At 63.1% G+C, this 56,235-nt stretch carries 52 protein-coding genes, 2 tRNA genes and 1 pseudogene (2 of these 55 running past the window's edge); 19 read left to right on the forward strand and 36 right to left on the reverse strand.

The features are described from left to right. Positions 1-172 carry the end of an acyl-CoA thioesterase gene (locus tag B2790_RS23150; protein ID WP_286919861.1) on the forward strand. Its footprint begins 269 nt before the window's first position, so only the last 172 of its 441 coding nucleotides appear in the window; its start codon lies beyond the left edge, outside the window; it ends in the stop codon at positions 170-172. A gap of 55 nt (positions 173-227) precedes the next feature. Here the strand turns inward: B2790_RS23150 and B2790_RS23155 are convergent, their stop codons facing one another. From B2790_RS23155 to fdhD, 3 genes are all read right to left on the reverse strand, one after another. Next, on the reverse strand, positions 228-653 hold the full coding sequence (locus B2790_RS23155) for a glycine zipper domain-containing protein (protein ID WP_286919886.1): 426 nt from the start codon (positions 651-653) through the stop codon (positions 228-230). A 375-nt stretch (positions 654-1,028) separates the two neighbouring features. Next, entirely contained in the window at positions 1,029-3,374 is a 2,346-nt protein-coding gene (locus B2790_RS23160; protein ID WP_286919862.1) for an FdhF/YdeP family oxidoreductase, read from the reverse strand. Positions 3,375-3,379: 5 nt separating this feature from the next. Beyond that, positions 3,380-4,210 (reverse strand): formate dehydrogenase accessory sulfurtransferase FdhD, encoded by an 831-nt coding sequence (gene fdhD / locus B2790_RS23165; protein WP_075044326.1) that lies wholly within the window; start codon positions 4,208-4,210, stop codon positions 3,380-3,382. Positions 4,211-4,397: 187 nt separating this feature from the next. On the opposite strand from fdhD, the gene lysM reads away from it, so the two are divergent. After that, entirely contained in the window at positions 4,398-4,838 is a 441-nt protein-coding gene (gene lysM, locus B2790_RS23170; protein ID WP_023661080.1) for a peptidoglycan-binding protein LysM, read from the forward strand. Positions 4,839-4,950: 112 nt separating this feature from the next. On the opposite strand, the gene yrfG is transcribed toward lysM, so the two are convergent. Beyond that, a complete protein-coding gene (gene yrfG / locus B2790_RS23175; protein ID WP_286919863.1) occupies positions 4,951-5,613 on the reverse strand; it encodes a GMP/IMP nucleotidase in 663 nt (220 codons plus the stop codon). Between the two features lie 64 nt (positions 5,614-5,677). Between yrfG and nudE the strand changes: the two genes are divergently transcribed. Further along, positions 5,678-6,244: an ADP compounds hydrolase NudE gene (nudE, locus tag B2790_RS23180; protein WP_015268611.1), complete on the forward strand. Its 567-nt coding sequence runs from the start codon at positions 5,678-5,680 to the stop codon at positions 6,242-6,244. Then, positions 6,241-7,059 carry a 3'(2'),5'-bisphosphate nucleotidase CysQ gene (gene cysQ / locus B2790_RS23185; RefSeq protein WP_286919864.1) on the forward strand — a complete coding sequence of 273 codons (819 nt, stop codon included), beginning with the start codon at positions 6,241-6,243 and terminating at the stop codon, positions 7,057-7,059. Before nudE ends, cysQ begins: the two co-directional genes overlap by 4 nt. Before the next feature lie 213 nt (positions 7,060-7,272). On the opposite strand, the gene B2790_RS23190 is transcribed toward cysQ, so the two are convergent. From B2790_RS23190 to rfbC, 4 genes are read right to left on the reverse strand one after another with little or no spacing between them, the layout of a single operon-like run. Then, the gene (locus B2790_RS23190; protein ID WP_085618338.1) at positions 7,273-7,728 is read right to left on the reverse strand and encodes a YiiD C-terminal domain-containing protein; all 456 of its coding nucleotides are present in this window, start codon (positions 7,726-7,728) and stop codon (positions 7,273-7,275) included. After that, positions 7,728-9,134 (reverse strand): sigma-54-dependent transcriptional regulator, encoded by a 1,407-nt coding sequence (locus B2790_RS23195; RefSeq protein ID WP_025337340.1) that lies wholly within the window; start codon positions 9,132-9,134, stop codon positions 7,728-7,730. Before B2790_RS23195 ends, B2790_RS23190 begins: the two co-directional genes overlap by 1 nt. Further along, positions 9,131-10,945 (reverse strand): sensor histidine kinase, encoded by a 1,815-nt coding sequence (locus B2790_RS23200; protein WP_286919865.1) that lies wholly within the window; start codon positions 10,943-10,945, stop codon positions 9,131-9,133. The genes B2790_RS23195 and B2790_RS23200 overlap by 4 nt, the downstream gene beginning before the upstream one ends. Positions 10,946-10,987: 42 nt before the next feature. Then, complete coding sequence (gene rfbC / locus B2790_RS23205; RefSeq protein ID WP_137162780.1) at positions 10,988-11,533, reverse strand: dTDP-4-dehydrorhamnose 3,5-epimerase; 546 nt, start codon at positions 11,531-11,533, stop codon at positions 10,988-10,990. A 279-nt stretch (positions 11,534-11,812) separates the two neighbouring features. Here rfbC and aguA point away from each other — a divergent pair, with 279 nt between their 5' ends. Both aguA and B2790_RS23215 read left to right on the forward strand, forming a co-directional pair. Then, complete coding sequence (gene aguA, locus B2790_RS23210; protein ID WP_025337343.1) at positions 11,813-12,919, forward strand: agmatine deiminase; 1,107 nt, start codon at positions 11,813-11,815, stop codon at positions 12,917-12,919. 185 nt (positions 12,920-13,104) lie between these two features. Then, complete coding sequence (locus tag B2790_RS23215) at positions 13,105-13,302, forward strand: hypothetical protein (RefSeq protein ID WP_075044327.1); 198 nt, start codon at positions 13,105-13,107, stop codon at positions 13,300-13,302. Positions 13,303-13,435: 133 nt separating this feature from the next. Here the strand turns inward: B2790_RS23215 and B2790_RS23220 are convergent, their stop codons facing one another. Beyond that, positions 13,436-15,514 carry a TonB-dependent receptor gene (locus tag B2790_RS23220; protein ID WP_286919866.1) on the reverse strand — a complete coding sequence of 693 codons (2,079 nt, stop codon included), beginning with the start codon at positions 15,512-15,514 and terminating at the stop codon, positions 13,436-13,438. Between the two features lie 505 nt (positions 15,515-16,019). Between B2790_RS23220 and B2790_RS23225 the strand changes: the two genes are divergently transcribed. Continuing rightward, positions 16,020-17,339 (forward strand): OprD family porin, encoded by a 1,320-nt coding sequence (locus tag B2790_RS23225; protein WP_286100853.1) that lies wholly within the window; start codon positions 16,020-16,022, stop codon positions 17,337-17,339. Between the two features lie 55 nt (positions 17,340-17,394). Here B2790_RS23225 and B2790_RS23230 read toward each other — a convergent pair whose 3' ends face one another. The 3 genes from B2790_RS23230 to B2790_RS23240 form a co-directional block, all read right to left on the reverse strand. Next, entirely contained in the window at positions 17,395-19,065 is a 1,671-nt protein-coding gene (locus B2790_RS23230; RefSeq protein WP_286919867.1) for an FMN-binding glutamate synthase family protein, read from the reverse strand. A 240-nt stretch (positions 19,066-19,305) separates the two neighbouring features. Then, positions 19,306-20,673, reverse strand: coding sequence for an ATP-binding protein (locus B2790_RS23235; protein WP_286919868.1), 1,368 nt, complete (start codon positions 20,671-20,673; stop codon positions 19,306-19,308). Position 20,674: 1 nt separating this feature from the next. Next, complete coding sequence (locus B2790_RS23240) at positions 20,675-21,394, reverse strand: response regulator (protein ID WP_054573664.1); 720 nt, start codon at positions 21,392-21,394, stop codon at positions 20,675-20,677. A 140-nt stretch (positions 21,395-21,534) separates the two neighbouring features. On the opposite strand from B2790_RS23240, the gene B2790_RS23245 reads away from it, so the two are divergent. Continuing rightward, a complete protein-coding gene (locus tag B2790_RS23245; protein WP_286919869.1) occupies positions 21,535-23,832 on the forward strand; it encodes a TonB-dependent siderophore receptor in 2,298 nt (765 codons plus the stop codon). A 593-nt stretch (positions 23,833-24,425) separates the two neighbouring features. Here the strand turns inward: B2790_RS23245 and B2790_RS23250 are convergent. The 5 genes and pseudogenes from B2790_RS23250 to B2790_RS23270 form a co-directional block, all read right to left on the reverse strand. Then, on the reverse strand, positions 24,426-24,632 hold the full coding sequence (locus B2790_RS23250) for a DUF3079 domain-containing protein (protein WP_286919870.1): 207 nt from the start codon (positions 24,630-24,632) through the stop codon (positions 24,426-24,428). Positions 24,633-24,754: 122 nt separating this feature from the next. Next, entirely contained in the window at positions 24,755-25,387 is a 633-nt protein-coding gene (locus B2790_RS23255) for a hypothetical protein (RefSeq protein WP_286919871.1), read from the reverse strand. A 9-nt stretch (positions 25,388-25,396) separates the two neighbouring features. Beyond that, a pseudogene (locus B2790_RS23260) lies at positions 25,397-25,585 on the reverse strand (XRE family transcriptional regulator); the annotation flags it as partial. A 263-nt stretch (positions 25,586-25,848) separates the two neighbouring features. After that, positions 25,849-25,924, reverse strand: a tRNA-Thr gene (locus tag B2790_RS23265). A 98-nt stretch (positions 25,925-26,022) separates the two neighbouring features. Beyond that, positions 26,023-26,271, reverse strand: coding sequence for a hypothetical protein (locus B2790_RS23270; RefSeq protein ID WP_085618309.1), 249 nt, complete (start codon positions 26,269-26,271; stop codon positions 26,023-26,025). A gap of 563 nt (positions 26,272-26,834) precedes the next feature. Between B2790_RS23270 and B2790_RS23275 the strand changes: the two genes are divergently transcribed. Then, positions 26,835-27,110 carry a DUF3077 domain-containing protein gene (locus B2790_RS23275; RefSeq protein ID WP_013970482.1) on the forward strand — a complete coding sequence of 92 codons (276 nt, stop codon included), beginning with the start codon at positions 26,835-26,837 and terminating at the stop codon, positions 27,108-27,110. 351 nt (positions 27,111-27,461) lie between these two features. Here B2790_RS23275 and B2790_RS23280 read toward each other — a convergent pair whose 3' ends face one another. The 5 genes from B2790_RS23280 to B2790_RS23300 all read right to left on the reverse strand — a co-directional run bounded on the left by B2790_RS23280 (position 27,462) and on the right by B2790_RS23300 (position 31,772). After that, positions 27,462-28,667, reverse strand: coding sequence for a methyltransferase (locus B2790_RS23280; protein ID WP_286919872.1), 1,206 nt, complete (start codon positions 28,665-28,667; stop codon positions 27,462-27,464). 128 nt (positions 28,668-28,795) lie between these two features. Then, entirely contained in the window at positions 28,796-29,485 is a 690-nt protein-coding gene (locus B2790_RS23285) for an ABC transporter permease (RefSeq protein WP_015268628.1), read from the reverse strand. Next, positions 29,485-30,177 (reverse strand): ABC transporter permease, encoded by a 693-nt coding sequence (locus B2790_RS23290; protein WP_286919873.1) that lies wholly within the window; start codon positions 30,175-30,177, stop codon positions 29,485-29,487. The genes B2790_RS23285 and B2790_RS23290 overlap by 1 nt, the downstream gene beginning before the upstream one ends. A 54-nt stretch (positions 30,178-30,231) precedes the next feature. Then, complete coding sequence (locus B2790_RS23295; RefSeq protein ID WP_075044342.1) at positions 30,232-30,987, reverse strand: ABC transporter substrate-binding protein; 756 nt, start codon at positions 30,985-30,987, stop codon at positions 30,232-30,234. Between the two features lie 11 nt (positions 30,988-30,998). Further along, positions 30,999-31,772: an ABC transporter ATP-binding protein gene (locus B2790_RS23300; RefSeq protein ID WP_003257472.1), complete on the reverse strand. Its 774-nt coding sequence runs from the start codon at positions 31,770-31,772 to the stop codon at positions 30,999-31,001. A 663-nt stretch (positions 31,773-32,435) separates the two neighbouring features. Here B2790_RS23300 and gabP point away from each other — a divergent pair. Then, positions 32,436-33,821: a GABA permease gene (gene gabP / locus B2790_RS23305; RefSeq protein ID WP_025337364.1), complete on the forward strand. Its 1,386-nt coding sequence runs from the start codon at positions 32,436-32,438 to the stop codon at positions 33,819-33,821. A gap of 180 nt (positions 33,822-34,001) precedes the next feature. Here the strand turns inward: gabP and B2790_RS23310 are convergent, their stop codons facing one another. The 6 genes from B2790_RS23310 to B2790_RS23335 all read right to left on the reverse strand — a co-directional run bounded on the left by B2790_RS23310 (position 34,002) and on the right by B2790_RS23335 (position 39,438). Further along, positions 34,002-34,445: a hypothetical protein gene (locus B2790_RS23310; RefSeq protein WP_013970488.1), complete on the reverse strand. Its 444-nt coding sequence runs from the start codon at positions 34,443-34,445 to the stop codon at positions 34,002-34,004. Positions 34,446-34,504: 59 nt separating this feature from the next. Then, positions 34,505-35,485: a polyphosphate kinase 2 gene (ppk2, locus tag B2790_RS23315; RefSeq protein ID WP_286919874.1), complete on the reverse strand. Its 981-nt coding sequence runs from the start codon at positions 35,483-35,485 to the stop codon at positions 34,505-34,507. A 207-nt stretch (positions 35,486-35,692) separates the two neighbouring features. After that, a tRNA-Phe gene (locus B2790_RS23320) sits at positions 35,693-35,768 on the reverse strand. Positions 35,769-35,858: 90 nt separating this feature from the next. Further along, on the reverse strand, positions 35,859-36,131 hold the full coding sequence (locus B2790_RS23325) for an oxidative damage protection protein (RefSeq protein ID WP_003257478.1): 273 nt from the start codon (positions 36,129-36,131) through the stop codon (positions 35,859-35,861). Beyond that, positions 36,128-37,195, reverse strand: coding sequence for an A/G-specific adenine glycosylase (gene mutY, locus B2790_RS23330; protein ID WP_286919875.1), 1,068 nt, complete (start codon positions 37,193-37,195; stop codon positions 36,128-36,130). The genes B2790_RS23325 and mutY overlap by 4 nt, the downstream gene beginning before the upstream one ends. Continuing rightward, positions 37,192-39,438 carry an AsmA family protein gene (locus tag B2790_RS23335; protein WP_286919876.1) on the reverse strand — a complete coding sequence of 749 codons (2,247 nt, stop codon included), beginning with the start codon at positions 39,436-39,438 and terminating at the stop codon, positions 37,192-37,194. The genes mutY and B2790_RS23335 overlap by 4 nt, the downstream gene beginning before the upstream one ends. Before the next feature lie 326 nt (positions 39,439-39,764). On the opposite strand from B2790_RS23335, the gene B2790_RS23340 reads away from it, so the two are divergent. The 6 genes from B2790_RS23340 to hisF all read left to right on the forward strand — a co-directional run bounded on the left by B2790_RS23340 (position 39,765) and on the right by hisF (position 44,750). Then, entirely contained in the window at positions 39,765-41,426 is a 1,662-nt protein-coding gene (locus tag B2790_RS23340; RefSeq protein ID WP_015268635.1) for an OFA family MFS transporter, read from the forward strand. 284 nt (positions 41,427-41,710) lie between these two features. Next, positions 41,711-42,304: an imidazoleglycerol-phosphate dehydratase HisB gene (hisB, locus tag B2790_RS23345; RefSeq protein WP_003255736.1), complete on the forward strand. Its 594-nt coding sequence runs from the start codon at positions 41,711-41,713 to the stop codon at positions 42,302-42,304. Beyond that, positions 42,305-42,943 (forward strand): imidazole glycerol phosphate synthase subunit HisH, encoded by a 639-nt coding sequence (gene hisH / locus B2790_RS23350; RefSeq protein ID WP_025337371.1) that lies wholly within the window; start codon positions 42,305-42,307, stop codon positions 42,941-42,943. Next, positions 42,944-43,204, forward strand: coding sequence for a DUF2164 domain-containing protein (locus B2790_RS23355; protein WP_003257483.1), 261 nt, complete (start codon positions 42,944-42,946; stop codon positions 43,202-43,204). 27 nt (positions 43,205-43,231) lie between these two features. After that, positions 43,232-43,969 carry a 1-(5-phosphoribosyl)-5-[(5-phosphoribosylamino)methylideneamino]imidazole-4-carboxamide isomerase gene (gene hisA / locus B2790_RS23360; protein WP_003257484.1) on the forward strand — a complete coding sequence of 246 codons (738 nt, stop codon included), beginning with the start codon at positions 43,232-43,234 and terminating at the stop codon, positions 43,967-43,969. 10 nt (positions 43,970-43,979) lie between these two features. Further along, positions 43,980-44,750 carry an imidazole glycerol phosphate synthase subunit HisF gene (hisF, locus tag B2790_RS23365; protein ID WP_025337372.1) on the forward strand — a complete coding sequence of 257 codons (771 nt, stop codon included), beginning with the start codon at positions 43,980-43,982 and terminating at the stop codon, positions 44,748-44,750. A gap of 135 nt (positions 44,751-44,885) precedes the next feature. Here the strand turns inward: hisF and choV are convergent, their stop codons facing one another. From choV to choX (B2790_RS23380), 3 genes are all read right to left on the reverse strand, one after another. Then, complete coding sequence (gene choV, locus B2790_RS23370; protein WP_003257485.1) at positions 44,886-46,064, reverse strand: choline ABC transporter ATP-binding protein; 1,179 nt, start codon at positions 46,062-46,064, stop codon at positions 44,886-44,888. Next, complete coding sequence (gene choW / locus B2790_RS23375) at positions 46,061-46,909, reverse strand: choline ABC transporter permease subunit (protein ID WP_169774667.1); 849 nt, start codon at positions 46,907-46,909, stop codon at positions 46,061-46,063. Before choW ends, choV begins: the two co-directional genes overlap by 4 nt. Before the next feature lie 81 nt (positions 46,910-46,990). Next, on the reverse strand, positions 46,991-47,938 hold the full coding sequence (choX, locus tag B2790_RS23380) for a choline ABC transporter substrate-binding protein (RefSeq protein WP_085591296.1): 948 nt from the start codon (positions 47,936-47,938) through the stop codon (positions 46,991-46,993). 453 nt (positions 47,939-48,391) lie between these two features. Between choX (B2790_RS23380) and B2790_RS23385 the strand changes: the two genes are divergently transcribed. Further along, a complete protein-coding gene (locus B2790_RS23385; protein WP_025337375.1) occupies positions 48,392-49,768 on the forward strand; it encodes an L-serine ammonia-lyase in 1,377 nt (458 codons plus the stop codon). A gap of 498 nt (positions 49,769-50,266) precedes the next feature. Next, entirely contained in the window at positions 50,267-51,373 is a 1,107-nt protein-coding gene (locus B2790_RS23390; protein ID WP_025337376.1) for a GlxA family transcriptional regulator, read from the forward strand. A 116-nt stretch (positions 51,374-51,489) separates the two neighbouring features. On the opposite strand, the gene B2790_RS23395 is transcribed toward B2790_RS23390, so the two are convergent. Next, positions 51,490-51,747, reverse strand: a complete 258-nt coding sequence (locus B2790_RS23395; protein ID WP_003257487.1) for a hypothetical protein — start codon at positions 51,745-51,747, stop codon at positions 51,490-51,492. Positions 51,748-52,096: 349 nt separating this feature from the next. Between B2790_RS23395 and B2790_RS23400 the strand changes: the two genes are divergently transcribed. Beyond that, complete coding sequence (locus B2790_RS23400) at positions 52,097-53,317, forward strand: zinc-dependent metalloprotease family protein (RefSeq protein WP_286919877.1); 1,221 nt, start codon at positions 52,097-52,099, stop codon at positions 53,315-53,317. Between the two features lie 30 nt (positions 53,318-53,347). Here the strand turns inward: B2790_RS23400 and B2790_RS23405 are convergent, their stop codons facing one another. The 4 genes from B2790_RS23405 to choX (B2790_RS23420) form a co-directional block, all read right to left on the reverse strand. Then, positions 53,348-53,818 (reverse strand): thioesterase family protein, encoded by a 471-nt coding sequence (locus B2790_RS23405; RefSeq protein WP_286919878.1) that lies wholly within the window; start codon positions 53,816-53,818, stop codon positions 53,348-53,350. 10 nt (positions 53,819-53,828) lie between these two features. Next, positions 53,829-54,794, reverse strand: a complete 966-nt coding sequence (locus B2790_RS23410) for an L-carnitine dehydrogenase (RefSeq protein ID WP_286919879.1) — start codon at positions 54,792-54,794, stop codon at positions 53,829-53,831. Positions 54,795-54,812: 18 nt separating this feature from the next. Then, positions 54,813-55,697 (reverse strand): 3-keto-5-aminohexanoate cleavage protein, encoded by an 885-nt coding sequence (locus B2790_RS23415; RefSeq protein ID WP_046614490.1) that lies wholly within the window; start codon positions 55,695-55,697, stop codon positions 54,813-54,815. A gap of 125 nt (positions 55,698-55,822) precedes the next feature. After that, on the reverse strand, positions 55,823-56,235 hold the final stretch of the coding sequence (gene choX / locus B2790_RS23420; protein ID WP_013970502.1) for a choline ABC transporter substrate-binding protein. The gene runs 532 nt beyond the window's last position; 413 of the gene's 945 nt are visible here — the last part of the coding sequence; its start codon lies off the right edge, out of view — the gene reads right to left on this strand; its stop codon occupies positions 55,823-55,825.

Raw genomic sequence — 56,235 nt, forward strand, 5'->3', positions numbered from 1 at the left:
GGGCAGTACGGTGGAGTACCGCCTGGCCCTATTCCGCCCAGGCGAGCCGGAGGCGTGTGCGGCAGGCACGGTGGTGCAGGTGTTCATCGAACGCGCCAATGGCCGGCCAGTGGCATTGCCAGAAGCGCTGCAGGTGATCCTGTCTGGTGTATTGCTGGAACAGCAGGCATAAAAAAGCCCCGCTGGCAGGGGCGGGGCTTTTGTTGCCGGGGCAAGACCCTCAGGCGTTAGTCGCGCCAGTGGCGCTTGTGCTTGCGATGGCCGTAGTGGTGGCCACGGTCCCAGTGGCGGCGGTCGTCGTCATAGCCACGACGGTAGCGGCGGCCTTCGTGGTAATCGTCTCTGTCGGCCTCTTTACCCAGGTAGTTACCCAGTGCGCCACCGGCACCACCGCCGGCTGCTGCGCCAATGTAGCTACCGGTAGTGCCGCCCACGGAGCGGCCGACCACGTTACCGCCTGCTGCGCCCAGCGCGCCGCCGATAGCGGCTTCCCCGCGCTGACGCTTGTCGGCACCCAAGGCACCGCCAGCCGCGCCGCCCAGGCCGGCACCAATGGCGCCGCCGGTGCTACCACCGATGGAGTTGCCCACCACGGAGCCCAGTACCCCACCCAATGCGCCGCCAATGCCGGCCTCGGTGGTGCCGCCTGCCATGGCAACGCCGCTGAGCAAGCTGAAAGACAACAACAGTATCGAGGATTACTTCTTCATCAAGAGAGCCTCATAAGGATGACGAGGCGATTTTTGAGCCTTGCAGGCACGCCTGGCAACGGAAATCCGACGAGTAACACGAGTTGTACACAATTCTCTAACTTACTGTATTTACTGTGAAACTTTATCGTTTTTTCGCTGTCTGATACCTTTATGACGAAGCCCTGAACCTTGATGGAACAGGGCTTTTTTCGTTTTTGGCGGCATGGCTTCCGGCCTCTTCGCGGGCACGCCCGCTCCCACAGGTACAGCACAGGAATCGAAACATGTGGAACTCCTGTGGGAGCGGGCATGCCCGCGAAGAGGCCAACACCATTCCTACAGGATGCGCCCGTCGTCCCGCGCCCGCTCCAGCTTGATGGCGATGAACTTCGACGTTGGCGTATGGCTGCCATCGCCAATGCTTTCCAGCGGCACCAGCGGGTTCACCTCCGGGTAGTACGCCGCCGCCTGCCCGGCCGGGATGTCGAAGGCCAGTAGAGTGAAGCCGTGCACACGGCGCACATGCTCATCCCCCCACAACGACACGATGTCGACCTGCTGCCCCGGCTGGAAGCCCAGGCGGATGATGTCGGCTTCGTTGGCGAACAGCACCTCGCGCTGGCCACGCACGCCACGGTAGCGGTCGTCCAGGCCGTAGATGGTGGTGTTGTACTGATCGTGCGAGCGCATCGACTGCATGATCAGGTCAGGCACCTGGCCGCTGGCGCGTACACGCTCGTCGAGCAGCGTGTCGGGCAGCAGGTTGGCCTTGAAGTTGGCGCGGCCGGTGCTGGTATTCCATTCGCGGCTGGCAGCGCTGTTGCCCAGGTAGAAACCGCCCGGCTCGCGCAGGCGCTGGTTGAAGCCGCTGAAGCCGGCGATGGTGTCGCCGATCAGCTCGCGGATACGGTCGTAGTCAGCCACCAGCCAGTGCCAGTCCACGGGCTTCTTGCCCAAGGTGGCGGCGGCGATACCGGCGATGACCGCCGGCTCCGAGCGCATCTGCGTCGAAAGCGGCTTGAGCTGGCCATTGGAGGCGTGGACCATGCTGAACGAGTCCTCTACCGTTACCGCCTGTGGCCCTTCTGCCTGCAGGTCGATGTCGGTGCGCCCCAGGCACGGCAGGATCAGTGCCTGCTTGCCGTGCACCAGGTGGCTGCGGTTGAGCTTGGTGCTGATGTGCACGGTCAGCTCGCAGTTGCGAAGTGCCTGGGCGGTGCGCTCGGTGTCCGGCGTGGCCTGGGCGAAGTTACCGCCCAGGCCGATGAACACCTTGGCGCGGCCGTCGAGCATGGCGTGGATCGCCTCGACGGTGTTGTGGCCATTGTGCCGGGGCACGGGGAAGCCGAAGCGCTGCTCGATGGCGTCCAGCAGGGCCACCGGCGGGCGCTCGTTGATGCCCATGGTGCGGTCACCCTGCACGTTGCTGTGACCACGCACCGGGCACAAGCCTGCGCCTGGCACGCCGATATTGCCGCGCAGCATCTGCAGGTTGACGATTTCCTGGATGGTCGGCACCGAGTGACGGTGCTGGGTAATGCCCATCGCCCAGCACATGATCACCCGCTTGCCACGGCAGTACATGCGCGCGGCCAGTTCGATGTCGGCCAGCGCCAGGCCGGACTGGGCCTGGATGTGCTCCCACGGGGTGGCATCCACTACCGCCAGGTAGTCGTCGACGCCATGGCCATGTTCGGCGATGAAGGCGTGGTCGAAGACTGCCGGTTCGCCGTTGGCCTGGGCTTCGCGTTCCCATTGCAGGACGAACTTGGCCATGCCGCGCAGCAGCGCCATGTCGCCGCCCAGGGCCGGGCGGAAGAATGCGGTGTTGGTCGGCCGGTCGCTGTTGGTCAGCATTTCCAGCGGGTTCTGCGGGTGCTGGAAGCGCTCCAGGCCACGCTCCTTGAGCGGGTTGATGCACACCACCTGGGCGCCGCGCTTTACCGCATCGCGCAGCGGGTCGAGCATGCGCGGGTGGTTGGTACCGGGGTTCTGGCCCCAGACGAAAATCGCGTCGGCGTGCTCGAAGTCGTCGAAGGTGACGGTGCCCTTGCCGACCCCGACGCTTTGCCCCAGGGCCACGCCGCTGGCCTCGTGGCACATGTTCGAGCAGTCGGGGAAGTTGTTGGTGCCGTAGGCCCGCACGAACAGCTGGTACAGGTACGCTGCTTCGTTGCTGGCGCGCCCCGAAGTGTAGAACTCGGCCTGGTCAGGGCTGGCCAGCTTGTTCAGCTCGCGGGCGATCAGGGTGAAGGCGGCGTCCCAGCTGATCGGTTGGTAGCGGTCGCTGGACGCGTCATAGACCATCGGCTCGGTCAGGCGCCCCTGGTACTCCAGCCAGTAGTCGCTCTGCTGCAGTAGCGAAGTGACGCTGTAGCGGGCGAAAAAGGCGGCATCGACGCGGCGCTTGGTCGCCTCCCAGTTCACTGCCTTGGCACCGTTCTCGCAGAACTTGACCATGCCGCTTTCCGGCGAGTCGCCCCAGGCGCAGCCGGGGCAATCGAAGCCGCCGTTCTGGTTGGTCTTGAGCAGCGCGCGAATGTTCTTCAGCGCGTTATCGCTGCCAACCCAGGCCTTGGCCACGCTGCGCAGCGCGCCCCAGCCACCGGCGGGGCCGTGGTAGGGCTTGTAGCGAGGGGAGGAGGCTGGGGCGTTTTCCGGGAGGTGTTGGTACGAGGTCACGACTGTTACGACTCCGCCGCTGGGCTGTAGACCCGCGGTGCGCTGTGCTTGGGCAGATGGATAAGGTTGAGGTTGTGCTTGCGCGCCCATTGCAGGGCAAGGCCGGTGGGCGCCGACAGGCTGACCAGGGTCTGGATACCGGCCCGCAGCACCTTCTGGATCAGCTCCAGGCTGCAGCGGCTGGTGACGATGGCCAGGCCACCCTGGCTGTCGATGCCTTGGCGCAGCAAGGCGCCGATCAGCTTGTCGAGGGCGTTGTGCCGGCCGATGTCTTCGCGGCCGAGCAGCAGTTCGCCGTGGCGGTCCATGAACAGTGCCGCGTGCACCGCGCCGCAGTGCTGGCCGAGGGGCTGGAAGGCATCGATACGCTCACGCAGGCCGACCAGCCATTGCGCCGGTGGCAAGGGTGCGCCAGGCAACTTGGCCAGCTCTGGCAGTGCCTGCTCCAGCGCTTCGACCCCGCACAGGCCGCAACCACTGGTGCCGGCCAGCTGGCGGCGCTGGTTTTTCAGGTTCCAGAACGCACGGCTGGAAATCTCCAGGTCGGCATACATTGCCGAGCCGCTGCCGGAGAGTTTCAGGTCGTAGATTTCCGTGGTGCCTTCCACTATGCCGCTGCCGACACTGAAGCCGACGGCGAAGTCTTCCAGGTCGGTTGGGCTGACCAGCATCACCGCCTGGTTCAGGCCGTTGTAGACAATGGCCAGGGCCACTTCTTCGGCCAGGGGCGTGCTGTCGCGTCTGGCGTCATTGAGCTGGACGTAATCGTAGGTGTTGCTGGCGGCGGGCATGGTCAAGGGCGATGAGGCCGCGCAGACCGGAGGTTTGCTGTTCATCGGTGCTGACTTTTCATCGGGGCTATCGGCAGCTTTCAGATAGCACAAGCCTAGGCGTGCGGGCCGGCGGCGTCTAATCGCTAGGGTCTATGCCTTGATAGACCGCGTCGATTGGTCGCATGGGGGCGGTAGGGGAAAAGCTGGCCTAGACTGCTGTGTCCGAGGTTTCGTCAACAAGGAGAGCGCTATGAGCTTGTTCAGTTTCGTCAAGGAAGCGGGCGAGAAGTTGATCGACCTGCTGACCCCCGGCAATGCCAATGCCGAAGAGCAGCTGAAGAAACACGTGGAAAGTGTCGGCCTGGGCAACCCGAATATCACGGCCACTGTAGAGGGAGACACGATCATCCTCAAGGGTGAGGTGGCCAGCCAGGAGGAGAAGGAGAAGATCATCCTGGCGGCGGGCAACGTCGCTGGCGTGGCCAGTGTCGATGACCAGATCACCGTGACCGGACCGGTGGCCCAGGCCGCGCGGTTCGTGACGGTGGAGAAGGGTGATACGTTGAGCGCCATTTCGAAGAAGGTGTATGGCGACCCCAACAAGTATCAGAAGATCTTCGAGGCCAACAAACCGATGCTCAAGCACCCGGACAAGATCTATCCGGGGCAGGTGTTGCGTATTCCTGACTGATATCTACAGCTTGTACCGGCCTCTTCGCGGGCTCGCCCGCTCCCACAGGTACAGCGCCAGCCGTGAATGGGGCGCTGTACCTGTGGGAGCGGGCATGCCCGCGAATGGGGCCTCACAGGCCGACCAATAGCTCCCGGTAATCCTCGACCGCCTCAAACTCTTCGGTATCCCGCGGCCCTGCCTGGCTATCCGGTTGGCGCACCGCCAGCAGATGCCCCACGCCAAACCGTCGCGCACTGCGCAGAATCGCCAAGGTGTCATCGATGAAAAGGCTGCGCTCCGGTTCAAAGCCGATGTCCGCCTGCAATGCGTCCCAGAACTGCGGGCTTTCCTTCGGGTAGCCGTAGTCATGCGAGCTGATCAGCCGTTCGAAATAAGGCGCCAGCTCCACCCGCTCCAGCTTCAGCGACAGCGAATCCCGGTGCGCATTGGTGATCATCACCACGCGCTTGCCTGCGTCGCGGATCGCGGCAAGGAAAGTATCGGCATCCGGGCGCAGGGCAATCAGGTCGGCGATTTCCTGTTTCAGCTCGCGGATCGGCAGCCGCAGTTCGCGGCTCCAGAAGTCCAGGCAATACCAGTTCAGCGTGCCGGCATTGCGTTCGAACAGCGGCTGCAGCTCCATTTCCGCCATGGCCCGGCTCACCCCGTGCAGCTCGGCATAGCGCTGGGGCAGGTGGTCCAGCCAGAAGCGGTTGTCGTAATGCAGGTCGAGCAGGGTGCCATCCATGTCCAGCAGGACGGTATCGATGGCAGACCAGGGAAGAACAGGCATGGGAAACTCTCGATCAGTCGGCAAGCCACGGTATAGTAACCCGTTCACGCCAAGGAGCCGCCCCATGCGCCAGAAACCCACCGTCCTCAGCCGCGAAATCGTCGCCAGCAGCCGCCTGTTTCGCGTCGAAGCCGTGCAATTGCGCTTCAGCAATGGCAACGAGCGTACCTACGAGCGCCTGGTGGGCCGGGGTAATGGCTACGGCGCGGTGATGATCGTGGCCATGCTCGATGCCGAGCACGCGGTGCTGGTGGAGGAATACTGCGGCGGCACCGACGAATACGAGCTGTCGTTGCCCAAGGGCCTGATCGAGCCGGGCGAGGACGTGCTGGCGGCAGCCGACCGGGAGCTCAAGGAAGAGGCCGGTTTTGGCGCGCGCCAGCTGGAGCACCTGACCGAGCTGTCGCTGTCGCCGGGCTACATGAGCCAGAAGATCCAGGTGGTGCTGGCCAGCGACCTCTACGAGGAGCGCCTGGAGGGCGACGAGCCGGAGCCGATGCGGGTCGACAAAGTCAACCTGCGCGAACTCTCGGCCCTGGCCATGCACCCACAGTTCACCGAGGGGCGTGCCCTGGCGGCGCTGTATCTGGCGCGTGACCTGCTGATTCAGCGGGGGCTGCTGGAAGCATGAACGACCTGCAATTGATGCACGAAGTGGTCAAGCTGGCCCTGTTGGCGGGCGAGGCGATCTTGCCGTTCTGGCGCGCCGATGTGGCCGTGACCAACAAGGCCGACGATTCGCCGGTCACCGCCGCCGACCTGGCGGCGCACCGGGTGATTGCCGATGGCCTGCTGGCGCTGTCGCCGCAGATCCCGGTGCTGTCCGAAGAGGACTGCAACATTCCGCTGGCCGAGCGTCAGGGTTGGAGCCGCTGGTGGCTGGTCGACCCGCTGGACGGCACCAAAGAATTCATTGCCGGCAGCGAGGAGTTCACGGTCAACATCGCGCTGGTCGAAAACGGCGAGGTGGTGTTTGGCGTGGTTTCCATGCCGACCAACGGGCGCTGCTACTTCGGTGGTCGCGGGTTGGGCGCCTGGCGTGCGGAGGCGGGTGAGGCCGTGCAGGCGATCCAGGTACGCAATGCGCCGCCGGCGGGTGGGCGTTTCACCGTGGTTGCCAGCCGTCGCCATTCCAGCCCGGAACAGGAAGCCTTGTTGGCCGGGTTGGGGGCTGCGGTGGGTGAGCTGGAGCTGGCCAATATCGGCAGTTCGCTGAAGTTCTGCCTGTTGGCCGAGGGCAGCGCCGATTGCTATCCGCGCCTGGCTCCGACCTCGCAGTGGGATACCGCGGCGGCGCAGGGCGTGGTGGAAGGGGCTGGTGGGGAGGTAATCGGGCTGGATGGCTTGCCGTTCCGGTACCCGGCGCGGGAGTCGTTGCTCAACCCGCATTTCCTGGCATTGCCGGCAAATGCTGCGTGGCGCCAAGCCTTCCTGAGCCTGATCTGACGGGTATCATCACACTCTGTTGGAGCTCAGGATTTCAGCTTCGCCGCCTATATCGCCGGGGCCGCTTTGCGGCCCATCGCCGGCAAGCCAGCTCCCACAAGTACTGCGCAGACCTTCAGCATGGCGCTGCACCTGTGGGAGCTGGCTTGCCGGCGATGGGCTGCGCAGCAGACCCAACAGCACTAACTGACTGGCATCAGTACTTGCCCGCGGTCAGCGGTGCAGCACGTACTGGCCGCTGAAGGTAACAGCAGGCTCGTTACTACCGGCATTGCTCACCGTGGTCTCCAGCGTCAACCGTGCCCGCCCGCGGCGCTGGTACATGGTCAAGAACCGCTCCCAGGTCTTTTCATCCGGCGCCGCACACCGCGCCACCGCCGCCCCGGTAACCGGCAGCGGATAACTGATCTGCCCTTCCTGGATGACGATATGCCCGTCATCGATCCCCAGCTCGCGCAGGCGCAGGTGCAGCCAGCCCCAACCCACCAGCACCGCGGCGCAGTAGAGGCTGCCGCCGAACATGGTGCTCTTGTGGTTGACGTTGGCCGCCAGCGGCAATTGCAGGCGCAGGGTGTGCTGCTGCCAATCGAGCACTTCCAGGCCCATTTCGCGGGTCAGGGGGATGTCGCCGTGCAGGACGGACTGCAAGTACTGGCTATCGGTGTTCATTAACGGTTGTCCTCTTGATCGTCATGCCCGCCGCTACCGCCGTCGAAGCTCAAGCCATGCTTGCGCAGCTTGTCGTGCAGGGTCTTGCGGGGGATGCCCAGCGCCTCGGCCAGGCTGCGCATGGAGCTGTGTGGCTGGGCCAGTTCGGCAGCGATCAGCGAGCGTTCGAACTGCTCGACCTGTTCGCTGAGGTTGCCGCTCGGCATCGGTACCGCAGGCATTGCCGCAGGTGGCGCCTGGCCGTCCAGGGCCAGTTCCAGGCCAAGGGCGAAACGCTCGGCGGCGTTCTGCAGCTCGCGTACGTTACCGGGCCAGTCGTGACGCAGCAGCATGGCGCGCTGGGCCGGCTGCAGGGCGTGTGGCGGCAGGCCATGGCGCTGGCTGGCGGCGTCGGCGAAGTGCTGGAACAGCACCAGGATGTCATCGCCGCGTTCGCGCAGCGGTGGAATACGCAGCGGCGCCACGTTCAGGCGGTAATACAGGTCGGCGCGGAAACGCCCCTGGTCGGCCGACTGGCGCAGGTCCTCCTTGGTCGCGGCGATGATGCGGATGTCCAGCGGGATCAGCTGGTTGCCACCCAGGCGCTCGACCACCCGTTCCTGCAGCATGCGCAGCAGTTTCACCTGCACATCCAGGCTCATGCTCTCGATTTCATCGAGGAACAGCGTGCCACCGTTGGCGAACTCGAACTTGCCGATGCGGCGTTTCTGCGCGCCGGTGAACGCCCCGGGCTCATGGCCGAACAGCTCGCTTTCGACCACCGACTCGGCCAGTGCGCCGGCGTTGATCGCCACGAACGGCCCGTCGCGGCGGCTGGACAGGTCGTGCAGGGCGCGGGCCACCACCTCTTTGCCGGCACCGGTCTCACCCAGGATCAGCACATCGGCGCGGGTGCCGGCCAGGGCGCCGATCTGCTCGCGCAGGCGCTGCATGGACGGCGACTGGCCCACCAGGCGGGTGGCCAATTGCTGACGGTCGCTCAGGGCCAGGCGCAAGCTGCGGTTGTCCAGCACCAGGCGGCGCAGGGCCAGGGCGCGGCGCACGCTGTCCAGCAGGGCATCGCTGGCAAAGGGTTTTTCCAGGAAGTCGTAGGCGCCGGCGCGCATCGCCTGCACCGCCAGCGGCACATCGCCGTGGCCGGTGATCAGCAGCACCGGCAGTTCATTGTCACGGCCGTGCAGTTGTTCCAGCAGTTGCAGGCCATCGATGCCCGGCATGCGGATGTCGCTGACCACCACCCCGGGCCAGTCGGCCTCGATGCGTTCGGCCAGGCCCTGTGCATCGGCCAGGGCGACCACCTTGAGCCCGGCCAGGTCCAGGGTCTGGCTCAGGGCCTGGCGCAGGTGCGGGTCATCATCGACCAGGATGACCTGGGCTCGGCTGTCGATCAGTGTCTCGGTGGTCATGCCGAGGGGTCCTCCGAATTGGGCAAAGTAGCGCCAGGCGCGGCCACACGCAGCTGCAGGGTCAGCAGTGCGCCACCCTCCGGGTGGTTGGCCAGCAGCAGTTCACCGCCCAGGGCGCGCATCAGGCTTTCGCAGATGGCCAGGCCCAGGCCCAGGCCCTGGGTGCGGGTCTTGGTGGTGAAGAACGGTTCCTTGGCGTGCTCCAGGGCCTGGCGGCTGAAGCCGGGGCCGTTGTCGCGAATGTACAGGTAGACGCAGTCATCGCGCTGCTCGGCACTTAGCCACAGGCGGCGCGGGTTGGCCTTTTCGGTCAGGGCATCGAGGGCATTGGCCAGCAGGTTGCCAAGCACCTGGCGCAGGCGGGTCTCGCCGGCCTGTACCCACAAGGTGGCTTCCGGCAGGTCGCGGATCAGCTCCACGGCCATCGCCCGGCGGCGCTTGGCCAGCAGCGCCAGGGCATCGTCCAGGGCCGGCTGCAGGGCCACGCTCTCCGGGGCATGGCGGTCACGACGGGCGAAGGCGCGCAGGTGGGCGATGATCGAGGCCATGCGCCCGGTCAGCTCGCCGATCAGCTTGAGGTTGCCGCGGGCGTCTTCGGTACGCTGGTGGTCGAGCAGGATCTCGGCGTTTTCCGCGTAGCTGCGGATGGCGGCCAGCGGCTGGTTGAGTTCGTGGCTGATGCTGGCTGACATGGTACCGAGCACCGACAGCTTGCCGGCCTGCACCAGTTCGTCCTGGGCGCGCACGGCCTCCTGTTGGGCGTTCTCGCGCTCCAGCACGGCGCTCTTGAGCCGGGTGTTCAGGCCTTCGAGGTCGGCGGTGCGCTCGGCCACGCGTTTTTCCAGCTCCTGGCGGCCGCGTGCCTCGAAGTCGATGCGGTCGATGTAGTGACGGCGCCGCTGCATCACCAGGCCGGCCAGCAACATCAACACCAGCAGGGTGCCAGCGCCGATGGCCATCACGGTTTGCACCGAACGGTCGACCAGCATGCGCGGGGCGAGGATGCTGACCTGCCAGCCGGTTTCCTTGATGTTGCGGGTCTGGCTGATCCAGGCGTCCTGGTTTAGCACCAGCGGTTGCGGGGCCTGGGTCGGGTAGGGCTGGATGGCGATGATGGCCTGGCGCTCGGCCTCGGTCAGCGCGCGGGTCGCGCGGAAGCGCCAGTCGGGCCGCGAGGTCAGGATGACCACGCCATTGTGGTCGGTCAGCAACAGCTGCTCGGGGGTTCGGCCCCACAGGGTTTCGGTGTGGTCGAGGTCGACCTTGACCACCAGTACGCCAACGATGCGTTCACGGTCTCGCACGGCGGCGGCGAAGAAGTAACCGCGCTTGGCCGATGTGGTGCCCTGGCCAAAGAAGCGCCCCAGGCGGCCGGCCATGGCTTCGTTGAAGTAGGGGCGGAAGGCGAAGTTGCGGCCGACGAAGCTGTCGCGCTTGTCCCAGTTGGAGGCGGCCAGGGTATTGCCGCTGACGTCCATCAGGTACATCACCTCGGCGCCAGTCTGCTGGACGATGTCCTTGAGCAGGCGGTTGGCGTTTGTCACCGCTTCCAGGCGGAACGGGTCGGCCAGCACCCCGCGCAGCGCAGGCAGGTCGCCGAGAATCTGCGGCAAGGTTTCGTAGCGGTGCAGGGTACCGAGCAGGTTGGCGACGTACAGGTCGAGGGTCTGGCGGTTCTGCGAGGCCAGTTCTTCCTGGTAGTAACGTTCGGCCAGGTGATGCAGGGGCCACAGTAACGGGGCCAGGCACAGGGCCAACAGGGCCAGGCTGCGCCAGCGGGGACGGCGTGGGGGCGTGGGTTTTGCAATCATCACGTAAAGGCGCCAGAAAAGTCTGCCGCAATTATGCGCTAGTTAAGGCAGCAGTTCCGCCTCTGCCAGTGGCAGGCCGAGCTTGTCCTTGTCCGACAGCACCGGTGGCTGCTGCAGCCCCCAGTCGATGGCCAGCGTCGGGTCATCCCAGCGGATGCAGCGGTCGGCGCCCGGGTTGTAGTAGTCGGTGGTCTTGTAGAGAAACTCGGCCGACTCGCTTATAACCGCAAAGCCATGGGCGAAGCCGGGCGGAATCCACAACTGGCGATGATTGTCGGCCGACAGCTGCACCGCGACCCATTGGCCGAAGGTTGGCGAGCTCTTGCGCACGTCCACGGCAATATCACGGATTTCCCCCTGCACCACGCGCACCAGCTTGCCTTGGGTGTTTGCCACCTGGTAGTGCAGGCCACGCAGCACACCCTTGATGGAGCGCGAATGGTTGTCCTGGACGAACTCGACATTCACGCCGGTTTGCCGGGCGAACTCACGGGCGTTGAACGCCTCGAAGAAAAAACCACGGCTGTCACTAAAAATCTTTGGCTCGATGATCAGTACTTCAGGGATCGCGGTAGGGATGATGTTCATGGCGGTTCGCTGGCCCGTTCTGCTCATGTATTGACCCTAGCCGGTCTGGCCGTTTTTTCCGCCTTGGGCTTCAACGGCATTCACAAGGGCTGGCTATGGTGGAGGTCGTGCCGCTTTGGTTCTCGGCCAAGGTTGCGTATGTTTCGATTGTTATCGATTTAATAGCGGTATTCGCTCATAGATTTCCCGATTATCGGGCTTCAAATATCGATATATATCGGTTATAAATTGACAAACGCCCCAGCACAGTCCGGCTCAGGGCCATCACAGAGGTCAACCATGAAAACCCTCAACTCCACTCCCCGTGCCGATGGTTTCCACATGCCCGCCGAGTGGGCCCCGCAAACCCAGGTGTGGATGGTCTGGCCGGAGCGCCCCGACAACTGGCGCCTGGGCGGCAAGCCGGCGCAGGCTGCCCATGTGACCCTGGCCAAGGCCATTGCCCGCTTCGAGCCGGTAACCGTCGCGGTTTCCGCTGGCCAGTACGAAAATGCCCGTCGTCAGCTCGACCAGCCGAACATCCGCGTGGTCGAGATCAGCAACGACGACGCCTGGGTGCGTGACACCGGCCCGACCTTCGTCATCAACGACCAGGGTGAAGTGCGTGGCGTGGACTGGGGCTTCAATGCCTGGGGCGGCTTTGACGGCGGCCTGTACGCACCGTGGAACCGCGACGAGGAGCTGGCGGCCAAGGTCCTGGAAATGGAGCGCTGCCAGCGCTACCACACCGAAGGTTTCGTGCTCGAGGGCGGCTCGATCCACGTGGACGGCGAAGGCACCGTGATCACCACCGAAGAGTGCCTGCTCAATCGCAACCGCAACCCGCACCTGAACCGCGAGCAGATCGAAGCGGTGCTGCGCGACCAGCTGGCGGTGGACACCGTGGTCTGGCTGCCGGATGGCCTGTACAACGACGAAACCGATGGCCATGTCGACAACTTCTGCTGTTACGTGCGCCCGGGCGAAGTGTTACTGGCCTGGACCGATGATTCCAACGACCCCAACTATGCACGCTGCCATGCCGCCATGGAGGTGCTGAAGAACACCCGCGATGCCAAGGGCCGCGAGTTCATCGTGCACAAGATGCCGATCCCGGGCCCGCTGTTCGCCACCGCCGAAGAGTGTGCCGGTGTCGATCAGGTGGCCGGCAGCCAGGAGCGTGACCCGTCGGTGCGCCTGGCCGGCTCGTACGTGAACTTCCTGATCGTCAACGGCGGCATCATCGCGCCAAGCTTCGACGACCCGGCAGATGCCGAGGCCAGAGCGATTCTGGCGAAGATCTTCCCCGACCACGAGGTGGTGATGATCCCAGGTCGCGAGTTGTTGTTGGGCGGTGGCAACATCCACTGCCTGACTCAGCAGCAGCCGGCACCGGTCAAGCGTTGAGTGCACGGTGAATGAAGGGGCCCGTCAGATGACGGGCCTTTTTTGTTTCCGGGGCTGTCCGCAGGCCTGTGCTGGCATATGTTTTGTATTGTTTTCAGTCAGATAGCTCGGCCATGCCGCGCTCTCGGATCTGTAACAATCCTTACGTAGATTAGCCGCTCACGGGCCAGGGAGTACGTGTAGAAATGAACGCAGCAAGTGAGTCGGCTTTGCGCCCATCGGCAGTGAATCACCAATCGCTCAGGCTTGTGGCGAAGTGGTTGAAACACCATGGATGCATCAGGGTCAGGACGACCGACCCACAACGTCTGCTTGCCGGACGATACCCCCAAGGGCTGATCAGCGAAGCAGAAATGCAGGCGCTGATGGCGGTGTGGCACTGATCGAATCGGTATTCCCTGTACCGGCCTCTTCGCGGGCATGCCCGCTCCCACAGGTACTTCACAGGCTTCGAGGCATGTGGCGCCCCTGTGGGAGCGGGCGAGCCCGCGAAGGGGCCGGCACAGGCAATAAAAATCAGAAGCTGTAGCTGCCAGTCACCACCAGGCTACGCGGGTCACCCACCTGGATCTGCGCCGCACTGGTCGCCGAGCTGTAGTAGGTCTTGTCGGCAATGTTGCTCAGCGCCGCCCGCACATCCCAGTCCTGCGTGCGGTACCCCGCCAATGCATCCCAGCGACCATACCCCGGCAGCACCGTGGTGTTCTGGTTGTCCGCATATCGCTCGCCCACCAGCGTCAGGCCGGTTTCGGCGTACCAGCCCAGTTCCGGTTTCCAGGTCACGAACAGGCTGCCGTTGCGCTTGGCCACGTCATTGATGCGGTTGCCTTCCTGGCCGTTGTTGTCCTTGACGATGGTCGCGTCCTGCAGGCCGATGCCACCGCGCACGTACCAGTTGCCAACGATGTTGCCGGTGGCGGTCAGCTCGATACCGCGCGAACGCTGCATGCCGCTGAGCAAGATGTTTTCCGGGACAAGCGGGTCGCGGGTGCGGCGGTTGTACAGTTCCAGCTCGTAGATGGCCAGGGTGGTGGTCAGGCGCTGGTCCAGCCAGTCGCTTTTCACGCCGATTTCCTTCTGGCGGGTTTCTTCCGGCTTGGCGTCGTTACCGTTGCCCTTTGCGCCGGGGGTGATGCCGATCAGACCGCCGCCAACCGGCGAGAAGGTCTTGCTCCACGAGGCGTAGAACGAATGGTCGCGCCACGGTGTATAGACCACACCCAGGCGTGGGCTGGTGCTGTTGCTGTCCTGTGTTTCGCTCAGGCCATCCTTGTTGGTGGTCTGCACGTCGAACTGGTCGAAGCGTACGCCGGCAAGTACCTGCCACTGATCGTTCAGGCGGATCTGGTCTTGCAGATAAAGGCCGCGGCTATCGACCACGGTATGGTTGTCACTAAACAACGTCATTGGGCCATTGAGTTGCTGGTTGCGGCCGGGCTTGCCCAAGCCCTGCAGTTTCTGGTCGACCGCTTTGTACAGCACCGGGTCGCGCTTCTGGTTGCCGAACTCCAGGCCCAGCAACAGCTTGTGCTCCAGGCCCAGGGTGTCGAAGTCACCCTCGGCCTCCAGGGTGTTGAACAGGTTGCGGGTGTTCAGGTCCTGCTGCCAGCGCTGGCGGGTCAAGGTGTCGGTGCTGGCGTCGTAGCCCGTGACGTAGGTGTTGTCGAACTCACTGTCGAGCTTGAACAGGCCCAAGGTATGGCGCAACTGCCAGGTTTCGTTCAGCTGGTAGTTCAGGCGCGAGCGCAGCGACTGGGCGCGGTCGTCGATGTAGTCGCGCTGGGTGTCGCCATAGGTGGTGCTGCGGCTGACATCGGCCGGGCGGCCGTTGACCCCGGGGATGCCACGGTCCGGGGTGCGGTTGTAGCGGCTGTATTCGTATTGCACCAGCCAGTTCAGGTCGGGGGTGACCTGCCAGCTGATCGACGGGGCGAACAGCTGGCGGCTGCCGTCGATGCCGTCGCGGAAGCTGTTGTTGTCCTGGTTGCCCATGTTCAGGCGCAGGCTGACGGTGTCGCTGGGGTCGGCACTGAGGTCGGCATACAGGCTGCGCAGGTCCTCGCTGCCGGCCTGCGCCTCGATGCTCGAACGGCGGCCGTGCTCCGGCGCCTTGCTCACCCGGTTGACGATACCGCCCTGGCTGCCACGGCCATAAAGCACCGCTGCCGGCCCTTTGAGCACTTCGACCCGCTCGATGTTATGCAGGTCGCGGATGTACTGGCTGTCGTCGCGAATGCCGTCCAGGTAGAAGTCGTTGCTGGCCTCGAAGCCGCGGATGCGCACGCTGTCGAAGCGGGTGTCGGCACCGCTGCTGACGTTGGGGATGCCTTCCAGCGCCTTGCCCAGGGTGTTGCTGCCGTAATCCAGCACGTTGACGGTCTTCACCGTGTCGATGGCCTGCGGCACATAGCGTACTGGCGTCGAGGTGCGGGTCGCGGTGCTTACCTCCTTGACCCGCGGGTTGTCCTCTTCGCGCTCACTGTCGGCGGTTACCGACAGTTCCGGCAGGGTGGTGGTGGCGGCACTGGCCAGGCCGGCGCCGAACAGCAGCGACAAGCCAAGCGTCAGGGGTGAAAGACGGCAGGGTACAAGCATGGGCACATCCGGATCGAGCAGGTGAAAAAGAGGTGCGGATGGTAATGCTTGTTATTTGCTATTGCTTGAGTATTTGTAAAGGGTTGTCATTACAACTGTGTCTGTTTGTTACGGCTCCTGCCGCGCCGCCTTTCCCTGCAGGAGCAGCCTTGCGCTGCGAAGGCGCCCTGACAGGAAAATTGTCCGTTCGATCAAAAGGCTATTTCCCACACAAGATAAATTGTCCGCTGATAGCGCAAACCTGCATGGAAATGCACCAGACCCGCAGGCGATTTTGGTTATATCAACCTGCATTTCACGACTTTTTGACATTTGTAATCGCACACGGCTAGGATTCGGCCAACGCCTGCTGGCCATGATCTTGGCCATGCTGCTGCCAGAGGCCGCCGTGTGATTACCGGCAGGCCTTCCAGTCTGGATCCGCATAGCGTCGAACCTACGAAGGGGCGTTGGTTCCTGACGTCATATTGCAGAGCGTTTTTGATTAAGAAATAAGGAAAACAACATGTTGAAAACCAGGATCAGCCTGGTCGCCCTGGCGATGATCGCCGCGACCCAGGCACAGGCCAATGATCAGGCCGACAGCAAAGGCTTCATCGAGGACAGCCACGCCAACGTCCTGCTGCGTAACGCCTACATCAATCGTGACAAGAAGCACGGCACCGACGACCAGATCGAGTGGGGCCAGGGCGTCATCGCCAACTTCTCCTCCGGCTTCACCCAGGGCACCGTCGGTGTCGGCGTCGATGCATTCGGCCTGTACGCCGTGCGTCTGGACGGCGGCAAGGGCCACAATGGTGGCGCCGGTGTCGACTTCTTCAAGCCTTCGGACTTCAAGGACGAGAACGACAACGCCAACTCGCCGCACAACCTGGCCCGTGGTGGCGCTGCAGTGAAGTTCCGCATCTCCAACACCGTGCTCAAGTACGGTGACCAGATGCCGGCACTGCCAGTGCTGCAGTACGACGACGCCCGTCTGCTGCCAGAAAGCTTCACCGGTACCCTGATCACCTCCAAAGAGATCCAGGGCCTGGAACTGAACGCCGGCCGCTTCACCCAGGAAGCGCGCAAGAGCGCCGAGCGCCGTGACGGTGGTGGCCTGAAGTCGATCAACGTGCTTGGTGGTAGCTACAAGTTCACCGACAACTTCACCGCTTCGCTGTACACCGCTGACAACGAAGACGTGATGAAGAAGCACTACCTGGGCCTGAACTACGTCTTCCCGATCGCCAATGACCAGTCCCTGACCCTGGACTTCAACGGCTACAAGTCGGACATCGACAACAAGTTCGTCAAGAGCGCCAAACTCAACGGCGACTCCAACACCATCTGGAGCCTGGCAGCTACCTACGCGTACGGTGCGCACTCGTTCACCATCGCCCACCAGCGCAGCACTGGCAGCACCGGCTACAACTACGGCTGGTACCAGAACGAGGGTGGCGTGGGTGACGGCGGTTCGACCATCTACCTGGCCAACTCGTACTGGTCCGACTTCAACGCCGAAGACGAGCGCTCCTGGCAGCTGGGCTACGGTCTGGACTTCGGTGCCTACGGCATCCCTGGCCTGACCTACAAGCTGGCCTACGTGGTGGGTGACAACATCAACACCCGCAAAGTGGGTAACCCGCAGGGCTTCGGTGAAGGTAAAGAGCGCGAGATCTTCAACCAGATCCGTTACGTGGTGCAGGACGGCCCGGCCAAGGACCTGTCGATCAAGCTGCGTAGCTCGTTCGTGCGTACCAACAACGCCGTGCAGCAGAACGGTTACAACGACGACGGCAACGAAGTCCGCGTATTCGTCGAGTACCCGATCAGCATCTTCTGATCCGCAGTTGTTTGCATAAAAGCCTGGGGCTGCAGAGCAGCCCCAGTTCTGGATGTCATGCTGGTTCAGTCTGCTCGCGGCGAACAGCTGATGCCACAGCCCTTACTGCAATATCTCCAGTCTCCGGCGCAAAGCTGTCACTACGCGCCATCCGCCACATCCGCGCATAAAACTCGCTTTCAATCGAGCCACTGAGCAATTCGCCCGGCTTGAGGAACGTGTGCAGGTCCGAGAAGAGCCCGATTTCGCTAGGGCTGATACGCCGCGCCAGGTGCTTGGGCTTGAGCTCCGAAGGGTGTTCCAGGCCTGCGGCAGCCAACATTTCGGCCAACGTATGCAGCGTGTTGCGGTGGAAGCTGGCTACCCGCTCGGCCTTGTCCGGCACCACCAGGGCGCGCTGGCGCAGCGGGTCTTGCGTGGCCACGCCGGTCGGGCATTTGTTGGTATGGCAGCTCTGTGACTGGATGCAGCCAATGGCAAACATGAAGCCGCGCGCGGAGTTGACCCAGTCCGCCCCGATGGCCAGCACGCTGGCGATGTCGAAGGCGCTGACGATCTTGCCCGCTGCGCCAATGCGGATGCCGGCGCGCAGGTTCAGGCCGACCAGGGTGTTGTGCACGAACATCAGGCCCTCGCGCATCGGCACGCCCATGTTGTCGCTGAACTCGCGTGGCGCCGCCCCAGTGCCGCCTTCCTTGCCATCGACGACGATGAAGTCCGGAGTGATGCCCGTGGCCAGCATGGCCTTGGCAATGCCCATGAACTCCCACGGGTGGCCCAGGCAGAATTTGAACCCCACCGGCTTGCCGCCCGACAGCTCGCGCAGGCTGGCAACGAACTGCAGCAACTCGACCGGGGTACGGAAGGCACTGTGCGCCGCCGGCGAAATGCAATCCTCGCCCACGCGCACGCCACGGGTTGCGGCAATTTCGGGGCTGACCTTGTGCCCAGGCAGGATGCCGCCGTGGCCCGGCTTGGCGCCCTGGCTGAGCTTGATCTCGATCATCTTCACCTGCGGCGAGCGCGCCTGCTCGGCGAAGCGCTGTGGGTCGAAGCGGCCGTCCTCGGTGCGGCAGCCGAAGTAGCCACTGCCGATTTCCCAGATCAGGTCACCGCCATGTTCGCGGTGGTACGGGCTGATGCTGCCTTCGCCGGTGTCATGGGCAAAACGGCCCATGCGTGCACCGCGGTTCAGGGCAGCGATGGCGTTGGCACTGAGGGCGCCGAAGCTCATGGCCGAGATATTGAAGATCGATGCCGAGTAGGGCAGGCGGCATTGCGGCCCGCCAATGGCGATGCGGAACGATGCCGGGTCTGGCGTGGCCACTGGCAGCATGGAATGGCTGATGAACTCGAAGCCGGGCTTGTAGGCATCGTTGAGGGTGCCGAAGGCCTTCTCGGCGCTTTCGTTCTTGGCCCGGGCGTAGACCAGCGAACGCTGCGAGCGGGAGAACGGCAGCTTGTCGTCGTCGCCCTCGATCAGGTACTGGCGGATTTCCGGGCGGATGGTTTCGATCAGGTAGCGGATGTTGCCCAGGATCGGGTAGTTGCGGCGCACGGCGTGGTGGCTTTGCCGCAGGTCGTTCAGGCCGACCAGGCTGAGCAGCGCGGTGATCAATGTGAACGGCCACAGCCAGGCATGCTGGGGTAGCAGCGGCAGGCTGGTGAAGGTGAACAGCAGGCAGAGGGCGAGGCAGGCGTAGCGGTTGGGTAGAGAGTGTTTCATGGGTCCATCGCAGGCAGGATGACCGGGCATAGGATAGGCAAAGGCGGGGAGGGGAAAACCTGGGTAATCGGTAAAAGACTGTTACCTGAATGTGGTTGTGTTGCCTGTGCTGGCCTCATCGCCGGCAAGCCAGCTCCCACCTCGACCGCACCGATTTCAAGCCATGCGCAGTACCTGTGGGAGCTGGCTTGCCGGCGATGAGGCCAGCACAGGCGGTACAGTTCCTCCCCCGCAAAAGTGTTAGCGAGGCAACAACACGCTGACCCGCAACCCACCCCCCTCGCGGTTCGCCAGCAGCAACTCGCCCCCATGGCTGGCAGCAATCCGCTGGGCGATGCTCAACCCCAGCCCATACCCCCCGGACGCCTGGTTGCGCGACCCTTCACCACGCACGAACGGGTCGATGATGGTCGCCAGCAGGCCCGGCGCAATCCCCGGGCCGCGGTCATCGATATGGATGAACACCCCCGTGGTCGCCTGCTCCAGCGTGACCGAAACCTCCTTGGCATAACGCAACGCATTGACCAGCAGGTTCTGCAGGCAGCGCTGCAGCAGCAGGGCATCGACCCGCAGGCTGCCCGCCTGGCCATGCACCGGCAACGGCTCTTCGGCAGTGGCCAGCTCCGCGCACTGGCGCACCACCAGCCGGTCCAGGTCCACCTGCTGCAGGTTCTGTTGCTCCCCCGCGCGCAGGTAATCGAGCACCTGGCCGATCATGTTGTCCATCTGCGCAATATTCTGCCGCAGGCGTTGCCGGTTTTCGTCGTCCGGCAGGCGCTCCAGGCGCAGGCGCATGCGCGTCAGCGGGGTGCGCAGGTCGTGGGACACGGCGGCCAGGAAGTAGGCCTTGTCGTTGACCATCGCGATCAGCCGCTGCTGCATGGCGTTGAAGGCCTGGGCCGCCTGGCGCACTTCCTCCGGGCCATCCAGCGCCAAGGGCGGCTGCTCGAGGTTGCTACCCAGGCCGCGCGCGGCATCGGCCAGGCGCCGCAACGGGCGCAGGCACAGGCGCACGGCTATCAGGCACACCAGCAAAACCGCGACGATGCGCAGCGCGTACACCCGCAACAGGTAATCGCTGATCAGCACCCAGGCCGACTCGCCGCTCCAGCCTTGCAGTTCCTGGCCCTCGATGGTCAGCCAGTGCCCATCGGCCAACGGCACCGCGAACTGCAGATGCGCCTGGGCCGTGCGCAGGCCGAACAGGCTGCGCCAGACGATCGGCTGGCCCTGTTCGTCGGTCAATTGCACCTTCATCAGGCGCACGTCCTGGGCATGCCCCAACTCGTACTCGAGGGCCTGGTGCAGCAACAGCTCGACACGCCTGCGCCCGCGGCGCTCGTCCTGCACCGGCGTGGGCAGGGCCTCACTGCAACGCAGTTGGTAATGCGCTGGCGCCTGCAGTGCACCGGCACGGCAGTCGGCCTGGGCGATCAACGGCGCGCTGCGTGCGGCAATCAGCCGGACAGGGGCCTCGAGAACCTGGGCAAAACGCACATCGAACCAGATGCTGCTGGACATCAACTGGATCAGCACGGTGCCGCTGACCATTATCAGCAGCAACTGGCCGAACAACGTGCGTGGCCACAGCCGGCGCAGCCAGCGCATGTCAGGCATCGGCCCCGTTGGCGGCGATGCTCAGCAAATAGCCTTCGTTGCGGATAGTGAGAATTTGCGCGGCACCCGCCGGCGCGTGGCGCAGGTGCTGGCGCAGGCGGCTGACGCACATGTCCACCGAACGGTCGTCGGGCAGGTGGTCGCGGCCGAACGCACTGCGCGTCAGCTGGTCGCGGGACACCACGCGGTTGTTGGCTTCCAGCAGTTCGCGCAGTACGCGGTAGTCGGAGCGGGGCAGGGTCAGGGTCTCGCCATCGGGGCGGGTGAGCAGGCGCTTCACATGTTCCAGGCGGAAGCCGGCGAACAGCTGGGCATCTTCTACCGGCTCTTCGGCGGGCGCATCCAGGCGTTGCGGACGACGCAGCACGGCCTTGATCCGGGCGATCAGCTCGCGTGGCTCGAAGGGCTTGGCCAGGTAGTCATCGGCACCCACCTCCAGGCCGATGATGCGGTCCAGCGTGCTGCCCTTGGCCGACAGCATGATCACCGCCAGCCCCGGCGTGGCTTGCAGCTGGCGGCACAGGCTCAGGCCGTCTTCGCCCGGCAGCATCAGGTCCAGCACCACCAGCTCCACCTTGTGCCGGGCCAGTTGTTCGCGCATCTGCTCGCCGTCAGCCGCTGCCAGCACGTTGTAGCCGGCATCTGTCAGGTAATCACAAAGAAGTTCGCGGATCTCGTCGTCATCGTCGACAACAAGCAAAGTTGTGCTCATGCAGATAAACACCTGTTCGGTGAGGGCCGGTGGCGCTCGTTACGTTCGATTACATCCCCGTACAAGCCGGGTCTGGAGCCCGGGGGGCCAATCCCTAGAATCCTAACAAAAAATCATCTGCAAATACGAAGCCTTCCCAAATGAACTCCGAGAGCACCCCGAACGCCTTCCCCTCCATCAGCCGAGGCGGCACGCGCCTCAAACCACTGGCCCTGTTCATTGCCGTGGCCGTCAGCGGTGGCGCGATGGCTGCCGACAGCAAGCCGCTGGAACTGGAGGCCACGCAGATCGAAGACAGCGCCCTGCTGCCCGCCGACGAAGCCGGCCAGCTGGGTTACACGGTCGAAAGCACCCGCAGCTCCACCGGCCTGGCCCTGACGCCGCGCCAGACGCCGCAGTCGGTCACCACCATTACCCGCCAGCAGATGGATGACCGCGACATCCACACCATCGAGCAAGCGCTGGAAACCACCCCAGGCGTGACAGCGAGCAAGTCCGAAGTGGGCGGGCGTACCGACTACCGAGCCCGTGGTTACTCGATCAGCAACTGGAAGGTCGATGGCCTGCAGTTCCAGGGCGGCTCCGACTTCAGTGGTGGCGGCAACGCATTGAACATGGACCTGTACGAGCGCATCGACATCGTGCGCGGCGCCAACGGCCTGCTGGGCGGTACCGGCGACCCGTCGGCCACCGTCAACCTGATCCGCAAGGCACCGACCAGGACGTTCGGCGGTAGCGCCTATGCCACCTACGGCAGCTGGGACAAGCGCCGCCTGGGCGCCGACCTCAACCTGCCGCTGTCCGAAGACGGCCGCCTGCGTTCGCGCTTCGTGATGACCCAGCAGGACGCCAACTCATTCCGCGACAACCAGTCCGAACGCTCCCGCGCCGCGCTGGCCAACTTCGAGTTCGACCTGGACGACGCCACCACCCTTGGTGCCGGCTACCAGTACGAGTACAACAAGATTGTTGGCGGTGGCTGGGGTGCGAACATCCCGATCTGGTACAGCGATGGCAGCAAGACCGACCTGCCGCGCAGCACCAACGTGGTACCCAGCTGGAGCTTTGGCGAGTACACCACCCGCACCGCGTTCGGCTCGCTGGAGCACCGCTTCGACAACGACTGGACGCTGGACCTGAAAGCCGCCCAGAGCACCGCCGAAACCCTCAACCACCGCGGCCTGGCCAAGGTCAACTCGGCGGGCCGTGGCAGCTATGGCGGCTACTGGGACCAGGATGGCAGCGGCGCCGTGCTCAACGGCTTGCACAGCTCCACCGACACCACCCAGCAGTCGGCGCAGGTCGACCTGTCCGGCCCGTTCCAGCTGTTCGGCCGTACCCACCAAGCGATGGTTGGCTACAACGACAGCCGCACCGTGGCCTGGTCGCCGGAATACACCTGCACCATGGTTGGCGACGGCATGGCCAGTGCGCCTGCGCTGGGTTGCCAGTTCCGCGCCAACAACGGCTTCCCGCTGACCGACTGGCGCAATGGCGTGGATGACGACTACAACATCATCGCCTCGCGCACTGGCCGCCACAGCAAGACCACCACCCGCCTGCAGGGCATGTACGCGGCAACCCGCCTGAGCATCACCGACCCACTGTCGGTCATCCTCGGCGTGCGCACCAGCAACTACTCGGCCACTACCCGCAGCGTGGCTGGTGCACGTACCAGCCAGGAAGAGAACGGCATCGTCACCCCGTACCTGGGCGCGGTGTACGACCTCAACGACAACTACTCGCTGTATGCCAGCTACACCGACATCTTCACCCCGCAAACCGCCGAAACCAGCAGCGGCAGCAAGGTCGAGCCGATTCGCGGGCAAAGCTACGAGACGGGTATCAAGGGAGAGTGGTTCGATGGCCGCCTGAACGCCTCGGCGGCGTACTTCCGCACCAAGCAGGAAAACAAGGCAGTGCTCGACGGCGACCTGACCACCCCGACCGGTGGCGACGCCTACAAAGCCGGTTCCGGCCAGGAAACCGACGGTATCGACCTGGAAATCGCCGGCGCCCTGACTCCCAGCTGGAACGTGTACGCCGGCTACACCTACCTGCACTTCCGCCGCGTCGACAGCGACGGCCGCAGCGACCCATCGCACCTGTTCAAGGCCTCGACCACCTACCGCCTTTCCGGCCCGCTCGACCGCCTGACCCTGGGCGCCGGGGTTACTGCGCAGAGCAACATCCGCGCAATATCCAGCCCGGCGGGCCAGCCGAGCAATGGTGTGAGCAACGGTGCCACTGACGTGAACTGGTCCGGTTATGCCATCTGGAATGCCATGGCCAAGTACCAGCTGACCGACGACACCAGCGTCAGCCTCAACGCCAACAACCTGTTCGACAAGCACTACTACACCCGCTACGGTTTCTATGCCGGGGCGATCTACGGCGACCCACGCAACCTGTCGCTGACGGTCAGCACAGCGTTCTGACCAACCGCACCTGGGCTGCTGCGCAGCCCATCGCCGGCAAGCCGGGCTCCCACAGGTATCTTGGTAGCAACTGCCTTGCTCAATTTCTAACAGGTGGCGCGATCCCTGTGGGAGCGGGCGCGCCCGCGAACACGGGCGAAGCCCGTGCCATCCACCGCAGCACCTGATTCGCTGGGTCGGCGCCAGGCTCAAGCCATGCGCTGTACCTGTGGTAGATGGCCCAGCCCTTTGGGTTGCGCTGTCGCGTAGATAACTGAAATTGCAAGCAATCCGCGTACCCTGTGGGAGCGGCTTTAGCCGCGAAGAATCCAACGCGGTGCATGGCACCGGCTGCGCCGGTGTTCGCGGCTAAAGCCGCTCCCACAGGTACAGCGCATGCCTTGAGCCCGGCGCACTCCTTTGGGAGCAACTGCCTTGCTCAATTTCTGATAGGTGGTGCGATCCCTGTGGGAGCGGGCGCGCCCGCGAATACGGGCGAAGCCCGTGCCATTCACCGCGGCCCCTGATTCGCTGGGGCTGCACCGGGCTTCAAGGCATGCGCTGTACCTGCAGGAGCCCGGCTTGCCGGCGATGGGCCTCAAAGCGGTCCCATTTCAGCTAGGCCCTGCCCCTTGCTCGTGATCAACCGGCTTCTCCAGCCGGTCCTCGAAACTGTCCCAGTCCTCGCCAAACAGTTCCACCGGGTGCATGGTCCGACTCGCACCATTGCCACAGGCCAATGACTTGGCCGGGCAGTACAGGTCGCAGCCCCAGCAGATGCGCTCCGGGTGGCTGGGGTTTGTGGGGAATTTCTTGGCCATGGTTTCCTTCCCTCAAGGACTGACTGATCTCAGGCTAAGCTGCGTGCCGGCGTCAGGCTTGATTGAGATCAATCTTGGGGAGGAGTACAGCCACTACAAACAACTGACCCAACATTATCGGATCAGTGTTGAGGTGGACGCGTTGCCAACTGGGCATAGCCATTCGGCAGATGATGGGCATCTACGAAGTGCCGGGTTTGCAGGTCTAGTACCAGGCTCATCAGGCTGGATACGGGCTCAGCCACGCCCCAGGTAGCAGCAACCTTGTCGTAACGGTTTACCGCTTGCGCCTTTTCTACCTGTTTGCCATTCAGATCTTGAGCCAGATCCTTCCAGCGGGTGACCAGCTTCTTCATCTGCTCGGCTTGTTCCGGCTTCATGCATGGAAAACGGCGAAGCCGGTCAACCAGATACATCAGGCGCCGCTTCCTTACGGGGGCGAGCCTTGGCATGTTCAAGCGATTTTCCAATGCTTCGCGCATATCCTCGTTTCTGTACCAGAAGAGGAGAGCGAAAGTCTCGGCAACGGCCTTGTCGAGCTTGTCCAGCGAGGTTTTTGTAGCTTGAACGACCAGGTGCTCGAGTGCCTGACGGGCATGTTGATCAGAGGGGGGCATGTCAGCGGACACAAGCGCCCAGAGTTTTTCTAGCGAGTAATCGAGCGGGGAGTTGTCGCAATGCCGGGCCCCATGCGCCGTATTCGAGGGCACAGTCATCGCCTCACTGGTATTACTGGCCCCACTCTCGCGCTTCATCGAGAATCAACCATTTGCAAGCTCGGATTTTCGGGATTGGGTTACGTTCAGCCTGACCGCAGCATCATGCTGCTTGAGGCCCATTTTTTTGATGCAGTCCGTGATGAAAATGGACAGGTCCATTTTCAAGGCCATTTTGCTGGCCGTGTCTGCATCGTGGGTGGCGTGGAAAGGGCTTTCGTGGAATTGAAGCGCCATCGGCTTGCCTCAGCAGGAATACCTAAAATTTACGATAAATCGTGGCGGGGCCAAGTGGGCGAGTCAAAGCGTTTATGTTGAAAGACGTGTCTGGTCTCTGGCTGCGCTCTTCTTTGGGATCGTTGGGGCTGCTGCGCAGCCCATCGCAGGCAAGCCAGCTCCTACACCGAGCGCATCGACCTCAAGGCCAAGGCTGATGTGGTTGGGCGACCCTGAAAACAAAAAAGGCCCACCTTTCGGTGAGCCTTTTTTGATACTGCGTATGGTGCCGGCACCAGGAATCGAACCCGGGACCTACTGATTACAAGTCAGTTGCTCTACCATCTGAGCTATACCGGCAATGGGGCGTCATTATAACGATCGGTTGGCGCCTGTAAACCACTTCGTTGCGAATGTTCGCAAATGACCTAAGTCACCGACCTGAAAGAAGAATTTTCCTACCAGCCGCGATGGATGGTGGTGACGCTCGGCTCGGTTTTGCCCGGGTTGAAGAACAGCTTGTCGTTGTCGCAGCCGCGCTTGCGGCAGGGGCTTTCGGTGCGCAGGGGCAGGCCGTTGTCGCCGCCCAGCTGCATGCCGGGGTGGTTCCAGCCCAGGCTGCTGTTGGAGTGGGGAGCGGTGCCGCTGGCGCAGCCGGTCAGGGCCAGGGCGAGGGTCAGCAGGGCGAGGGGCTTGGCTTGGGTCACGATGGTCGGGTCCGTTAGTCCATTGTCGGTTCTGGCGCAACGCCAGAAGGTCGCGGGGCTGGCGGGCAGCGCGCGACGTCACTTTTTAATGATTTGGGGGGCGGATGATACACCGTTGCGGTGGTCAGGCATTAGCTTTGTGTTGCTTGTGATGGCCTATTCGCGGGCTTGCCCGCTCCCACAGGATCTCCACAAGCCTTGAAACTGTGTAGTACCTGTGGGAGCGGGCGCGCCCGCGAAAGGGCCATCAGCTGTACGAAGATTCTGAACTTTAGGGCTAACAGCTTCAGGGTTTGATGGCTTCGGAACTATCCTACGCGCGCCGCCGAAGTATCGCTGTTGTCGGGGAAATGGCTCACGGATACCTTTTTCGGGTCGCTCTGGCGACCGGGTGTGAGAACCCTGATCGAATAAGCGCTACCCATTTATGGTGGCCGTACGCGGGCAGACTTCGGTCTGGCCGGGCTTCCTTATTCGACCGGTTTCTCACCCCGCGTACGGCTGCCACCCAAATCCGTGAGAAAGATTTCTGGCAGTCCCTTCCCCGAGTAAGGATTTATGCCATGAAGAAAACCATCATCGAACCCATCACCACCGCAGGCGTGGAAACCTTCCTCGCAGCCGGTAACCCATCTCTCAATCTGCTACGTGTGGAGCCTGGCGTCCCCGTCGATGCTGCCTATGAGCATGTCTCGATCCTGATGGGCTACATCAAGCATCTGGTGCGCGAGGGGGATATGGAGGATGACCATAAATTCCTGGGCGCCGCCGATTATCTGTGCGACATGGCCAAGGCGCTGATGAACGATATCGAGATTGCCAAGAACAAGGCGCATTGAAAGGTGTGGGAGTGGGCACCGCGTTGCATGGCACGGGCTTCGCCCGTGTTCGCGGGCACGCCCGCTCCCACAGGAATTGCGTAAACCTGCCGGCTTTTGAGCAAGAAAAAGAGCCCACAAAGGCCGTGCAAACAATGCTTGCGCCAACCACAAGAAATGTTTATGCACAAGTGGCATCGGCGCCTTGCGCGAAAGGCATGCCGGATCGATACACCGCCGGTCTTTGCGCAAACGCCTGTTTTTACTGGCCTTGACGCGCAAGCTGGAATAAGCGAAACGCTTGAAATAGCGCTTGGATCCAACAGGTAATCACAAGCTTGTTCACAGAGTTATCCACAGGTTGTGCTGCGGCTAACGGTCGCGTTCGGCAAGAATTAGCAGGTTGCGCGGGGTGAGTGGGTAATCGCAGAACAGGCCAAGGCGCACGTTGTAGCCTTGTTCTTCGAGGAACAGGGCACGATCGATTACCAGCCACAGCTCCAGCGGCCGGCGGAACAGGTTGCGCACGCGCTCCAGGTTGCGGACCTCGGCCAGGCGTTGCCAGCCGGCGGCTTCCAAGGCTGCCCAGTCCGGGTTGCCAGTCAGCTGCAATTGCTTGAGTTCAGCCAGGTCGCGGCAGTAATGCTCGAAGGGCTTCTCCAGCCAGGCCACCGGTAGTGACGGTGTCGGCAGGTACTCATCGGTCTGGCGCTGCTGGCGTTGCAGCAGGTCGAAGCCCAAGCGCCGGGCCATCGAGGTGTCGCGCTGGCGCCGCACGCGGGCGCCGGCGGTAACGGTTTCGCTCAAGGGCAGGCCCAGGTCGTCCAGTGACAGCCGCAGGCTGGAGGCTTGGGCGGCTGTGGATAACGCCTGGTATTGCTGCGCCGCGATGCGGTTGTAGCAGCAGGGGGCCACGGCCAGTTGCCGGCAACCCTGCTGGCTGGCCAGTTGCATCAGGCGCACATGCAGGTCGCCACAGGCGTGCAGGGCTACCACGCTTTTGTCGCCAGCCAGGTGGCGGGCGCTGTCGTTGGCCATCACATCCTGGTGCACATGCTGCGCCGGCAAGTGGTGGTGCGTGCTCAGGGCCTGGCCGGCGGTGACCAGTTCGGCGTCGTATTCCAGGCAGGTCAGGTGTTGGCCGGGTTGCAGCAGGCGGCGGCCCAGGTGGCCTTTGCCGGAGCACCAGTCCAGCCAGTGACGGGGCTGTTCGCGGAAGGCCAGGTGGCTGGCGAAGGCTTCGATCTGCTGCCATTTGCGGCCGGGGACGGCTACGTCGAGGCGGTGCGCGGCGGGGGGCAGGTCGGTTTCCGGGAGGTTGCCGAGTGCCGAAAGCTGTCGGGCTTGCTGGGCCAGTTGCGGGAACGGGGCGGGCAACGGGGCAGCGGTGGTGTCGGTTTCGGCGTCTGCCAGGGAGCATTGGCGCAGGTGGGCGGCAAGCTCGGGGTGGGCGGTTTCCCAGGCCAGCTGCAGGCTGGTGAAGGGGCGGGGTTTCCACAGCTGCTGGTGCTCGATCAGGAACTGGTCGAGGGCCTGGAAGCGGGTGCTTAGGTGGGGGCTGTGGAGGTGGTTGGGCATGGCAAGGATGTGTGGTGGTTTTGAGGGCCTCTTCGCGGGCACGCCCGCTCCCACAGGTATAGCGCCACATTCGAGGTTGGCGCTACACCTGTGGGAGCGGGCGTGCCCGCGAAGCAGTCAGCGAGGTCTCAGCGGCCCTGGCACGCATCCACGCGCAACCAGCGCTCCAGCAGCTTGAAGCCCTGCACCAGCACGAACGAGATCACCAGGTAGAACACCCCGGCGGCAAAGAAGATCTCTACCGGCAGGTAGGTGCGGGCGATGATGGTACGGGCCATGCCGGTCAGTTCCAGCAGGGTCACGGTACTGGCCAGGGCACTGGCCTTGAGCATCAGGATCACTTCGTTGCTGTACGCCGGCAGGCCGATGCGCGCGGCGCGTGGCAGCATGATGTAGAACAGCGTCTTGCCCCGCGACATGCCCAGCGCCCGCGCCGCCTCGATCTCACCCTTGGGGATCGACTGCAGCGCGCCGCGCAGGATCTCGGCGATGTAGGCAGCAGTGTGCAGGGTCATGGTCAGCACGGTGCACCAGAACGGGTCGCGCAGGTACGGCCACAGCGAACTCGAACGCACCGCGTCGAACTGCGCCAGGCCGTAGTAGACCAGGAACAGCTGCACCAGCAGCGGCGTGCCACGGAAGAAGAAGATGTAGCTGAACGGCACCGCGCGCACATACCAGTGGCGCGAGGAGCGGGCGATGCCCAGCGGGATGGCCAGGATCAACCCGGCAACCACCGCGATGGCCACCAGCTCCAGGGTCAGGGTCGCACCCTGGGCCAGGCGTGGCAGCCATTTGATGATGACTTCCCAATTCATTATTCGGCCCTCGCAAAGCCGCGAGCGGCGCGTTTTTCCATGAAGTGCATGCCGGTCATGGCAATGATGGTCAGGCTCAGGTAGATGCAGGCCGCAACCATGTAGAAGGTGAACGGCTCTTTGGTCACGGTCACGCCGATTTGTGCGTGGCGCATGATTTCTTCCAGGCCGATCACCGACACCAGGGCGGTGTCCTTCATCAGGATCATGAACAGGTTGCCAAGGCCGGGCAGGGCGATGCGCCACATCTGCGGCAGGATGATCCGCGACAGGATGCGGCCTTTGGACAGGCCAAGCGCCAGGCCGGCTTCACGGTGGCCCTTGGGGATCGCCAGGATGGCGCCACGGAACACTTCGGTGGCGTAGGCGCCGAAGCACAGGCCCAGGGCGATCACACCCGCAGCGAAGGCGCTGAGCTCCAGGCCCGGCATGTTCAGGGCTTCACCGAGGGCGTTCATCAAACCGACGGTGCCGAAATAGATAAGCAGTACCCACAGCAGTTCGGGCACGCCGCGAACCAGGGTCGAATAGAAGCCACCAAGCCATTGCAGCGGCTTGATCGGGGAAGTCTTGGCCAGGGCGCCGAGCAGGCCCAGGACCAGGCCCAGCAGCAAGGCGCAAAGCGCCAGTTTTACGGTCATCAGGGTGCCGGCCATCATGGCCGGACCGAATCCGTGCAGGTCGATATTCATGGGCAGGTCATTCTAGGGACTGGCGCGCCGCAAGGGCGCGCCGGTCGGGGCGGATCATTCGATGCTGAACGGGAAGTACTTGTCGTTGATCTTCTTGTACGTGCCGTCGGCCTTGATTTCTGCCAGGGCCTTGTTCAGGTCGTCGCGCAGCTTGGTGTCACCCTTGCGCACGGCAATGCCGATCTTGTCGCTGTCCATCACCGGCTCGCCCTTGAACTCGAAGTTCGAGCCGTCTTTGCTCTTCAGCCACTCGTACTGCACGTACTTGTCGGCCAGGATGCCGTCGATGCGGCCGGAAACCAGGTCGAGGTAGGCGTTTTCCTGGGTGTCGTACAGCTTGATCTCTACGTCGTCACCGTAGTTATCCTCCAGCCAGGTGCCAGCCAGGGTGGCGCGCTGGGTGCCGATCACCTTGCCCTTGAGCGAGGCCTTGTCGGTCTTGAAGTCGACGTTTTTCGGCGCGATGAACTGCAGCTTGTTGGAGTAGTACGGCTCGGTGAAGTCCACGGCCTGCTTGCGCTCGTCGGTGATCGACAGCGACGACACCAGGAAGTCGAACTTCTTGGCGTTCAGGGCCGGGATGATGCCGTCCCAGTCGGAGGTGACGACCGAGCATTCGACTTTCATCTTGGCGCACAGGGCGTCGCCGATGTCTTTGTCGAAGCCGACCACGTTACCGCTGGCATCCTTGTTGTTGAACGGTGGGTAGGCGGCTTCGATACCCATGCGCAGTTTTTCTGCGGCCAGGGCGTTGGCCGACATCACCAGCGTGGCAGCAGCTGCCAGGAGGAACTTCTTGTAAGTGTGCATGTATTGCTCCGTTAGCGGTGGCTGGACATGAATTGCTTGCAACGCGCCGAGGTCGGGTTCTCGAAGACCTGCTGCGGCGATCCCTGCTCTTCGACCAGGCCCTGGTGCAGGAAGACGACTTCACTGGACACATGGCGGGCAAAGCTCATCTCGTGCGTCACCAGCAGCATGGTACGGCCTTCTTCGGCCAATGCGCGGATAACGTTTAGCACTTCCTGGACCATTTCCGGGTCGAGCGCCGAAGTTGGCTCGTCGAACAGGATGACCTTGGGCTTCATGGCCAGGGTACGGGCAATGGCGGCGCGCTGTTGCTGGCCACCGGAAAGCTGGGCGGGGTAGCTGTGGCGCTTGTCGTAGATGCCCACCTTGTTCAGCAGGGCTTCGGCGGCTTCGATGGCCTCGGCCTTGCTCTGGCCGAGCACGCGGCGCGGCGCCTCGATGATGTTGTCGAGGATCGACATGTGCGGCCACAGGTTGAAGTTCTGGAAGACGAAACCGATCTCGCTGCGCAGGCGGTTGATCTGGCGGTTGTCGGCGGCGACCAGGTCGCCGTTCTTGGCGGCCTTGAGCTTGAGGGCTTCACCGGCGACCAGGATTTCGCCCTGGTGCGGGTTTTCGAGCAGGTTGATGCAGCGCAGCAGGGTGGACTTGCCGGAGCCGGACGACCCCAGGATGGAGATCACGTCACCGTCGCGTGCGGTCAGCGAAATGCCCTTGAGAATTTCCTGCTCGCCGTAGCGTTTGTGCAGATTGCGGATTTCCAGCGCGGGCGTGGCCTGAGCCATGTGCGGTCCTCATGTGTACGGGTGCGTTCCCAGCTGTTGGCGGCCTTCCTGGCGTGCGCCAAGCTAGCATAGCGGCATTATCACGGCCAACAGGGTCGCTGGGGACTCGGGGCGCTGGTGGGGCGGTTTGTCGCATCGTTGCAGCGCAACGTCGCGCGGATGTCCGCGAAGGTGTCGCCCAGCACCAGAGCCTTGATGAAAAAAGGCGCGATGGTGCCAGCTTTGGCCCGCTCATGGAAGCGGTTTTAGACCTTTCGCGGGTACGCCCGCTCCCACAGGTTCTTTAAAAAGCTCAAATGGTTGCACCTGACATGTGGGAGCGGGCATGCCCGCGAACGGGGCGGTCGGGTCTTCAGGTTGTACCTGTAGGTTGCACTTTTTTGCATTGCAGTGGTGCAAAGGTGTTACCGGGGAGCACCTTTGGTGCGTTTGTAAGTGGGTATTTCAGTAATCCGATGATTTGGTGGCCTTTCGGTCAGCCATTGGCCGAAAGCCCTCCAAACCGCATGCTAAAAGGCCTGCCGACTTTTCTGACGAATGCATTCAGCACATGGCGCGCTTATTGCCAGTAGGAAACCGCCGATTGCAGCGACGCCCAGGTCAACCCCAGGCGCGCTCCGTAACCGCAGTCGGAGTGGTCCACTCCTTACAAAGGTAGTTTTAATGAGCGGTAACAATTCCAATGACCTCGCTCAGGGGCTCAAACAACGGCATGTGACCATGCTGTCCATCGCTGGCGTCATCGGTGCCGGCCTGTTCGTTGGCTCCGGCCACGCCATCGCTGCTGCCGGCCCAGCCGTGCTGCTGGCTTACGCTGCCGCTGGTACGCTGGTCGTGCTGGTGATGCGCATGTTGGGTGAAATGGCTGTCGCCTCGCCTGACACCGGTTCGTTCTCTACCTATGCCGACCGCGCCATCGGGCGCTGGGCCGGTTTCACCATTGGCTGGCTGTACTGGTGGTTCTGGGTGCTGGTAATTCCGCTGGAGGCCAACGCCGCCGCGGCCATCCTGCATGCCTGGTTCCCTGCGGTCGACCTGTGGGCGTTCTCCCTGGTGATCACCCTGGCGCTCACCCTGACCAACCTGTGCAGCGTGAAGAACTACGGCGAGTTCGAGTTCTGGTTCGCCCTGCTCAAGGTGCTGGCGATCATCGGCTTCATCGCCGTGGGTTGTGCTGCCATGTTCGGCTTTGTGCCGAGCAGCCAGGTAAGCGGTGCCAGCCACCTGTTCGACACCCAGGGCTTCATGCCTAACGGCCTGGGCGCGGTGCTGGCAGCCATGCTGACCACCATGTTCTCGTTCATGGGTACCGAAATCGTTACCATTGCCGCTGCCGAGTCGAAGGACCCAGGCAAGCAGATCAGCCGCGCCACCAACTCGGTGATCTGGCGTATCTGCCTGTTCTACCTGGTGTCGATATTCCTGGTCGTGGCCCTGGTACCGTGGAACGACCCGGCCCTGGCCGAGACCGGTTCCTACCAGACCGTGCTGAGCCGCATCGGCGTGCCGAATGCCAAGCTGATCGTCGACATCGTCGTGCTGATCGCCGTGACCAGCTGCCTGAACTCGGCGCTGTACACCTCGTCGCGCATGCTGTTCTCGCTGAGCAAGCGTGGTGACGCCCCGGCCATTGCCCAGCGCACCACCAAGTCGGCTACCCCGCATGTGGCGGTTCTGCTGTCCACTGCAGCGGCCTTCCTCTGTGTGTTCGCCAACTTCGTGGCCCCGGCCCAGGTGTTCGAGTTCCTGCTGGCCAGCTCTGGTGCCATTGCGCTGCTGGTGTACCTGGTGATTGCCGTATCGCAGCTGCGCATGCGCGCCCAGCGTGAGGCCCGCGGCGAGAAGATCACCTTCAAGATGTGGCTGTTCCCGGGCCTGACCTGGGCGACCATTGCCTTCATCATTGCCATTCTGGTGGTAATGGCGCTGCGTGAGGACCACCGCGCCGAAATCATCGCGACCGCATTGCTGAGCATTGGCGTGGTGGCGGCTGGCTTGCTGGTGCACCGCAAGCGTGAAGCTGCCGGGCGGGTGGCGCTGGATAACTGATCCGCGCTGGCTGAAATGAAAAGGCCGCGTCCTGTGAAGGGCGCGGCCTTTTTTGTTGCCTGTTCCGGCCCTTTCGCGGGCTTGCCCGCTCCCACAGGGACGGCATTACCTTCGGGCCTGTGGTGTTCATGTGGGAGCCGGCTTGCCGGCGATAGGGCCCGGGCAGGTTATCCAGCCCTGTCAGCCAAACTGCTTCTGCTGCTGTTGCTGCTTGGCAACCAGCTCCGAAGCCGCCACATAGGCTGCCTGGAACTCATCGCTCTCCAGCCAGGCCATGGTGGCCTCTTCGTCGGCCCCGTCCAGCCATTTGCGGTAGGCATTGAACACCAGCACGATGTAGTCGGTGGCGTGTTCTTCCTTGTGCCCCTTGAGCACCAGGGCCAGCAGCGGGTCTACCAGGAACACCGAAATCATCGGCACCAGGCCGCCTTCCTGGGCTTCCTTCATTTTCTTGAACAGCGGGTCGTAGCTGCCCGATTCCATGGCCTTGTTGTATACCTGCTCGATGCTGGCGCTGTCGCCTGCGCTGGCCTTGACTGCCTGGCCGCTGCGTACCATGCGGTTCTGCTTGGCCTTGCTGGCGGCGCGCTTGGCGCGTTTCTGTTGCTTGGTGGGGGTGGCCATGGGGTGAATCCTTGGTGGGGCGGAAATTGCGCGTATTGAAGCGCAGCAGGCACGCCGATTCAACTGGCCTGCGGCTCTGCCTCATCTTCCTCGAAACCTCGCGACGCCCGACCGACCAACAACTCATCCGGCGCATGCGCCACACTGTGGTTCTTCCCCGGATAATCCAGAGAATGCAGAAAGTGCCGGATGCAATTGATCCGCGCACGCTTCTTGTCATCGGACTTGATCACCGTCCACGGCGCATCGGCGGTATCGGTATGGAAGAACATCGCCTCCTTGGCTGCTGTGTAGTCTTCCCACTTGTCCAGCGACTTGATGTCGATGGGCGACAGCTTCCAGTGCTTGAGCGGGTCGTCCCGGCGCGAGATGAAGCGGCGCAGCTGTTCTTCGCGGTTCACCGAGAACCAGTACTTGAACAGCAGGATGCCGCTGTTGCACAACATCCGCTCCAGCTCCGGCGCCTGGCGCATGAATTCCAGATATTGCAGCGGCGTGCAGAAGTCCATCACCTTTTCGACGCCGGCGCGGTTGTACCAGGAGCGGTCGAAGAACACCATTTCACCTGCCGTGGGCAGATGCTGGATGTAGCGCTGGAAGTACCACTGGCCTTTTTCCTGCTCGGAAGGCTTTTCCAGGGCAACGATGCGCGCACCACGAGGGTTGAGGTGCTCCATGAACCGCTTGATGGTGCCGCCCTTGCCTGCGGCATCGCGCCCTTCGAACAGGATCACCACGCGCTGGCCGGTTTCCTTCACCCAGCTCTGTACCTTCAGCAACTCGATCTGCAGCGCGTGCTTGGCCTTTTCGTAGTCCTGGCGACGCATGCGGGTGCGGTAGGGGTAGCTGGCCGGCAGGTGGGCCGAGGTGCTGTCTTCGTTGCTGCCCTTGGGGGCGGTGGCGACTTCCAGTGCAGCAGGTTGCTGGCTGATGCTGGTGATCGTCGGCTCCGGCTTGCGCTGGCGTGGGCGACGCGTGCGGGCAGAGGTGATGGCGGGCTCGCTGGGGGCGGGGAGCAGGAGGGGGGATTCTTCGCTCATGGAGGTCCTTGCGGGTCGAGTCGGATGTCCGTCTTCGATTGTGAAGGTGAGCGAGTGATAGCTATTTGATGTCTATCAATGAGACGTGAGGGGATTTGAGGATTGAAGCTGTTGGATTATGAAAATTCACAGACAACAAAAAACCCGCACTAGGCGGGTTTCTTGTTGTCGCTTCGGGTAACTTTGCAACCACCAGAAGCTTGAAGGTGGTGCCCAGAGACGGAGTCGAACCGCCGACACGAGGATTTTCAATCCTCTGCTCTACCGACTGAGCTATCTGGGCGACGAGGTGAATTAAATAGACTTTCAGACCGCTCGTCAACGACTTTTTGAAAAAATTTTAAATTAATTCCGTCGCTTACGTTCCGTGGGGTCATTCCGAAGGTGGAACGTAGCCTTCCGCCTGGGCGTATTCTTCGCCGGCGAAAAACTTGTCCATCTCGCCCTGGAGGAATTTGCGGTCCTCGGCGTTCATCATGTTCAGGCGCTTTTCGTTGATCAGCATGGTCTGGTGCTTCTGCCAGTCGGCCCAGGCTTTCTGCGAGATGTGTTCGAAGATGTCCTGGCCCTTGGCGCCGGGGTAGGGCGGGCGCTCCAGGCCTGGCAGTTCTTCTTTGTACTTGCGGCACATCACGGTGCGGGTCATCGGGCGTCTCCTGCAGTCAGTTCGTCGGCCGCGCGTTTGAGCAGCTTTTTCACCGGGGCGGCGAGGCCCAGGCGCGGCGGGGTGGCGAGGTTATACCAGAGCCAGTCGGCCTCGGCCACGTGCTGGCCGACCGGGTCGACGCGCACCAGCCAGGGCTCGATCGCCAGCTGGAAGTGGCTGAAGGTATGGGTCAGGCCGTCCATGGCGCGGCTGTCAGCCAGGCGCAGGCCGTGCTGGTAGGCCAGATCGTCGAGTTGGGCGATGTCGTCCAGCTCCGGCAGGCTCCACAAACCACCCCACAGGCCGCTGGACGGGCGGCGGTAAAGCAGGATGGCGCCTTCGTGGTTGGCCAGCAGTGGCATCAGTGTGCGGCGTTGCGGCAGTGCCTTGCGCGGCTTGGGCTCGGGGTAGCGGGTTTCTTCACCGTGCAGGTGCGCTTCGCAGCCGCGCTGCAGCGGGCAGATCAGGCAACTGGGCTTGCTGCGGGTGCACAACGTGGCGCCCATGTCCATCATCGCCTGGGTGTAGTGGTTGGCTCGCTGCTGCGGGGTAAAGCGTTCGGCCGTGGCCCACAGCTGGTTGGCTACCTTGGGTTCGCCGGGGTAGCCGGCCTGGGCGGTGTAGCGGGCCAGCACGCGCTTGACGTTGCCGTCGAGGATCGGTGCGCGGATGCCCATGCTGATACTGGCGATCGCGCCGGCGGTGGAGCGGCCGATGCCGGGCAGCTCGGTGAGCTGCTCGACACTGCGCGGGAATTCGCCGCCATGCTGTTCGACCACGATCTTCGCGGCCTTTTGCAGGTTGCGTGCCCGGGTGTAGTAGCCCAGGCCCGTCCACAGGTGCAGCACCTCGTCCTCCGGCGCCTCGGCCAGGGCCTGCACGGTCGGCAGGGCCTGCATGAAGCGGTCGAAGTAGTTGAGCACGGTGCTGACCTGGGTCTGCTGCAACATGATTTCCGACACCCACACCCGGTACGGGTTGATGCCCTGTTGCCAGGGCAGGTCGTGCCGGCCGTGTTCGTCATACCAATCCAGCACTGCGCTGGAGAACTGCTCGGGGCTCATCGCTTGAACAGCCCCTTGAGCGCGTCTTTCAATTCCGGGCTCACTTTGTCTCCGAGTTTTTCATCGATCTTGTCTTGCAGGCGGTTGCCGGCCACCTTGGCGGCAACCTTGCCCAGGCCGTCCTGGTCCAGGCGGCAGGCTTTGGCGCCCAGCTCCAGCGGGCCGCGGCAGCGCAGCGGTATTTCGACACCCACATAGCGTTCGTTGACCTGGCAGGCCGGGTCCGGCATGGCGCGCTGGTCGCCTTCGACGACCACGCCAACGTTGTAGTCCATGCCCAGTACACGCAGGTCGAGGTCACCATGGCCATTGACGGTCAGGCCCGGAATGCGTGCCTTGAGGTCCGGGTTGTTGGCGACGCCATTGCGTACTACCAGGCTGCCACGCAGTTCCTGGAACGGGGTGTCCTTGCCGCGAGGCTCGCCGGTGAGCGATTTGCGGTTCAGCGTGGCGATGGCCTTGCACAGCTGCTGTTCCAGGTTGGCATTGACCAGCACGCCGTCGTTGATGACGAAGTTGGCGTTGCCGTTGAGGGTGTCGACCAGGGCCTTCTGGCTGTTGCCGGTGGCGGTCAGGTCGCTGGTCAGGGTCAGCAGGCCTTTGACCGGTGGCGTCTGTTCCTTGCCCTCGGTCTTGATGAAGTGTTCCACCGGCACCCGCTGGATGCTGGTGTTGACGCCCAGTTGCGGCACGGCAGGGCGCACGTCGACGGTGCCCTTGGCCTCGAAGGTGCCGTTGTACAGTTCACCGCGCAGGGTTTGCAGGGTCAGCAGGCCGCCCTGGCCGACGGCCTTGAGCTGGGCCTCTTCGATCGGCAGTTTGTCCAGGGTCAGCGAGCCGAAGGCCAGGTCGGCCTGCAGGTCGAGGGCGCGCAGGCGGTCGACCGGCAGCAGCTTGTCGTCGCTCCAGGCGACCTGGGTCGGGGCGTTGGGGAGCGGCGTGGTGCCAGGGCCGGCGACCGCGGTGGCTTCCTGTTGCTTGACCTCGGCCTGGCGCGCGGCGGTGGCGCCCTTGGCCTCTTCACTCTTGGCCGGCAGGTAGCGGTCGGCGTTGAAGGTGTCGCCCTTGAGCTGCAGGCGCAGTGCCTGTTTGGCGAAGTCTTCGACGGCCACGCGGCCACTGAAGGTGCTGTCGTCCAGCTTCACCGCCAGGTCTTCCAGGGCCAAGCTGTTCGGCGTGCCCTGCAGGCGGGTGACCAGTTCCAGCTTGGCGAAGGCCGCCGGGTCGTTGGTGGCCGGCAGCGGGCGGCCGATGCTGTCGAGGAAGGTGCGCAGGTCGAACTGGGCGATGGACAGGCCGCCGCTCAGCTGTGGCGCCTTGTCCAGGTCACGCAGGTTCAGCTCGCCCAGGGCGCGCAGCTGGTTGGCCGAGACTTTCAGGCCGTTCCACGAGGCGACATTGGCGGCCAGGTCGACCAGCAACTGGCCTTGGGCGGCGAAGGTCACGGTCTTGCCGCCGGTGGGCTCACCCGAGGTTTCGCCCGACAGGCGCATGTCTTCGAAGTTGTAGCGCTTGAGCTTGCGGTCGAAGCGCAGCTCGCCGGCCAGCTCGGTGCGGGCCTTGATGTTCGGCTGGCTGGCACTGAGGAAGGCGCTGGCCTTGAGCGGAATGTTCGCCCCTTCGTGGACCGGGCCGGTGCTCAGCTGGATGCTTTCGGCGCTGTAGCTCTGGCCGGTCTTGGCATCGGTGTACTGCACGCGGGCGTTGTTCACGGTCAGGCTGTCGATGTCCAGCTTGACGGCGCGTTCGTTGCTGGCGACCGGTGCTGACGCCTGTTCGGTCGGTGCCTGGGCCGGAGCACTGGCCTGCGCATCGGCGCTGGCGCCGTTCTGCGCGGGCAGCGGCTTGCCGATGTCTTCCCAGTTGCCATGGCCCTGTTCGTCACGGGCCAGGGTCAGGTTCAGGCCCTCGACGCGTACGTCGCTCATCTGCACTTCGCGGCGCAGCAGTGGCAGCACACGTACAGAAAGCCCGAGCATCTGCAGGTCGGCGAACGGCTCCTTGGGTTTGTTCAAGGTGGCAATGCTCGCTTCGTGCAACTCCAGGCCCAGCCACGGGAACAGGCTCCAGCCAATGTCACCGTTGAGGGTCAGCTCGACGTGAGCCTTGTCACGTGCCAGCTGGCGAATCTCGTCTTTGTAGTCGTTGGGATCGAAGAGGTGGGTCAGGGCGAAGCCCAGCGCCACGATGATCAGCAGCAACCCGAGAAGCCCTAGTCCCAGGATTTTGCCGAACGCTTTCATGGGCGAGTCCTTGTAGTCCGTTTTTGAAATTCAAGCGCCAGAGTATAGCGCCGCAGTGGTTGCCCCTGCGTATTCGACTAGAGATACAGGGCATTTCCTACGCGTACAGCAGATGGTACGGCTTTCGACAGCCATGATTTTGTCAGTTCCGAATGTGTGGCCTGTACTGGCCCTATCGCCGNNCTTGCCGGCGATAGGGCCGGTATAGGCAACATGACCGTTTCAGCCGAGCAAAAATTAACGATATCAGATTGCTTTCACGCTACTTGATGCTGCTACCCTTGCGCCGCTTTGCCTGCACCCTACCTATAAGAAGGATCTGATCCATGAGCAGTACCGTCGCGGCGGGGACCTTGGCCAGTGCGCCAGGCTTCCTGTCGAAGGAGCGCATCATCGCCCGTCCGGGCTTCAACCGCTGGCTGGTCCCGCCAGCCGCCCTGGCCATCCACCTGTGCATCGGCATGGCCTATGGCTTCTCGGTGTTCTGGCTGCCGCTGTCGCAAGCCCTCGGCATCACCGCCCCGGTTGCCTGCGCAGCGGACATGGGCTTCATGGCCCGTATGTTCAGCGCCGAATGCGATTGGCCGATTTCCATGTTGAGCTGGATCTACACCCTGTTCTTCGTCTTCCTCGGTTGCTCGGCGGCCGTGCTGGGTGGCTGGCTGGAACACGCCGGCCCGCGCAAGGCCGGCCTGGTGTCGGCGCTGTGCTGGTGCGGCGGCATGCTGATTTCAGCGATTGGCGTGAAAACCCATCAGCTGTGGCTGATGTGGCTGGGTTCCGGCGTAATCGGCGGTATCGGCCTGGGCCTGGGCTACATCTCGCCGGTGTCGACCCTGATCAAGTGGTTCCCGGACAAGCGCGGCATGGCCACCGGCATGGCGATCATGGGTTTCGGTGGCGGGGCCATGGTCGGTGCACCGCTGGCCACCGCGCTGATGGGCCATTTCGGCAATGCGCAGGAAGTGGGCGTGTGGCAGAGTTTCGTCGTCATGGCGGCGATCTACTTCGTGTTCATGACCGCCGGTGCCCTGGCGTATCGCGTACCGCCGACCGGCTGGAAGCCAGAAGGCTGGAGCGCCCCGGTGAAGAAAGCTGGCAACACCATGGTCACCGACCGCCATGTGCACGTCAGTGTGGCCTGGAAGACCCCGCAGTTCGCCTTGATCTGGTTGGTGCTGTGCCTGAACGTGTCGGCGGGTATCGGCATCCTCGGCATGGCTTCGCCGTTGCTGCAGGAAGTGTTCGCCGGCAAGCTGCTGGGCAACGGGCTGAGCTTCAGCGAGCTGAACAGCGCCCAGTTGGCGCAGATTGCCGCGATTGCCGCCGGCTTCACCGGCCTGCTGAGCCTGTTCAACATCGGCGGGCGGTTCTTCTGGGCGTCGTTCTCGGACTACATTGGCCGCAAGAACACCTATTTCGCCTTCTTTGCCCTGGGCGTGGGCTTGTACAGCCTGGTGCCGAACATGGGGCACCTGGGTAACGTGGCGCTGTTCGTGGCGGCTTTCTGCATCATTCTGTCGATGTACGGTGGTGGCTTTGCCACGGTACCGGCCTACCTGGCCGACCTGTTCGGCACGCAGATGGTCGGCGCCATTCATGGCCGCCTGCTGACCGCCTGGGCGGCGGCTGGGGTGCTGGGACCGGTGCTTATCACCTACCTGCGCGAGTACCAGTTGGCGGCCGGGGTGGAGCGTGCGGCTGCTTATGACATGACCCTCTACATCCTCGCCGGCCTGCTGGTGCTGGGCTTTGTCTGCAACATGCTGGTGCGGCCGGTGGCCGACAAGCATTTCATGAGCGATGCCGAACTGGCTGCCGAGCGGGCGTTGAGCCATGACAAGGGCGCCGACGGGGCGCGCTCGCTGGAGTGGAAAGCGGCGCCGGGTAGCCTGCCGCTGGTGTTGCTGGCCTGGGCGGTGGTGGTCGTGCCGTTGGCCTGGGGCGTTTGGATTACCCTGCAGAAGACGGCTGTGCTGTTCCATTGATCAGTGGTAAAACCGGCTGACTTTGCTGGCTGTACCGGCCCTATCGCCGGCGAGCCAGCTCCCACAGGTACGCCACAGGCCTGGAAGATTGTGAGGTCCCTGTGGGAGCTGGCTTGCCGGCGATAGGGCTGCAAAGCAGCCCCAGGCCACCCGGTTGTATAGACCTGTAACGGTATCCAGCCTGCGTAATTCCTCGTTCTGCCATATGTCATCCGCGTTTCAAGCCGGCGCGTTCTAGGCCTATAATGAAGCCCTTTTCGCCTAATGATTTTGCGGAGCTGGTGATGGTCGAACGTAAGGCTTCCGTCGAGCGCAATACCCTGGAAACCCAGGTCAAGTGCTCGATCAACCTCGATGGCAGTGGCAAGGCCCGATTCGATATCGGTGTGCCTTTCCTTGAACACATGCTGGACCAGATTGCCCGCCATGGGCTGATCGATCTGGATATCGAGTGCAAGGGTGACACGCATATCGACGATCACCATACCGTCGAAGACGTCGGCATCACCCTGGGCATGGCATTCGCCCAGGCCATCGGTGACAAGAAGGGCATCTTCCGCTACGGCCACGCCTATGTGCCGCTGGACGAAGCGCTGTCGCGCGTGGTCATCGACTTCTCCGGTCGCCCGGGCCTGCAGATGCACGTGCCATACACCCGCGCCAGCGTAGGTGGCTTCGACGTCGACCTGTTCCAGGAGTTCTTCCAGGGCTTCGTCAACCACGCCCTGGTGACCCTGCACATCGACAACCTGCGGGGCCACAACACCCACCACCAGATCGAGACCGTGTTCAAGGCTTTCGGCCGCGCCCTGCGCATGGCCATCACCCTCGACGAGCGCATGGCCGGGCAGATGCCTTCCACCAAAGGGTGCCTGTAAATGCAGACGGTAGCCGTAATCGACTATGGCATGGGCAACCTGCACTCGGTGGCCAAGGCGCTCGAGCATGTAGGGGCCGGTAAGGTGCTGGTCACCAGCGATGCCACGGTCATCCGCGAAGCCGACCGCGTGGTATTCCCGGGCGTGGGCGCGATTCGCGACTGCATGGCCGAAATCCGCCGCCTGGGCTTCGACAGCCTGGTGCGCGAAGTCAGCCAGGACCGCCCGTTCCTCGGCATTTGCGTGGGTATGCAGGCACTGCTCGACCACAGCGAAGAAAACGACGGTGTCGACTGCATCGGCATGTTCCCCGGCCAGGTGCGCTTCTTCGGCAAAGACCTGCAAGAAGACGGCGAGCACCTGAAGGTGCCGCACATGGGCTGGAACGAAGTTGGCCAGACCAACGACCACCCGCTGTGGCACGACATCCCCGACCGCGCGCGGTTCTACTTCGTGCACAGCTACTACATCAATGCCGGCAAGCCGGCCCAGGTGGTCGGCCGCGGCCATTACGGTGTCGATTTCGCCGCTGCGCTGGCCGATGGCTCGCGCTTTGCCGTGCAGTTCCACCCGGAGAAGAGCCATACCCATGGCCTGCAGCTGCTGCAGAACTTCGTGGCCTGGGACGGGCGCTGGTAAATGAGCAGGTCGAAGACCAAGGCCCCGGTCATCACCCTGGCCCCCGAGCAGGAGCGCGAAGCGCTGCACACGCTCAAGCGCTTCCTCGAAGACCGTTTCGAGCTGGAGCTGGGGTCGTTCGAAGTGGCCGAAGTCCTCGAGCTGTTCAGCAAAGAAATAGCACCCCTTTACTACAACAGGGCGATTGCCGATGTTCAGCTGCACCTCAAGGAGCGGTTCGAGAGCATCGAAAGCGATCTGTGGGCGCTCGAGAAGCCCTGAAAACCCAAGAACAGACAGGTTCCCAAGATGCTGATTATCCCCGCTATCGATCTGAAGGACGGTGCCTGCGTGCGCCTGCGCCAGGGCCGCATGGAAGACTCCACGGTATTTTCCGACGACCCGGTGAGCATGGCCGCCAAGTGGGTCGAGGGTGGCTGCCGCCGCCTGCACCTGGTCGACCTCAACGGCGCCTTCGAAGGCCAGCCGGTCAACGGTGAAGTGGTCACCGCCATTGCCAAGCGCTACCCGACCCTGCCGATCCAGATCGGCGGTGGCATCCGCTCGCTGGAAACCATCGAGCACTACGTCAAGGCTGGCGTCAGCTACGTGATCATCGGCACCAAGGCGGTCAAGCAGCCGGAGTTCGTCGCCGAAGCGTGCAAGGCCTTCCCGGGCAAGGTCATCGTTGGCCTGGACGCCAAGGATGGCTTCGTCGCCACCGACGGCTGGGCTGAAGTGAGCTCGGTGCAGGTCATCGACCTGGCCAAGCGTTTCGAGGCCGATGGCGTCTCGGCGATCGTCTACACCGACATCGCCAAGGACGGCATGATGCAGGGCTGCAACGTGCCTTTCACCAAGGCATTGGCAGAAGCTACCTCGATCCCGGTGATCGCCTCGGGCGGCATCCACAACCTGGGCGACATCAAGGCCCTGCTGGACGCCAAGGCCCCGGGCATCATCGGCGCCATCACCGGCCGTGCCATCTACGAAGGCACCCTCGATGTCGCCGAGGCCCAGGCCTTCTGCGACAACTACCAAGGCTGAGGACTGAACCATGGCACTGGCCAAGCGCATCATCCCTTGCCTGGACGTGGACAACGGCCGGGTGGTCAAGGGCGTCAAGTTCGAGAACATCCGTGATGCCGGCGACCCGGTGGAAATCGCCCGTCGCTACGACGAGCAAGGTGCCGACGAAATCACCTTCCTCGACATCACCGCCAGCGTCGATGGCCGCGACACCACGCTGCATACCGTCGAGCGCATGGCCAGCCAGGTGTTCATCCCGCTGACCGTGGGCGGTGGCGTGCGCACCGTGCAGGACATCCGCAACCTGCTCAATGCTGGTGCCGACAAGGTCTCGATCAACACGGCCGCGGTGTTCAACCCGGAGTTTGTCGGCGAGGCCGCGGACCGTTTCGGTTCGCAGTGCATCGTTGTCGCCATCGACGCCAAGAAGGTTTCCGGGCCGGGTGAGCAGCCGCGCTGGGAGATTTTTACCCACGGCGGGCGCAAGCCTACCGGGCTGGATGCCGTTGAATGGGCGAAGAAGATGGAAGGCCTGGGAGCCGGCGAGATCCTGCTGACCAGCATGGATCAGGACGGCATGAAGAACGGCTTCGACCTGGGTGTTACCCGTGCGATCAGTGATGCGCTGGGTATTCCGGTGATTGCCTCGGGCGGGGTGGGTAACCTGCAGCACCTGGCTGACGGCATTCTGGAAGGGCATGCCAGTGCGGTGCTGGCGGCCAGTATCTTCCACTTTGGTGAGTACACGGTGCCGGAAGCCAAGGCCTACATGGCTTCGCGCGGGATCGTCGTTCGCTGATCGATTAATTGGGGCTGCTTTGCAGCCCATCGCCGGCAAGCCAGCTCCCACAGGGACCGCACAAGGCTCAGGGCCTGCGCTGCCAATGTGGGAGCTGGCTTGCCGGCGATGGGCCGCAACGCGGCCCCAATGGCATCAACCGTGGTTCTTGCCGAGCAATGCGTGATACAGCTCGGTATCCCCAAGAATCCCCACCACCTTGTCGTTATCCTGCAACACCAGCTTGTTGCCGGTCTGATAACGAATCTGCAGCGCCTCGCGCATGCCGATATCAGCATTGACCAACGTTGGGCGGCGGCCCAGCAGCTCCACATCCTGCCCTGGTGCCCAGTTTTGCAGGTCAAGCCCGTTCTGCCCCTGGCGTGCGCGCTTGATCGAGCCGCCTTCGCCAAGGTCCAGCCACGAGTCGATGCCGGGGTCCAGGCACACCGAACCGTTCACCCGCTTGCAGTTGTCCAGGCTGCGCATCAGGCTGCGCCCGCACAGCACGTTCAGTGGGTTGGTATGGGCAACAAAGGTACGCACATACTCGTCGGCCGGGTTGAGCACGATCTCTTCCGGCTTGCTGTACTGGATGATCCGCCCGTCCTTCATGATGGCGATGCGGCTACCCAGTTTCAGCGCCTCGTCCAGGTCGTGGCTGACGAACACGATGGTCTTGCTCAGCTTGGCCTGCAGGCCCAGCAACTCGTCTTGCAGGCCCTGGCGGATCAGCGGGTCTAGTGCCGAGAACGGTTCGTCCATCAGCAGGATGTCGGCATCCATCGCCAGCGCCCGGGCCAGGCCCACGCGCTGCTGCATGCCGCCAGACAGTTCGTCCGGCTTCTTGTTGCGCCACTGGGTCAGGCCCACCAGCTCGAGCTTCTCGTCGACCAGCTTGCGCCGTTCCTTCTCGGGGCGGCCCTGCATTTCCAGGCCAAAGCTGATGTTTTCGCGCACCGTCAGCCAGGGCATCAGGGCGAACTTCTGGAACACCATGGCAATGCGCTTGGTGCGCATCATCTTCAGCTCGGCGGGGGTGCAGTGGGCAATGTCGATGTGCTTGCCTTCGTGCTCGACGAACAGCTTGCCGCGGCTGACGGTGTTCAGGCCGTTGATGCAGCGCAGCAAACTCGACTTGCCAGAACCGGACAGGCCCATCAGCACGCAGATCTCGCCCTTCTGGATATCCAGGTTGGCTTTTTCGACACCCACCACCAGGCCGGTCTGCTTGAGGATCTGCTCGCGGGTCTGGCCTTGGTCGAGCAGGGCCAGCGCTTCGCGCGGCTTGTTGGAGAAGATGACGTCGACGTCTTCGAAACGAATGATGCTCATGCTTCACCCCTTACCGGCAGGTCCGGTTGCTTGCAGATACGGTCGAGCATGATCGCCAGCAGCACGATCGCCAGGCCCGCTTCGAAGCCCAGGGAAATATCGGCGGTGTTCAGTGCGTTGACCACAGGTTTGCCCAGGCCGTCAGCGCCGACCAGGGCGGCAATCACCACCATCGACAGCGACAGCATGATGCACTGGGTAACGCCGGCGGCGATGCTTGGCATCGCGTGCGGCAGTTCGATACGGGTGAGCAGCTGGCGCCGCGAGCAGCCAAAGGCCTTGCCGGCGTCCATCAGCTCCTGCGGGACGTCGCAGATGCCCAGATAGGTGAGACGGATCGGCGCGGCGATGGCGAACACCACCGTCGAGATCAGCCCCGGCACCACACCCAGGCCGAACAGGGTCAGGGTGGGGATCAGGTAGACGAAGGTAGGTACCGTCTGCATCAGGTCGAGTACCGGGCGCATGGCGGTATAGAACATCGGTTTGTGCGCGGCGACGATGCCCAGTGGCACGCCGATGGCCACGCAAACCACTGTGGCGAAGGTGACCTGCGCCAGGGTTTCCATGGTTTCCTGCCAGTAACCCAGGTTGAGGATCAGCAGGAACGAAAGAGCAACGAATGCGGTCAGCGCCCACTTGCGCTGGATAAAATGCGCCAAGGCGGCGAACAGAGCGATGAGCACGAACGGATTGAAGAAAGTCAGGGCACTGGTTACGCCATGGATCATGAACTCCAGGCCTTGCGCGATGGCATCGAAGTAATTCGCGCCGTTCTGGGTCAGCCACTCGACGAACGACGCGATGTACTGGCCCAGGGGTATTTTCTGATCGATAAGCATGATAGCGAGCTTCCACCTGCATAGATTGAAATCAACCCGGGGCAGGCACGGGCCTGCCCCGAGGTAGCGCTATTGCGTATTTCGTTATTGCGTCAGCTTGGCCTTGGCCGCCTCAAGGCCGGGTTTGCCATCCACGGTGGTTACGCCGGCCAGCCAGGCATCCAGTTTGCCAGGGTTGTCCTTGAGCCACTTCTTGGCCGCCGCCTCGGGTTTCATCTTGTCGTCCAGGACATAGCCCATCATGGTGCTTTCATCCTTGAGCTCGAACGACAGGTTCTTCAACAGCTGGCCAACGTTGCTGCATTCCTGCACATAACCCTTGCGGGTGTTGGTCAATACGGTCGCCTTGCCGAAGTCGGGGCCGAAGAACTCGTCCCCGCCGGTCAGGTACTGCATCTTGAAGCGGGTGTTCATCGGGTGCGGTTCCCAGCCGAGGAACACCAGCGCATCGCCGCGTTTCTGCGCGCGGTCGACCTGCGACAGCATGCCGGCCTCGCTGGACTGGACGATCTTGAAGCCGGCGTCCTTCAGGCCGAAGGCGTTCTTGTCGATCATGCTCTGGATGGTGCGGTTGCCATCGTTGCCGGGCTCGATGCCGTAGATCTTGCTGTCGAGTTCTTTCTTGAACTTGGGAATGTCGCTGAAATCCTTCAGGCCCTTGTCATACAGCGCCTGGGGCACTGCCAGGGTGTACTTGGCGTTTTCCAGGTTGGCGCGCACTGTTTCTACAGTACCGGCGTCGCGGTACTGCTTGATGTCGTTCTCCATGGTCGGCATCCAGTTGCCGAGAAACACGTCCAGGTCCTTTCCGGTGGCCAGCGACTTGTAGGTCACCGGTACCGAGATCATGGTGGTGTGGGTCTTGTAACCCAGTGCTTCGAGCACAACGCTGGTGGTCGCGGTGGTTACCGTGATGTCGGTCCAGCCGACATCCGAGAACCGTACCGTCTGGCATTGCTCGGGTTCGGCGGCCTGGGCCAGCAAAGGCGCGGACAGCAACGCAACCAGCAACAGCGAGGGTGAACCTTTCATGGATGGACTCCTGTGATTTTGTCTTCGGGTTCGCGTGGGTCGCCGGGCTTTCTCAGGGTCCGGTCGACCAGGCCTGCAGAGGGCAGGATGCGTGGCCGTGCTTTACGAGTCGCTTTCGATAATCCTCCAGCGCTGGGCAATCGCCTACTGGTGGGGTCGTAACCAGTACGGAACGGGTCGTATCCAGTATGGGCGATGTCGCTTATGGATTTTTCCACCCCCTCAGCCGCATTTTTACGTCACCAGGCCGCCGGAAAGCGGCGTGGCGAGGGTAGCTCCCCGGTAAAAAACAGCGCGGCGCTGCTGGACAAAAGTACGTCGGTTGCAGACGGCGAGGGGGTTGGTAAAAGCCCGATGATGCGTGCATTCAAGGCGGCCCGCTGCTTCAGCCTAGCAGCTGCCCCGCCCTGCGCATGGCGCGCAGAGACAAGCCCAGCAAGAGGTGATTCGACAATGGCCATCAGCGTGTTCGACCTGTTCAAGATCGGTGTCGGGCCCTCCAGCTCCCACACCGTCGGCCCCATGCGTGCTGGCGCCCTGTTCGTTCAGGGCCTGCGCGAACGCGGCGAGCTGGAACGTGTGAAGCGGATCGAAGTGCGCCTGTATGGCTCGCTGTCGGCCACGGGTGTGGGGCATGGCACCGACAATGCCACCATCATGGGCCTGATGGGTGAATGGCCTGACGCCATCGACCCGACCCAGATCGCACCGCGTATCGCCGACCTGCGCGAAACCAACACCCTGCAGCTGGACAGCCGCCTGCCCATCGAATTCGTCTGGGCCCGCGACATGCTGCTGCTGGACGAGAACCTGCCGTACCACCCCAACGCGATGACCCTGATTGCCGAAGGCGAGCAGGGCGAGCTGCACCGCGACACCTACTACTCGGTGGGTGGCGGCTTCGTGGTCGATGCCGCCCAGGCCGCCAGCGGCGTGCTGGATGCCGACCAGACGGTGCTGCCGTACGACTTCAACAGCGCCGCCGAACTGCTGCGCCTGTGCAAGCAAAACGACCTCAGCGTGTCGCAATTGATGATGGCCAACGAGAAGGTCTGGCGCAGCGAGGAAGAGATCCGCGCCGGCCTGCACAAGCTCTGGGAAGCCATGCAGGAGTGCGTCAACAACGGCCTGAAGTACGAAGGCACGCTGCCCGGCGGGTTGAACGTGCGCCGCCGCGCCGCCAAGCTGCATCGCAGCCTGCAGGAAATCGGCAAGCCCAACGTGATCGGCTCGACCATGAGCGCCATGGAGTGGGTCAACCTGTTCGCCCTGGCGGTCAACGAAGAAAACGCCGCCGGCGGGCGCATGGTTACCGCGCCGACCAACGGTGCGGCGGGCATCATCCCGGCGGTGTTGCACTACTACATGCGCTTCAGCGATGCGGTGGACGAGTCCAGCGTGGTCGACTTCTTCCTCGGTGCTGCCGCGGTGGGCATCCTGTGCAAGAAGAACGCGTCGATCTCCGGTGCCGAAGTGGGTTGCCAGGGTGAAGTCGGTTCGGCTTGCGCCATGGCCGCGGCGGGCCTTGCCGAAGTGCTGGGTGCGACCCCGCCACAGGTGGAGAACGCTGCCGAGATCGCCCTGGAGCACAACCTGGGCCTGACCTGTGACCCGGTCGGCGGGTTGGTGCAGGTGCCGTGCATCGAGCGCAACGCGATTGCCGCGGTAAAGGCCATCAACGCGGTGCAGATGGCCCTGCGTGGTGATGGCGAGCACTTCATTTCCCTCGACCAGGTGATCCGCACCATGCGCGATACCGGGGCCGACATGCACGACAAGTACAAAGAGACCTCGCGCGGTGGTTTGGCGGTCAGCGCAATCGAGTGCTGATAGCTTGATCTGACCTCAAGGGCCTCTTCGCGGGCACGCCCGCTCCCACAGGAACTGTGCAATCCCTGTGGGAGCGGGCGTGCCCGCGAAGGGGCCCTTGAGATTGAAACAGGTGCAGTACGCAAGCCAATGCCACCTTATGGTGCAGTACGGCGCATACCGATCGTCGGGTGTCGTTATCAGTGTGGGCGTTGTCGGTGACACTCATGAGTGTCGTTTCTGGGCATCCTACACTGCGCATGTCACCAAATTGCTCAGCCGTTACACGCACAGCGCCTAGCACGCCAGTTCCACGAAGATTGGCCAACTCGATCAAAGCACCTGATTTGCCTGACAAAGGCGTCGTTTTCAGGTTTTTTTGGATAGCCGTTCAATTTCAGGCACGGCGTTTGCGTTGAGATTGGCACCAAGGCCCCTGCACATGAACCGGGGCCATACATAACAAGAAATCAGTGCTCGCCTGAGGCACACCCTGCATTTGTGTGAGGAGAAATCGCGATGACGTCGTACACCTCCGGGAACCCAACCCAGAACCGCACAGCCCCCCAGTCCATCGGGTTTCTCCTACTGGACAATTTCACCCTCATTTCCCTGGCATCGGCCGTCGAGCCGCTGCGCATGGCCAACCAGCTTTCCGGCCGCGAGCTGTACCGCTGGCACACCCTCACCGCCGATGGGGGACAGGTGTGGGCCAGCGATGGCTTGCAGATAACCCCTGACGCCGCCATGCACAGTGCGCCCCCCATCGATACCGTGATTGTCTGTGGCGGCGTGGGCATCCAGCGCAGCGTTACCCGCGAGCATGTCACCTGGTTGCAAACCCAGGCCCGTCAGTCGCGCCGTCTGGGCGCGGTATGTACCGGTAGCTGGGCCTTGGCCTGTGCCGGGCTGCTGGATGGTTTCGATTGCAGCGTGCACTGGGAATGCCTGGCGGCCATGCAGGAGGCCTACCCGCGGGTCAACATGAGCACCCGCCTGTTCACCCTCGACCGTAACCGCTTCACCAGCTCCGGCGGCACTGCGCCGCTGGACATGATGTTGCACCTGATCAGCCGCGACCACGGCCGTGAACTGTCGGCTGCGATTTCCGAAATGTTCGTCTACGAGCGCATACGCAACGAGCAGGATCACCAGCGCGTGCCGCTCAAGCACATGCTTGGCACCAACCAGCCGAAGCTGCAGGAAATCGTCGCGCTGATGGAGGCCAACCTCGAAGAGCCGATCGACCTGGATGAACTGGCGGTATACGTGTCGGTATCGCGCCGGCAGCTCGAGCGCCTGTTCCAGAAGTACCTACACTGTTCGCCGTCGCGTTACTACCTGAAGCTGCGCCTGATCCGCGCCCGGCAGCTGCTGAAGCAGACGCCGATGTCGATCATCGAAGTGGCGTCGGTGTGCGGCTTCGTGTCTACCCCGCACTTCTCCAAGTGCTACCGCGAATATTTCGGCATTCCGCCGCGTGACGAGCGCGTGGGCTCCAACACCGCACAGCAGGTGGCGATGATGCCGATTCCGCAGGCCATGACCCTGTCGCCGCACAGCGGGCCGATGGCGGCCCTGAGCCAGGCGCGCAACGAGTCGACCTTTGCCAGCGTAAGGCTCTGAAACGGAGCCGGCCTCTTCGCGGGCTTGCCCGCTCCCACAGGAGGTGCACAGTGTTTGAAATCTGTGCAATCCCGGTGGGAGCGGGCAAGCCCGCGAAGAGGCCGGTGCAGGAAACTTCAGCCGCGCTTGTTGAACTGCGCCAACGCTGGCAACAGCTGTTTGTCGATGGCCTGGCGCACCGCCGGCAGGATCGTCGCACTACCGGTATACATCTGCTCCACCATCCCCTTCAGCGCCCGTGCATTGGGCTCGGTCAGCCCACGCACCACCGCTTCGCACGCCTGCTCGGCAGTAGCCCCGGCCGGAATCTCGAACCCGCGCGCGCGCAGGTGGCCTGCCAGATCGTCCTGGTCAATCAAATCCGCATGCATCATGGCTGTTGTCCCTTTTATCGCTAAGAGAGTGCTGCTGTGATTTACGACCGATTCTGTGACGCCGGCGACATGCCCGCAACAACAGAATGGCGCCATGGCTGCTTTGGCTAAGAACAGGTCGTTCCCGGCTAAATCCACCTGCCGGGAAGTGCGCAAACTCAAGCCATCTACCGCAACGGAGGGTTTGGTCACCCTCCTTCGTGCACAGTGGATGTTGCTCGCTCTTGGCCCCGGATGCTCACGGCTTTCCGGGGTTATTTTTTTGCCCGCCTACTAGTAGTTCTACGCGTTGTGGCAACGTCTTGCCGGGGTTGTAGTGGGAGCTCATTCCCCAACGATGGCAATGCCGATGCAAAATCCATTCAAAACCAGTTTGCTCCTGATGGTTCTTTCGCTGCCGATAGAAACGATGGCATCAGAGCACCAAACCTTCGGGCATGCAGAAGAGTCGAACATACTGTTCACTTCCAAGCCTGTGCTGAACTCCAAGGCTTCGCCACCGCCGCCTGGTGATTCCTCTTCCAGAAAGCTCCACCCAGATGAACGCGCCATCAAGGAAATTCGCCTCGTCGATGTGAGGTTTGACCGGGTGACGGCGAAAACCAAGTCGCTATCTATTCCCCTTCCAACTGGGCATACAGTGCACTTTGATCTGCTGAGGACATCCGAGGTCGGCTTCGACATGCTGGGTTGGGTTGGGCGGGCGTCCTCAACGGCGCCTGCGGGCCCATTCGATTGGGTGTCGCTGGTACGCTATGACAACGGCCTGGTTGGCAATATCAACGTCGACGGCCAGTTCTACCGAATTGAACCTGTGGGGGCCGGGGAACATGCTCTGCTCACGCTTGACCCTGCCCGCCTGCCACCGTTGGCCGAGCCCGTCCTGGATCATCCCGACGCGGTTGAGCTGCTGCAAGACGCGGCGTCTGCTGAGTCGACCTCCAGCAACATCAGGGTATTGTTCGTAACCACCAACCAATCCAGAGCCGCTCATCCAGCGCATCGGGCGAAACTGGCGCTTGCGTTGCAAGATGCCAACCAATACATGATCAACAGCCTCGTACCGATTAATTTCGAACTGGCGGGCTATTACGATGCTCCGTATGACGAAGCAGACAAGACCTATTCCCAGCAGCTTGCAGACATGAAGGCAACTGAGCCTCTGGGCAAGTTGATTGATCCTCACAGGGAGGTGCATCGAGCGGACCTGGTCTCGATGTTATCTACAGTCTCGTCAGTCTGTGGCGTGGCCAATCTCAATGCGCAAAAAACCAGAGCCTTCTCGGTGGTGAGCTGTTTCGGGGCGCTCGGGCATGAGCTGGGCCACAACCTGGGGGCCATGCACAAATGGCCTGAAGAAGAGAGCTGGAACGTGCCCCCGTATGCGTTCGGTTACCGTCATGAAGCCCCCAAGTTTCATACTCAAATGGTGACTTCGCATGGCGCGATACCTTACTTTTCCAACCCTCAGGTGATCAATGAGGGGGTGCCGGTTGGTGACCCCCTGCATGGCGACACGGCGCGAAGGTTCAATGAACGCAGGACGGTCATCGAGAACTTCTACCCTTGAACGCGGACCCTTGGCGCATCCTTCACGAAGTTACGTCGTTAGCTTTATCAGCCGGCCCACATACTGGGGGGGCGGGAGAGTGCGACAGGCTTCAGCCAACTGACGAAGCAGAGCGGTGCTGTTATCGCTGAACGGCGCCGACTTCGGCCCCGCCAGGTCTACATGCAGCAGCATCTGCTCACTGGCCGCCAGCGCTTCGTCGAACCCTGCCCGGTGCAGGCTGTGGTAGACATGCAGGCGCTTGCGGTCGAAGCCGATGATCTGCGTCTGCACCCATACCTCGGTGCCCAGCTTCACTTCGTGCAGGTAGTTGATGTGCGCCTCCAGGGTGAACAGCGAGTTACCGCTCTGGCCGCGGCTGTCGGCATCCAGGCCGATGCGCTCCATCAGCGCGTCGGTGGCGTAGCTGAAGATCAGCAGGTAGAAGGCATCGCGCAGGTGCCCGTTATAGTCGACCCAGTCCTCCTGGACTGGAGTGCGGTAGGTGATCAGTGCGGGCATCGCGGTCTCCTCAGTCGCCGAAAGCCATACCGTGCTTGGCCTTGCTGGTCTTCACCGCTTCCAGCACTGCCAACAGGGTGTCATCACGATAGCGCTCCAGCGCGGCGATGCTGCGGTCGCCCAGTTGCTCGGAGGTGCCTTCGACCACATCGTCGATCAGCTTGTCGGTCAGCTCTGGTGCCGGCAGGTAAGTCCACGGCAGCTGCAGCGCCGGGCCGAACTGGGCCATGAAGTGACGCATGCCTGCGTCCCCACCGGCCAGGGTGTAGGTGAGGAACGTGCCCATGAACGACCAGCGCAGGCCGGCGCCGAAGCGGATGGCATCGTCGATTTCGCCGGTGCTGGCCACGCCATCGTTGACCAGGTGCAGGGCCTCGCGCCACAGGGCTTCGAGCAGGCGGTCGGCGATGAATCCGGGCACTTCCTTGCGTACATGCAGCGGGCGCATGCCCAGGGCGGTGTAGATGGTCTTGGCAGCTTCGATGGCCTCGGGGACGGTGCGGTTGCCGCCGACGATTTCCACCAGCGGCAGCAGGTACACCGGGTTGAACGGGTGGCCGACCACGCAGCGCTCGGGGTGGGTGGCCGACTCGTAGAACTCGCTGGGCAGCAGGCCCGAGGTGCTGGAACCGATGATCGCGTCGGGTTTGGCGGCAGCGCTGATCTTTGCGTGCAGGTCGAGCTTCAGGTCCAGGCGTTCAGGGGCGCTTTCCTGGATGAAATCGGCGTCGCGGACGCATTCCTCGATGGTGGTAACGAACTTCAGGCGGTCTTGTGAAGCGCCTGGGGTCAGGCCTTGCTTTTCCAGTGCCGGCCAAGCGTTGGCGATGCGCTTGCGCAACGCCTGCTCGGCGCCTGGCGCCGGGTCCCAGGCGACCACGTCCAGCCCGTGGGCCAGGGCGCGCGCGACCCAGCCGCTGCCGATCACGCCACTACCCAGGGCAGCGAAGGTCTTGATCTCGGTGATGAAGGTCATGTTGGGCTCCTGAAAGTGTCAGCGGCGTTTGAGGTTCATCTTTTCCCGGCCTTCGGCCGGGGTCAGCACACGGGCGCCAAGGCGCGAAATGATTTCCACCGCGCGCTCGACCAACTGGCCGTTGCTGGCCAGCACGCCACGGTCCAGGTACAGGTTGTCCTCCAGGCCCACCCGCACGTTGCCGCCCAGCAGCACCGCCTGGGCGGCCATCGGCATCTGCATGCGGCCGATGCCGAACCCGGCCCAGGTGACGTTGGCCGGCAGGTTGTCGACCATCGCCTTCATGGTGGTGGTATCGGCCGGCGCGCCCCACGGGATGCCCAGGCACAGCTGGAACAGCGGGTCGTCGAGCAGGCCTTCCTTCATCATCTGCTTGGCGAACCACAGGTGGCCGGTGTCGAAGATTTCCAGCTCGGCTTTTACCCCCAGCTCGGTAATGCGCTTGGCGCCGGCGCGCAGTTGCGCCGGAGTGGAGACGTAGATCGAGTTGCCGTCGCCGAAGTTGAGGGTGCCGCAGTCGAGCGTGCAGATTTCCGGCAACAGCGCTTCGACATGGGCCAGGCGTTCCAGTGGGCCGATCAGGTCGGTACCCGGGCCGAATTCCAGCGGTGTTTCACCCGGGCCGATTTCCAGGTCGCCACCCATGCCCGCGGTAAGGTTGACGATGATGTCCACGTCGGCTTCGCGGATGCGTTCCATGACCTCGCGATACAGCGCCACGTCACGGCTGAAGCGGCCGGTTTGCGGGTCGCGCACGTGGCAGTGGACCACGGTGGCGCCGGCTTTGGCGGCCTCTACGGCAGATTCGGCGATCTGCTTGGGGGTGACTGGAACAAGGTGGCTTTTCGAGGCGGTGTCGCCGGCGCCGGTGAGGGCGCAGGTGATGATGACGTCGTGGTTCATGGCTTGGTTCCTTGTGGTAACCGTTGTGGCCTTTTCGCGGGCACGCCCGCTCCCACAGGGGCTGCGCAGACCTTGACCTTTGCGCTGTACCTGTAGGAGCAGCCTTGTGCTGCGAAAGAGGCCTGTCAGTTGGCAGTGAGGTTGAGGTTGTCGGCAGCCGGCTTGCCATCGAAGGTGGTCACACCCTCGAGCCAGCGGGCCTTGTCCTCGGGGTGGTCCTTGAGCCACTGGCGGGCCGACTCCAGTGCATCCTTGTGGTCGAGCAGCGGCTGCATCATGCGGCTCTCGTCCTCGGCGCTGAAGTTCAGGTTGGCCAGCAGGCGGTGGGCGTTGGGGCAGCGTTCGGCGTAGTCCGGCGCGGTCACCGTCCACACTGTCGCGCGGCCTTCGTCCGGGCCCAGGGCGTCCTGGCTGTCGCCCAGGTAGACCATGTCGATATTCACGTTCATCGGGTGCGGTGCCCAGCCGAAGAACACCACGGCTTCGTTGCGCCGCACCGCGCGGTCGACGGCGGCGAGCATGCCGGCCTCGCTGGACT

The organism is Pseudomonas sp. UBA6753, assembly GCF_002453565.1.
GTDB classification, from domain to species: domain Bacteria; phylum Pseudomonadota; class Gammaproteobacteria; order Pseudomonadales; family Pseudomonadaceae; genus Aquipseudomonas; species Aquipseudomonas putida_Z.

Bases quoted from the DNA above. Each gene is read 5' to 3' on its own strand.
- B2790_RS23155 (WP_286919886.1), bottom strand. From the start codon at position 653: ATGGCAGGCGGCACCACCGAGGCCGGCATTGGCGGCGCATTGGGTGGG.
- fdhD (WP_075044326.1), bottom strand. From the start codon at position 4,210: ATGAACAGCAAACCTCCGGTCTGCGCGGCCTCATCGCCCTTGACCATG.
- lysM (WP_023661080.1), top strand. From the start codon at position 4,398: ATGAGCTTGTTCAGTTTCGTCAAGGAAGCGGGCGAGAAGTTGATCGAC.
- yrfG (WP_286919863.1), bottom strand. From the start codon at position 5,613: ATGCCTGTTCTTCCCTGGTCTGCCATCGATACCGTCCTGCTGGACATG.
- nudE (WP_015268611.1), top strand. From the start codon at position 5,678: ATGCGCCAGAAACCCACCGTCCTCAGCCGCGAAATCGTCGCCAGCAGC.
- cysQ (WP_286919864.1), top strand. From the start codon at position 6,241: ATGAACGACCTGCAATTGATGCACGAAGTGGTCAAGCTGGCCCTGTTG.
- B2790_RS23190 (WP_085618338.1), bottom strand. From the start codon at position 7,728: ATGAACACCGATAGCCAGTACTTGCAGTCCGTCCTGCACGGCGACATC.
- B2790_RS23195 (WP_025337340.1), bottom strand. From the start codon at position 9,134: ATGACCACCGAGACACTGATCGACAGCCGAGCCCAGGTCATCCTGGTC.
- B2790_RS23200 (WP_286919865.1), bottom strand. From the start codon at position 10,945: ATGATTGCAAAACCCACGCCCCCACGCCGTCCCCGCTGGCGCAGCCTG.
- rfbC (WP_137162780.1), bottom strand. From the start codon at position 11,533: ATGAACATCATCCCTACCGCGATCCCTGAAGTACTGATCATCGAGCCA.
- aguA (WP_025337343.1), top strand. From the start codon at position 11,813: ATGAAAACCCTCAACTCCACTCCCCGTGCCGATGGTTTCCACATGCCC.
- B2790_RS23215 (WP_075044327.1), top strand. From the start codon at position 13,105: ATGAACGCAGCAAGTGAGTCGGCTTTGCGCCCATCGGCAGTGAATCAC.
- B2790_RS23220 (WP_286919866.1), bottom strand. From the start codon at position 15,514: ATGCTTGTACCCTGCCGTCTTTCACCCCTGACGCTTGGCTTGTCGCTG.
- B2790_RS23225 (WP_286100853.1), top strand. From the start codon at position 16,020: ATGTTGAAAACCAGGATCAGCCTGGTCGCCCTGGCGATGATCGCCGCG.
- B2790_RS23230 (WP_286919867.1), bottom strand. From the start codon at position 19,065: ATGAAACACTCTCTACCCAACCGCTACGCCTGCCTCGCCCTCTGCCTG.
- B2790_RS23235 (WP_286919868.1), bottom strand. From the start codon at position 20,673: ATGCGCTGGCTGCGCCGGCTGTGGCCACGCACGTTGTTCGGCCAGTTG.
- B2790_RS23240 (WP_054573664.1), bottom strand. From the start codon at position 21,394: ATGAGCACAACTTTGCTTGTTGTCGACGATGACGACGAGATCCGCGAA.
- B2790_RS23245 (WP_286919869.1), top strand. From the start codon at position 21,535: ATGAACTCCGAGAGCACCCCGAACGCCTTCCCCTCCATCAGCCGAGGC.
- B2790_RS23250 (WP_286919870.1), bottom strand. From the start codon at position 24,632: ATGGCCAAGAAATTCCCCACAAACCCCAGCCACCCGGAGCGCATCTGC.
- B2790_RS23255 (WP_286919871.1), bottom strand. From the start codon at position 25,387: ATGAAGCGCGAGAGTGGGGCCAGTAATACCAGTGAGGCGATGACTGTG.
- B2790_RS23275 (WP_013970482.1), top strand. From the start codon at position 26,835: ATGAAGAAAACCATCATCGAACCCATCACCACCGCAGGCGTGGAAACC.
- B2790_RS23280 (WP_286919872.1), bottom strand. From the start codon at position 28,667: ATGCCCAACCACCTCCACAGCCCCCACCTAAGCACCCGCTTCCAGGCC.
- B2790_RS23285 (WP_015268628.1), bottom strand. From the start codon at position 29,485: ATGAATTGGGAAGTCATCATCAAATGGCTGCCACGCCTGGCCCAGGGT.
- B2790_RS23290 (WP_286919873.1), bottom strand. From the start codon at position 30,177: ATGAATATCGACCTGCACGGATTCGGTCCGGCCATGATGGCCGGCACC.
- B2790_RS23295 (WP_075044342.1), bottom strand. From the start codon at position 30,987: ATGCACACTTACAAGAAGTTCCTCCTGGCAGCTGCTGCCACGCTGGTG.
- B2790_RS23300 (WP_003257472.1), bottom strand. From the start codon at position 31,772: ATGGCTCAGGCCACGCCCGCGCTGGAAATCCGCAATCTGCACAAACGC.
- gabP (WP_025337364.1), top strand. From the start codon at position 32,436: ATGAGCGGTAACAATTCCAATGACCTCGCTCAGGGGCTCAAACAACGG.
- B2790_RS23310 (WP_013970488.1), bottom strand. From the start codon at position 34,445: ATGGCCACCCCCACCAAGCAACAGAAACGCGCCAAGCGCGCCGCCAGC.
- ppk2 (WP_286919874.1), bottom strand. From the start codon at position 35,485: ATGAGCGAAGAATCCCCCCTCCTGCTCCCCGCCCCCAGCGAGCCCGCC.
- B2790_RS23325 (WP_003257478.1), bottom strand. From the start codon at position 36,131: ATGACCCGCACCGTGATGTGCCGCAAGTACAAAGAAGAACTGCCAGGC.
- mutY (WP_286919875.1), bottom strand. From the start codon at position 37,195: ATGAGCCCCGAGCAGTTCTCCAGCGCAGTGCTGGATTGGTATGACGAA.
- B2790_RS23335 (WP_286919876.1), bottom strand. From the start codon at position 39,438: ATGAAAGCGTTCGGCAAAATCCTGGGACTAGGGCTTCTCGGGTTGCTG.
- B2790_RS23340 (WP_015268635.1), top strand. From the start codon at position 39,765: ATGAGCAGTACCGTCGCGGCGGGGACCTTGGCCAGTGCGCCAGGCTTC.
- hisB (WP_003255736.1), top strand. From the start codon at position 41,711: ATGGTCGAACGTAAGGCTTCCGTCGAGCGCAATACCCTGGAAACCCAG.
- hisH (WP_025337371.1), top strand. From the start codon at position 42,305: ATGCAGACGGTAGCCGTAATCGACTATGGCATGGGCAACCTGCACTCG.
- B2790_RS23355 (WP_003257483.1), top strand. From the start codon at position 42,944: ATGAGCAGGTCGAAGACCAAGGCCCCGGTCATCACCCTGGCCCCCGAG.
- hisA (WP_003257484.1), top strand. From the start codon at position 43,232: ATGCTGATTATCCCCGCTATCGATCTGAAGGACGGTGCCTGCGTGCGC.
- hisF (WP_025337372.1), top strand. From the start codon at position 43,980: ATGGCACTGGCCAAGCGCATCATCCCTTGCCTGGACGTGGACAACGGC.
- choV (WP_003257485.1), bottom strand. From the start codon at position 46,064: ATGAGCATCATTCGTTTCGAAGACGTCGACGTCATCTTCTCCAACAAG.
- choX (WP_085591296.1), bottom strand. From the start codon at position 47,938: ATGAAAGGTTCACCCTCGCTGTTGCTGGTTGCGTTGCTGTCCGCGCCT.
- B2790_RS23385 (WP_025337375.1), top strand. From the start codon at position 48,392: ATGGCCATCAGCGTGTTCGACCTGTTCAAGATCGGTGTCGGGCCCTCC.
- B2790_RS23390 (WP_025337376.1), top strand. From the start codon at position 50,267: ATGACGTCGTACACCTCCGGGAACCCAACCCAGAACCGCACAGCCCCC.
- B2790_RS23395 (WP_003257487.1), bottom strand. From the start codon at position 51,747: ATGATGCATGCGGATTTGATTGACCAGGACGATCTGGCAGGCCACCTG.
- B2790_RS23400 (WP_286919877.1), top strand. From the start codon at position 52,097: ATGCAAAATCCATTCAAAACCAGTTTGCTCCTGATGGTTCTTTCGCTG.
- B2790_RS23405 (WP_286919878.1), bottom strand. From the start codon at position 53,818: ATGCCCGCACTGATCACCTACCGCACTCCAGTCCAGGAGGACTGGGTC.
- B2790_RS23410 (WP_286919879.1), bottom strand. From the start codon at position 54,794: ATGACCTTCATCACCGAGATCAAGACCTTCGCTGCCCTGGGTAGTGGC.
- B2790_RS23415 (WP_046614490.1), bottom strand. From the start codon at position 55,697: ATGAACCACGACGTCATCATCACCTGCGCCCTCACCGGCGCCGGCGAC.